At 39.1% G+C, this 57671-nt stretch carries 55 protein-coding genes and 2 riboswitches (1 of these 57 running past the window's edge); of the genes, 39 read left to right on the top strand and 16 right to left on the bottom strand.

Annotation, left to right across the window (positions count from 1 at the left end; translation table 11 throughout):
• Positions 1-250, top strand: the 3' portion of a protein-coding gene (gene mtnK, locus D8M04_RS18905; RefSeq protein ID WP_121524970.1) for an S-methyl-5-thioribose kinase. Its footprint begins 956 nt before the window's first position; only the last 250 of its 1206 coding nucleotides appear in the window; the start codon falls outside the window, past its left edge; its stop codon occupies positions 248-250.
• A 468-nt stretch (positions 251-718) separates the two neighbouring features.
• Here the strand turns inward: mtnK and D8M04_RS18900 are convergent, their stop codons facing one another.
• The 4 genes from D8M04_RS18900 to D8M04_RS18885 all read right to left on the bottom strand — a co-directional run bounded on the left by D8M04_RS18900 (position 719) and on the right by D8M04_RS18885 (position 3852).
• On the bottom strand, positions 719-1522 hold the full coding sequence (locus D8M04_RS18900) for an alpha/beta fold hydrolase (protein ID WP_147436837.1): 804 nt from the start codon (positions 1520-1522) through the stop codon (positions 719-721).
• A 138-nt stretch (positions 1523-1660) separates the two neighbouring features.
• Entirely contained in the window at positions 1661-1975 is a 315-nt protein-coding gene (locus D8M04_RS18895) for a hypothetical protein (protein ID WP_121524968.1), read from the bottom strand.
• Positions 1976-2046: 71 nt separating this feature from the next.
• Positions 2047-2562, bottom strand: coding sequence for a tetratricopeptide repeat protein (locus D8M04_RS18890; protein WP_121524967.1), 516 nt, complete (start codon positions 2560-2562; stop codon positions 2047-2049).
• A gap of 12 nt (positions 2563-2574) precedes the next feature.
• Positions 2575-3852, bottom strand: a complete 1278-nt coding sequence (locus tag D8M04_RS18885) for a hypothetical protein (RefSeq protein ID WP_121524966.1) — start codon at positions 3850-3852, stop codon at positions 2575-2577.
• A 1044-nt stretch (positions 3853-4896) separates the two neighbouring features.
• Here D8M04_RS18885 and D8M04_RS18875 point away from each other — a divergent pair.
• From D8M04_RS18875 to D8M04_RS18860, 4 genes are all read left to right on the top strand, one after another.
• Positions 4897-6243, top strand: a complete 1347-nt coding sequence (locus tag D8M04_RS18875) for a phenylacetate--CoA ligase family protein (protein WP_121524964.1) — start codon at positions 4897-4899, stop codon at positions 6241-6243.
• A gap of 30 nt (positions 6244-6273) precedes the next feature.
• Positions 6274-7509, top strand: coding sequence for a phenylacetate--CoA ligase family protein (locus tag D8M04_RS18870; RefSeq protein WP_121524963.1), 1236 nt, complete (start codon positions 6274-6276; stop codon positions 7507-7509).
• 65 nt (positions 7510-7574) lie between these two features.
• Complete coding sequence (locus D8M04_RS18865) at positions 7575-8396, top strand: bifunctional 3-deoxy-7-phosphoheptulonate synthase/chorismate mutase (RefSeq protein WP_121524962.1); 822 nt, start codon at positions 7575-7577, stop codon at positions 8394-8396.
• Between the two features lie 38 nt (positions 8397-8434).
• The gene (locus D8M04_RS18860; protein ID WP_121524961.1) at positions 8435-9022 is read left to right on the top strand and encodes a chorismate pyruvate-lyase family protein; all 588 of its coding nucleotides are present in this window, start codon (positions 8435-8437) and stop codon (positions 9020-9022) included.
• Between the two features lie 511 nt (positions 9023-9533).
• Here D8M04_RS18860 and D8M04_RS18855 read toward each other — a convergent pair.
• Both D8M04_RS18855 and D8M04_RS18850 read right to left on the bottom strand, forming a co-directional pair.
• Positions 9534-9809 carry a hypothetical protein gene (locus tag D8M04_RS18855; protein ID WP_121524960.1) on the bottom strand — a complete coding sequence of 92 codons (276 nt, stop codon included), beginning with the start codon at positions 9807-9809 and terminating at the stop codon, positions 9534-9536.
• A 34-nt stretch (positions 9810-9843) separates the two neighbouring features.
• Positions 9844-10050: a hypothetical protein gene (locus D8M04_RS18850; protein WP_121524959.1), complete on the bottom strand. Its 207-nt coding sequence runs from the start codon at positions 10048-10050 to the stop codon at positions 9844-9846.
• Positions 10051-10235: 185 nt separating this feature from the next.
• Between D8M04_RS18850 and D8M04_RS18845 the strand changes: the two genes are divergently transcribed.
• Both D8M04_RS18845 and D8M04_RS18840 read left to right on the top strand, forming a co-directional pair.
• On the top strand, positions 10236-10571 hold the full coding sequence (locus tag D8M04_RS18845) for a hypothetical protein (RefSeq protein WP_121524958.1): 336 nt from the start codon (positions 10236-10238) through the stop codon (positions 10569-10571).
• A gap of 88 nt (positions 10572-10659) precedes the next feature.
• Positions 10660-11463 (top strand): CPBP family intramembrane glutamic endopeptidase, encoded by an 804-nt coding sequence (locus D8M04_RS18840; protein WP_246001347.1) that lies wholly within the window; start codon positions 10660-10662, stop codon positions 11461-11463.
• Between the two features lie 42 nt (positions 11464-11505).
• Here the strand turns inward: D8M04_RS18840 and D8M04_RS18835 are convergent, their stop codons facing one another.
• Positions 11506-12258: a YqcI/YcgG family protein gene (locus D8M04_RS18835; RefSeq protein ID WP_425464040.1), complete on the bottom strand. Its 753-nt coding sequence runs from the start codon at positions 12256-12258 to the stop codon at positions 11506-11508.
• A gap of 256 nt (positions 12259-12514) precedes the next feature.
• On the opposite strand from D8M04_RS18835, the gene D8M04_RS18830 reads away from it, so the two are divergent.
• Positions 12515-13843 (top strand): amino acid permease, encoded by a 1329-nt coding sequence (locus D8M04_RS18830; protein WP_121524957.1) that lies wholly within the window; start codon positions 12515-12517, stop codon positions 13841-13843.
• Here the strand turns inward: D8M04_RS18830 and D8M04_RS18825 are convergent.
• Together D8M04_RS18825 and D8M04_RS18820 are read right to left on the bottom strand one after the other, a co-directional pair.
• Positions 13829-14458, bottom strand: a complete 630-nt coding sequence (locus D8M04_RS18825) for a LysE family transporter (protein ID WP_121524956.1) — start codon at positions 14456-14458, stop codon at positions 13829-13831. The genes D8M04_RS18830 and D8M04_RS18825 overlap by 15 nt on opposite strands.
• Positions 14459-14838: 380 nt before the next feature.
• Positions 14839-16089: an amidohydrolase family protein gene (locus D8M04_RS18820; RefSeq protein ID WP_121524955.1), complete on the bottom strand. Its 1251-nt coding sequence runs from the start codon at positions 16087-16089 to the stop codon at positions 14839-14841.
• Between the two features lie 323 nt (positions 16090-16412).
• Between D8M04_RS18820 and D8M04_RS18815 the strand changes: the two genes are divergently transcribed.
• The 11 genes from D8M04_RS18815 to D8M04_RS18765 all read left to right on the top strand — a co-directional run bounded on the left by D8M04_RS18815 (position 16413) and on the right by D8M04_RS18765 (position 26798).
• Positions 16413-17783 (top strand): FAD-binding oxidoreductase, encoded by a 1371-nt coding sequence (locus tag D8M04_RS18815; protein ID WP_121524954.1) that lies wholly within the window; start codon positions 16413-16415, stop codon positions 17781-17783.
• Between the two features lie 11 nt (positions 17784-17794).
• Positions 17795-18763 carry a bile acid:sodium symporter family protein gene (locus D8M04_RS18810; protein WP_121524953.1) on the top strand — a complete coding sequence of 323 codons (969 nt, stop codon included), beginning with the start codon at positions 17795-17797 and terminating at the stop codon, positions 18761-18763.
• 276 nt (positions 18764-19039) lie between these two features.
• Entirely contained in the window at positions 19040-20347 is a 1308-nt protein-coding gene (locus tag D8M04_RS18805; protein WP_121524952.1) for a S8 family peptidase, read from the top strand.
• A 198-nt stretch (positions 20348-20545) separates the two neighbouring features.
• Positions 20546-21373 (top strand): hypothetical protein, encoded by an 828-nt coding sequence (locus D8M04_RS18800; RefSeq protein WP_121524951.1) that lies wholly within the window; start codon positions 20546-20548, stop codon positions 21371-21373.
• Positions 21374-21592: 219 nt separating this feature from the next.
• A complete protein-coding gene (locus tag D8M04_RS18795) occupies positions 21593-21973 on the top strand; it encodes an iron chaperone (protein ID WP_121524950.1) in 381 nt (126 codons plus the stop codon).
• A 738-nt stretch (positions 21974-22711) separates the two neighbouring features.
• Complete coding sequence (locus tag D8M04_RS18790) at positions 22712-24031, top strand: hemolysin family protein (protein ID WP_121524949.1); 1320 nt, start codon at positions 22712-22714, stop codon at positions 24029-24031.
• Positions 24032-24267: 236 nt separating this feature from the next.
• Positions 24268-24834 (top strand): DUF7010 family protein, encoded by a 567-nt coding sequence (locus D8M04_RS18785; protein ID WP_121524948.1) that lies wholly within the window; start codon positions 24268-24270, stop codon positions 24832-24834.
• 95 nt (positions 24835-24929) lie between these two features.
• Positions 24930-25229 (top strand): hypothetical protein, encoded by a 300-nt coding sequence (locus D8M04_RS18780; RefSeq protein WP_121524947.1) that lies wholly within the window; start codon positions 24930-24932, stop codon positions 25227-25229.
• 100 nt (positions 25230-25329) lie between these two features.
• Positions 25330-25608, top strand: coding sequence for a hypothetical protein (locus tag D8M04_RS18775; RefSeq protein ID WP_425464039.1), 279 nt, complete (start codon positions 25330-25332; stop codon positions 25606-25608).
• 170 nt (positions 25609-25778) lie between these two features.
• Positions 25779-26210 carry a GNAT family N-acetyltransferase gene (locus D8M04_RS18770; protein WP_121524946.1) on the top strand — a complete coding sequence of 144 codons (432 nt, stop codon included), beginning with the start codon at positions 25779-25781 and terminating at the stop codon, positions 26208-26210.
• A gap of 336 nt (positions 26211-26546) precedes the next feature.
• The gene (locus D8M04_RS18765) at positions 26547-26798 is read left to right on the top strand and encodes a DUF1292 domain-containing protein (RefSeq protein ID WP_121524945.1); all 252 of its coding nucleotides are present in this window, start codon (positions 26547-26549) and stop codon (positions 26796-26798) included.
• 504 nt (positions 26799-27302) lie between these two features.
• On the opposite strand, the gene D8M04_RS18760 is transcribed toward D8M04_RS18765, so the two are convergent.
• From D8M04_RS18760 to D8M04_RS18750, 3 genes are all read right to left on the bottom strand, one after another.
• Entirely contained in the window at positions 27303-27497 is a 195-nt protein-coding gene (locus tag D8M04_RS18760) for a hypothetical protein (protein ID WP_121524944.1), read from the bottom strand.
• A gap of 320 nt (positions 27498-27817) precedes the next feature.
• Positions 27818-28264, bottom strand: coding sequence for a hypothetical protein (locus tag D8M04_RS18755; RefSeq protein WP_121524943.1), 447 nt, complete (start codon positions 28262-28264; stop codon positions 27818-27820).
• Positions 28265-28481: 217 nt separating this feature from the next.
• Positions 28482-29426, bottom strand: coding sequence for an urea transporter (locus D8M04_RS18750; protein ID WP_246001345.1), 945 nt, complete (start codon positions 29424-29426; stop codon positions 28482-28484).
• 339 nt (positions 29427-29765) lie between these two features.
• Here D8M04_RS18750 and D8M04_RS18745 point away from each other — a divergent pair, with 339 nt between their 5' ends.
• The 9 genes from D8M04_RS18745 (at position 29766) to D8M04_RS18705 (ending at position 36613) form a co-directional block, all read left to right on the top strand.
• A complete protein-coding gene (locus tag D8M04_RS18745) occupies positions 29766-30068 on the top strand; it encodes an urease subunit gamma (protein ID WP_121524942.1) in 303 nt (100 codons plus the stop codon).
• Positions 30069-30090: 22 nt separating this feature from the next.
• Positions 30091-30414: an urease subunit beta gene (ureB, locus tag D8M04_RS18740; protein ID WP_121524941.1), complete on the top strand. Its 324-nt coding sequence runs from the start codon at positions 30091-30093 to the stop codon at positions 30412-30414.
• Positions 30411-32123, top strand: coding sequence for an urease subunit alpha (ureC, locus tag D8M04_RS18735; protein ID WP_121524940.1), 1713 nt, complete (start codon positions 30411-30413; stop codon positions 32121-32123). Before ureB ends, ureC begins: the two co-directional genes overlap by 4 nt.
• Before the next feature lie 10 nt (positions 32124-32133).
• Positions 32134-32589, top strand: a complete 456-nt coding sequence (gene ureE, locus D8M04_RS18730) for an urease accessory protein UreE (RefSeq protein WP_121524939.1) — start codon at positions 32134-32136, stop codon at positions 32587-32589.
• Positions 32582-33268, top strand: coding sequence for an urease accessory protein UreF (locus tag D8M04_RS18725; RefSeq protein ID WP_121524938.1), 687 nt, complete (start codon positions 32582-32584; stop codon positions 33266-33268). Before ureE ends, D8M04_RS18725 begins: the two co-directional genes overlap by 8 nt.
• A 31-nt stretch (positions 33269-33299) precedes the next feature.
• Positions 33300-33911, top strand: coding sequence for an urease accessory protein UreG (gene ureG, locus D8M04_RS18720; protein ID WP_121524937.1), 612 nt, complete (start codon positions 33300-33302; stop codon positions 33909-33911).
• A gap of 2 nt (positions 33912-33913) precedes the next feature.
• Positions 33914-34738 (top strand): urease accessory protein UreD, encoded by an 825-nt coding sequence (locus D8M04_RS18715; RefSeq protein WP_121524936.1) that lies wholly within the window; start codon positions 33914-33916, stop codon positions 34736-34738.
• A gap of 1013 nt (positions 34739-35751) precedes the next feature.
• On the top strand, positions 35752-36057 hold the full coding sequence (locus D8M04_RS18710) for a PadR family transcriptional regulator (protein ID WP_222928602.1): 306 nt from the start codon (positions 35752-35754) through the stop codon (positions 36055-36057).
• On the top strand, positions 36041-36613 hold the full coding sequence (locus tag D8M04_RS18705) for a DUF2812 domain-containing protein (protein ID WP_121524934.1): 573 nt from the start codon (positions 36041-36043) through the stop codon (positions 36611-36613). The genes D8M04_RS18710 and D8M04_RS18705 overlap by 17 nt, the downstream gene beginning before the upstream one ends.
• Positions 36614-36751: 138 nt before the next feature.
• On the opposite strand, the gene D8M04_RS18700 is transcribed toward D8M04_RS18705, so the two are convergent.
• From D8M04_RS18700 to gltS, 3 genes are all read right to left on the bottom strand, one after another.
• On the bottom strand, positions 36752-37879 hold the full coding sequence (locus tag D8M04_RS18700; RefSeq protein ID WP_121524933.1) for a trans-sulfuration enzyme family protein: 1128 nt from the start codon (positions 37877-37879) through the stop codon (positions 36752-36754).
• Between the two features lie 158 nt (positions 37880-38037).
• The gene (locus D8M04_RS18695) at positions 38038-39423 is read right to left on the bottom strand and encodes an amino acid permease (RefSeq protein WP_121524932.1); all 1386 of its coding nucleotides are present in this window, start codon (positions 39421-39423) and stop codon (positions 38038-38040) included.
• A gap of 209 nt (positions 39424-39632) precedes the next feature.
• Positions 39633-39713: riboswitch (glycine riboswitch) on the bottom strand.
• 274 nt (positions 39714-39987) lie between these two features.
• Complete coding sequence (gene gltS, locus D8M04_RS18690) at positions 39988-41199, bottom strand: sodium/glutamate symporter (protein WP_121524931.1); 1212 nt, start codon at positions 41197-41199, stop codon at positions 39988-39990.
• Between the two features lie 376 nt (positions 41200-41575).
• Positions 41576-41677, top strand: a riboswitch (purine riboswitch).
• 153 nt (positions 41678-41830) lie between these two features.
• On the opposite strand from gltS, the gene ade reads away from it, so the two are divergent.
• The 10 genes from ade to D8M04_RS18640 all read left to right on the top strand — a co-directional run bounded on the left by ade (position 41831) and on the right by D8M04_RS18640 (position 53957).
• Positions 41831-43552, top strand: a complete 1722-nt coding sequence (ade, locus tag D8M04_RS18685) for an adenine deaminase (protein ID WP_121524986.1) — start codon at positions 41831-41833, stop codon at positions 43550-43552.
• 381 nt (positions 43553-43933) lie between these two features.
• A complete protein-coding gene (locus tag D8M04_RS18680; RefSeq protein ID WP_121524930.1) occupies positions 43934-44917 on the top strand; it encodes a LacI family DNA-binding transcriptional regulator in 984 nt (327 codons plus the stop codon).
• Positions 44917-45684, top strand: a complete 768-nt coding sequence (locus D8M04_RS18675; RefSeq protein WP_246001344.1) for an SDR family oxidoreductase — start codon at positions 44917-44919, stop codon at positions 45682-45684. The genes D8M04_RS18680 and D8M04_RS18675 overlap by 1 nt, the downstream gene beginning before the upstream one ends.
• Before the next feature lie 290 nt (positions 45685-45974).
• The gene (locus D8M04_RS18670; RefSeq protein ID WP_121524929.1) at positions 45975-47309 is read left to right on the top strand and encodes an ABC transporter substrate-binding protein; all 1335 of its coding nucleotides are present in this window, start codon (positions 45975-45977) and stop codon (positions 47307-47309) included.
• 91 nt (positions 47310-47400) lie between these two features.
• Positions 47401-48732, top strand: a complete 1332-nt coding sequence (locus D8M04_RS18665; protein ID WP_121524928.1) for a carbohydrate ABC transporter permease — start codon at positions 47401-47403, stop codon at positions 48730-48732.
• A gap of 12 nt (positions 48733-48744) precedes the next feature.
• The gene (locus tag D8M04_RS18660) at positions 48745-49566 is read left to right on the top strand and encodes a carbohydrate ABC transporter permease (protein WP_121524927.1); all 822 of its coding nucleotides are present in this window, start codon (positions 48745-48747) and stop codon (positions 49564-49566) included.
• A gap of 26 nt (positions 49567-49592) precedes the next feature.
• Positions 49593-50675 carry a Gfo/Idh/MocA family protein gene (locus D8M04_RS18655; protein WP_121524926.1) on the top strand — a complete coding sequence of 361 codons (1083 nt, stop codon included), beginning with the start codon at positions 49593-49595 and terminating at the stop codon, positions 50673-50675.
• Between the two features lie 181 nt (positions 50676-50856).
• Positions 50857-51888 carry a Gfo/Idh/MocA family protein gene (locus D8M04_RS18650; RefSeq protein WP_121524925.1) on the top strand — a complete coding sequence of 344 codons (1032 nt, stop codon included), beginning with the start codon at positions 50857-50859 and terminating at the stop codon, positions 51886-51888.
• Positions 51889-51892: 4 nt separating this feature from the next.
• Positions 51893-52951: a Gfo/Idh/MocA family protein gene (locus D8M04_RS18645; protein ID WP_121524924.1), complete on the top strand. Its 1059-nt coding sequence runs from the start codon at positions 51893-51895 to the stop codon at positions 52949-52951.
• Positions 52952-52988: 37 nt separating this feature from the next.
• Positions 52989-53957, top strand: coding sequence for a sugar phosphate isomerase/epimerase family protein (locus D8M04_RS18640; RefSeq protein ID WP_121524923.1), 969 nt, complete (start codon positions 52989-52991; stop codon positions 53955-53957).
• A gap of 383 nt (positions 53958-54340) precedes the next feature.
• On the opposite strand, the gene D8M04_RS18635 is transcribed toward D8M04_RS18640, so the two are convergent.
• Positions 54341-55132: an aminoglycoside phosphotransferase family protein gene (locus tag D8M04_RS18635; protein ID WP_121524922.1), complete on the bottom strand. Its 792-nt coding sequence runs from the start codon at positions 55130-55132 to the stop codon at positions 54341-54343.
• A gap of 476 nt (positions 55133-55608) precedes the next feature.
• Here D8M04_RS18635 and D8M04_RS18630 point away from each other — a divergent pair, with 476 nt between their 5' ends.
• Positions 55609-57084 (top strand): protein adenylyltransferase SelO, encoded by a 1476-nt coding sequence (locus tag D8M04_RS18630; protein WP_121524921.1) that lies wholly within the window; start codon positions 55609-55611, stop codon positions 57082-57084.
• Positions 57085-57671 lie beyond the last annotated feature (587 nt).

Here is a 57671-nt window from a genome sequence, read left to right as displayed (position 1 = left end):
TACCCGAGGCTATCAGGAATCGTATATGGCAAGACTGCTGCAGGATACGATCGGATTTGCTGGAGTGATTATGCTGTGCCGCGTCTATGGTTTTATACACGTCTTGGATATCGACGACATCAAAGATGCGGAGGCGAGGGAAAGGGCACAGAGGACCGCTCTGGAGATTGGTGTCGCGTTGATCAAGCGGAACCGCTCCGCACACTCTATAAAGGAAGTGTTGGATATCGCTTTAAAAGCTGCCATCTAAGAACCGAATACCTCCTGTTGAAGGCGGTATGCTAAAACGGCAAGTAATGACTGTGTTAAGAAATTTAACTTATCATTTGCCCCAGCCTGTAGAATAACCTTCCATTGAAAGGGGCTACTGGCTTTGTTTTTCCTAGAAATCAGGTTGTCGTAATGTAGTAATTACATTTTATTAAAGAAAGGTGATTCTCTTATTTTTAAGAGATAAGAAAGCATAAAACCGCTATACATGAAAGGCCTTGTCCGGTCCCACGCAACCAGCGACTAGCGAGACTTAACTCACCTCTGTTCGATAATAGTTCGACTCATACCGTCACATATTGTAGCATATCATTATAGTGGGACGAGTAACTGCAGTCTGTCCGTCTAAGCCGGGCGTTTGCAACTTTGTTCTGCACTATTTAACACAAAAAGTGCCCCAAATAATTTACTTTTGGGACACTCCCTTCTACTAGAATTTGGTTAAAGTTTACTCATCTATGAAACGATGGATTTCCTCCAATACCTTTCGATGCTCCTGTGAGAAGACACCGTGTCCTGCATTGGGAAATAGGATAAGCTTGGAGTTCGGTATACGACGTTTCAGAACCTTGGCGTGCTTCGGACGGAAGACCCAATCGTCTTCTCCGTGAATAATAAGTGTTGGTGCGGAAATTTGCCCAAGTCGTTCGTACGAATCGAAATTTTTGCTCGCATTATGGTGAATCTCCATGGTTCTAGGGTCTGTAGGAGCAATTTGCATCCGTCTCATGAGTGCAGCAATTAATTGCGGATTCTCCTGGATATAGGTATTAGAATAAAGCATATTTATCATGTTTTGTGGTGAATTTGCAGCATTCTTTTGCATCAGTGACTTGATCATCCGAAAGGAAGGCAGTACACGTTTGACCCCGCAGGTCGTGGAACATAAAATTAATTTCGACACGCGATTGGGATTTTCGATTGCTAGTTCTTGTGCGATCATTCCCCCCATAGATTGGCCTAAAATATGTGCCTTTTCGATATCGAGCTCGTTCATTAGCCCAATGACATCTTTGGCCATATCCGAGATGTCATACGTTTCTTTCGGGACATCGCTCCTGCCTGTACCTCGAGGATCGAGCATGATCAGCCTGTTTCTTTCGCTTAACGCGGTCTTAATTGCCGGACTCCAAGAGTCCATGTTACTGCCTTTTCCTGTAAGCCCGATTAAAGGAAATCCTTCGCCGGTCGATTCATAACAAATGCTAATTCCATTGACGAAAAATTTTTTCAACATTACCCACTCTCCCATTTCGTAATCTTTGGCCGAGAAGGTGCATGATTTCCAAGAACTATCTATATTCTGCTGTGAAAGACAATAGAATGAGGATGAAACGAAAAGGTTCTCAGCCAAATAACGGTTCGAGCTTTTCCTTGTAGAAATTCTGTTTTAATTCTCTCCCGCCGATTTTATTGTGGTTTTTGATTCATCCGACATTTCCGGATTCTGCTTTAGAACTCTTTCCTCTGCACGCTCGCGTCCTATTTCCACTAATTCTTGACCAGTTTCCATGAGACCCGTTTTCAATGCATCAGTGACAGTGCTTAATTGAAAATTAGCAGTTTGATTTTTTTCTCGATATTCGTCACTTGTTACATCTATAAGTTGATTGCAGGCATTGGTAGCGACTCTCTTTAAAGCAATAGAGGAATAATGAATGATTTCTTTCTTTACTTTGTTGAAGATCCTTTTGGTATCTGACATGTGATCTCACTTCCTTTCCGATACTTTGATTTACTCAGGTAAAGGTTAATTCTTGCTTTTGCTCTCTTTTCTTATGATTCCATTTGGTTAAGACGATTCAAGACTGCATTCGCTTTGTCTGGTTTTCCTGCATTTTTGTAAGCTTCACTAAGGTTCCGCAGTACTTCGCGTATTTGCATTAAAGTAAGATAGTTGGAGTCCTCTTTATAGTGGTTAAGCAGAAAGGTGAAGTCCTCAATAGCCGTTTCCGAGGATTGGAAAAAGGATTCCGGCAGCCTCACACAAATATTCCCGCGCAACAACCGAATTTCTTTATTATTTGGATCTAAAGCAATAGCGTGATTCAATATGTCTAATCCCTCTTGCGCTTTATCCACTCTTTCTAGAATTTTAACAGAATCCCGACCCGATAAAACGATAGTACTGCCGTAATAGCCCTCAATAATTGCATTGTCGGGGCTGGCCTCACGAAGCTTTAAGAGCATCTTATTTGCTTTTTTCACCGCTTTTTTGTCTCCGTCCACCCCCTTATTATGAAGTGCTTTTGCTTCCTCTAATTGTTTCATATTGACACTTTGATCAGCCAAAATATCGACCTCCTATTGAAAATTTTTGTCCTCTAATATGCGTTTTATCTCGCTTCCGGCGAAATGTACAGACCTTCTTATCAAGATGGATACAGGGCTCTCCGGAATCGCATTATGTTCAACAGCTGGTTTTCCTTCCAAAGACTTCATCTTTAGGGTGAGGAGGCGAAGAAAATCAGGATCCTGCGTTTCGTTCATCAGCCTTTTCCAGCACATAACTGCAGCCTGATTTTGGCCGATTCGGGAGTATGCCTCCCCAAGTTGATAGATAACTTGCAAATATTCTTCGGTGCGAAGAAAGCCTTCTTTCTGCATTTCCCGCTCGATGAGAAAGGTGTAATCTTCAATTACTGTTTTGGCCCGGTGGAAATACTCTTCAGGTAACCGGGAGGCAGCCCTGCCTCGCAGCAGTCGGATCCTGCTATCATGAGGGGCCGCACGAACTGCTCCATCAAGAATCTTCATTCCTGCAATGGACTCTTTTAATCTACTTAAAGGTATTTTTTTGTTTCGAGCGATTAACATCATGGTCATGCCATAGTAGGCTTCATAAAGAGCATTACTGGGCTCGGCTTTGCGAAGTTTTAAGAAAATTTCATGGGCGGTATTCACCGCATCTTTATCTCCGTTTGCGGCTTTCTTAAGATAAATTTTTCCCTCCTCGAATTTCTTCAAATTCTTGCCGTTATTAAATTCTTGACCGGCCTTTTCATTGTTTTCCATGTTGTCCTTATGTGATGGAATGTCCTGCTCCATTAAAGTCTCGAAATTCTTTACACTTGCATGATTCGATTGTTGTTGCATTTCTGTATCCACATCGCCCAATTCTTCCACATTTTTATAAGCAGTCCTTAAATCCTTCTTTATTTCCGTAACTTCCTTATTTGTAAGGTAACTGGGATCGTCTTTATATCGATCTAGCAAAAAGGATAGGTCTTCGATCGCCGTCTGTGAGGCACGAAAGTAAGAGTCAGGCAGGCGCATACATACTTTGGCACGCAGCTTCCGAATATCCTTATGATTGGAGTCCATGGAAATTGCGTGATTCAATGCATCTAGTGCTGTTTGTGCTTTATCCGCCTTTTCCAGAGTCTCATCGGCATCTCTTGATAATAGGGCAAGTGTGCTGCCGTAATAGGCTTCAATAAGAGCATGGTCAGGATAGGCTTTCCGAAGCTTTAAGAAAATCTCATAGGCACTATGCACCGCATCTTTATCTCCGTCTGTTCCTTTCTTAAGAAACCTTTTTCCTTTCTCATATTCCTTCATATGAGTGTCGTTTATCTCCATTTTAATATCCCTCCTAACGAAAGAATTTGATTTTATTCTTAAGCAATGTAAATTCCGAAAAACTGCCAGTGTCAAGCTTTGCTGAAGCGCTGTTTTTAAAATCTAGTAAAAATAGTCTCTCTTGATCGTATCCATTGGTTGGACAGCTTATCAGATGAGGTGCATTGAGGTATTCAACATCTTGCTCATTCTCCAATCTCAACAACATGAATCAACCCTTTCTTTTAAAAATCGATTTGTGCCAGTACTATATGTGTGGTTTCTATGGTCGGTTTGGATGAATCCCTAATATTTTATAAAATGTATGCTTATGCCAAATAGACTAATTATCCATGCATTTTACCAACAGAAAAGGCTGCAGAAGAAAACATGAATGATAGAAAGATATAAAGAAGAAAAAAGCGTGTTAAAGGTAACAAAAACAAGAAAAGTAAACGGAAAAAGATTGAAGAAAAGAGGTGAATATCGATAGATTCATACTGAACCAAATACATAGTATTTAAAGAAATAAGTTGGTAGGAGGCTTTGTTGCGGAGATTCCGTCCTGCTTTATACAATATAGTTTCCAAGAGACGCCAAAGATGCCCTTCATAACATAATCGTCTCTTACTATATAAGGTATGTAGATTTAAAAGGTCTGTTTGTCTAAATGACCCATTTAAAAAATAATATGTGTATGTCCGAATCAAATACTGTTTATTTAGCATTTTATAAAGATATACGTAGTTCAATTTCAAGTGATAAAAGAACTAGATAAGTAAGAAATAAAAGGAAAAGAAACTACAGAAAAGAAACCAGTATCCCATATTGTTGGCACAAACTAGTTAAGTCGATAATAGGCAAATAGGAAAAATTGTAAAGTTAATTATCTTTTATACATGATTCAGTGGCCTAAATAATAGAAGCTGAACATGAAGGGCTTTATTAAGTAAGCCGAATGACTGATATTTAGGAAAGTAACGGGAAATCTGATTCTAAGAGGAACAAAGCATCACACAAGGTTGCTGTGAAGCTTGAAAAATTAAATGAAATGGAGGATGAACAATGAAGAAACTTCAAACCCATAAAATGGAGGTCTCTATTGATAAACATTCATCACATCTCGAACAATTTAAACCATTTTATAAACAATTAGATGAAGAAGGGAAAACGATTGAAAAACTTCCTCGTGAAAGACTAGAAGACTATCAGTTAAAAGCTATTAACGCTACTCTAGCTCATGTATGGGAACATAATGAATACTATCGTTCGAAATTAGAAGAAAGTGGGTTCACGGCTCCCGAAATTGAGAACCTAGATCAATTAGCTTCCGTACCGATGCTAGAAAAAGATGTTATTAGAGGGGATAAAGATAAGATACTGTGTGTGGAATCGAAGGATATCGGCCAAGTTCACCTTACTAGTGGTACTTCGGGTAAGCCAATCTATACTGCTTATACGCTTGCTGATCAATATGTTTACGATTTACTGCCAAAGTATCTGGAACTGTTTAAAGAAACAGAAGATGATGTAGCGGCCGTTGCACTTCCATATGAATTTGCGCTTCCAGGCCTTGGCTTTCAGCGCTTGTTCCAATTTGCGTTTGGTACAGCAGTTTTGTCGATAGGCAAGGGGGGTTACATGGCCCCAGTTGATAAGTCCCTGGAATTATTGAAGGAATATCAAGCAACGGTCCTTGCGACAACGCCTTCTTATGCAGCACTTCTAGTAGAAGAAAGTGAGAAATACGGTATCCAGATTGGAAAAGATATACGTTTGAAGAAAATTTGGCTTACTGGCGAAGGATGTTCGTCCACCTTTCGCGAGCGGCTGGAAAAATGGTGGGGATGTGAAGTCTCCTTTTTCTACGGTTCCACCGAGTGTGGAGTTATCGGTGTAGAATGCAGTAAGCACAATGGCTACCACATTATGGAAGGACATGTAAAAGTAGAGATCATTGACCCGGAATCAGGGAAAGTATTACCTCACGGGAGAACTGGAGAAATCGTTGTTACAACGCTGTTACGTGAAGGAATGCCGATGGTACGCTATCGATCTGGAGATCTCGGTGTCTTACGAAAATCAAAATGCGATTGTGGTATCACTATGGACGTTCTCCAGCTAAGAGGAAGAAAGGAGCACATGCTACGCATAGGGGAAGAAGATTATTCTCCTTTCATCATCGAACATTTTCTCATGGAGCTCCCAGAAGTAGGCTTATGGTATCATCTTAAGCTGGACCAAGGATCGTTAATCATTGAAGCCGAGAAGTTTAGAACGGAGCTGAGTAACGATCAATTGGCAAACAAGATTAAGCAGCATATGGCTGATCGAATTGGGATCGACTGTGAAGTAGTTATTAGGGATGATATTCCTCGTACGTTTGGCAAAGCAACCAGAGTGTTCACGTAGAGAAGTAAATAGGAGAGAGGAGGTGCTTCTATGATTGACGTCGATAAAGAGAGGGAGAGAAAGTTTCAGGAGTTGGTTGCACGCATTCAAAAATCCCCTCTATACAAAAAGAAATTATCAGATTGTCCCAAAGAAGACATTGGACTTTCGCACATCAAGACACTTCCACTAACGACAAAGCAGGATTTACGAGAAGCAGGCCTTTTCGGTCCTCTTGCTGTTGATAGGAAGGAGATAGCTCAATATTTCGAATCAACCGGAACAACTGGGGAGCCCGCCAGTTCGTGGTTTACACAAGAGGATTTGGTAACAGGTGGAAGACAACTAAAAGAATGTGGCGTCCATTTGACGGCTGAAGATCTTGTGCTCATCCGCTTTCCTTACGCTCTTGCATTACCTGCCTTTTTAATGCAGCAGGCAGCCTGGCAGACTGGAGCAGGGGTTGTCCCCGCTAGTGGACGTACGGTAGTAACTCCTTACTCAAGGGTTATTAGCTTGATCAAACGGCTTGACGTCACGGTTTTGGCGGGACTTCCGCGAGAGATGGAGCTCTTGGCTGAAGTAGCTCGACTAAGTGGTATGGACCCCAGTAAAGACTTCCCTGCTTTGCGTGCCATATGTGTTGCTGGTGAACTCTTGGGCGACAAGCGCAAACAGCATATAGAAAAGCTGTGGGGTGCGTCTGTATTTAACATGTACGGTTTAACGGAAACCGCGAATATTGCAACGATGTGTGAGCATGGCAACATGCATATTGTAGAAGAAGATTTCATTGTGGAAGTGTTGAATGAGGAAGGTACAAAGGATGTCCCCTATGGAGAAAAAGGGTATGCGGTCATCACGACACTTTCCCATCAGGGTTCGCCTCTGCTCCGTTATTTTAACGAGGATATTATCTCAATAGAACCAGATAAATGTCCTTGTAATCGATCCGGAACACAACTGACTCATTATGGTAGAAGTCGGGAACGAATCCATTTTGGAGATATCATCCTGGATGCGAGTGATATCCAAGAAGCGATCTATGCGTTGTCACCTGTCCCGGATGCGTGGAAGGTGATTGAACAGGAAGAAGGATTGCACGTTTTATTAGATTCACATGAAGCTGAAAAGTGGTCAGAGGAAGATGTTCAGTCTTTCCTATCCAAACAACTGCAAGTGCCAATTACGGTGGAAATAACGATAATGCTCGATCGAGTAAGCCTTATGGATAACACACCATCGACAAAGCCTGTCTATATCAAAACACGAAATAACGGTGCCTAATGCATACAGAGCGTGGTCAAGAACGTTTCATATATCTAATCTATCAATAGAAAGGATGGTTACATTTGAGTACTAAATCACAACTTCTCGTAAGCCGTGATTATAAAAGCGAGGATACGATCATTAAAGTGAAGAACACAGTAATAGGTGGTTCTGCTCATACACTAATCGCTGGTCCTTGCTCCGTTGAATCGAGAGAGCAGCTTGAAACGGTTGCATCCACTCTAAAAAAAATGGGCTTAACGATCATGCGTGGTGGAGCGTTCAAGCCGAGAACCTCTCCTTACAGTTTCCAAGGACTTGGGGAAAAAGGCTTGAAGATGATGAAGGAGGTAGCTGACAGTCACGATTTGGTGACAATCAGTGAAATTATGAGTCCGAATCAAATCGATGTAGCGGAACCTTATATCGATATTTTTCAAATCGGTGCACGTAACATGCAGAACTTTGATTTGCTGAAAGCAGTCGGGGAAGCGAAAAAACCAGTTTTACTGAAGCGTGGGCTTTCCGCTACATTGGAGGAGTTTATCTTTGCTGCAGAATATATTTTGCATTATGGGAATGACCAAGTGATGTTAATGGAACGGGGCATTCGTACTTTTGAGACAGAGACTCGAAATACCCTTGATATTTCTGCTGTTCCTATATTAAAGCTGAAAACGCATCTTCCGGTGCTCGTAGATGTCACTCACTCCGCCGGGCGTAAAGATATTCTCTTGCCGTGTGCAAAGGCTGCACTTGCTGCTGGGGCAGATGGGATTATGGTCGAGACTCACCCTGATCCTGAAACTGCGCTTTCCGACAAGGACCAGCAACTGAACATGAAGGAGTTTCAGGCGTTCTGGGACGGTATGGTAGATTCCGGTTTGTATCGATTAAGGAGCTAAATTACACCTGACAAAATAGGCTTAATGGGGGTGAGAGCGTGAAAGATTCTCAGTCTGAGCAGAATGCTTCGAAGATATTACAAGCAATAATACTAGACTTACTATTAGTGACAGATGGACGGACAACGGATTTTTTGGAAATACTTTTGAACGAGAAGGTTAAGGTACAAGTAATTCGGCAAGAACAAATCAATGAAGATGATCCAAAGTTGCTCATTGAAACTTCCGGTGCTCCATATTATATCCGGGAATCGGTACTAATTGGGGAAAAAAGTGGATTTGTTGTATCCCATAATATTGCGTTGGTATATGCAAAGCATGTACCACCTGCTTTGTTTAAAAGCATTGCACAACAGAAGAAAGGAATCGGAAAAGCAATGAGCTCACTTGGAATACGCTCCTTTCGTAAGGTGACAGACGCTGGATTCGTCAATGAAGAGGAAGCGGTTGACTTGTTTCAACAGCAGATGAAGCTTCATTTTTCTGATATAGACGAGAAGGTGCCTTACAAACGATATGGTATGTATTTCGGTAGAGAACCAGGTATTGAGATGCTCGAGTATTTCCATCCAAACATTATCGAGCATCGTGTACTCCAAGAGTTCAAAGAGGAAACAGGCGACTGAACAGCTCGTTCTACAAATAGAGAGGTCTTCCTTGGAACCAGTCATAGTCAATGCCACCCAGTGGGGATTCCCTTATCTCCCTCACTACGAAAGAACAAAGGCTAAACCCTCGACTGCCTTGGACTGCGGTTACTCGCCCTATCGCCCCCCTTTTGTCTCTGGCATCTCCAGGGGCCTACGTCTTTGAAAAATAAGAGCACTTTTTTCTTCGTAAGATGTCTCGCTGCCGAAGTCTTCCTTATCCTATAGGGCCGAGCCAATCGTGAAATGACTGGCTGCCAGTTCCCCGCTAACAATTCTTGTTTCACTCGAATTCTATCGTTAAGGTCTTATAGCCAGTTACCTGCGATAACTTCAGCCATAGAGGATTAATTTATAGACATTTTATTTATTTGTTCCACGTTGGAAAAGTAAAAATTTTAGCTGAGAAGGGCATTCCACTTAGCTAAAATTTTAACGACCCAAGGATAAGAATACTAGCACATTCGCTCAGGAACGAGCGAATGCGGTTTTATTTAGATTTGTCTTTCATTCTTTCAACCCAGCCGATTCCGTGAAGAAGCATTTGTTCTGTTGCATGTAACACACCAATCTTAATGGCTTCATATAATTTCCTGGCCATGGATTCAATTGGTTGATCCCGATCTTTTAAGGATGCCAGAATTTCTTTCTCAGCGATGTCTGCTCCTTTTTTTATTGACCTCATATAATTAGCAGAAAAGTATCTGCCATATAGAGGGAATTTTTTCAACAATTTCAAAAACGCTTGGTTTTTTGTCTTATTCAACTGCTTCACCACCTTTAGATATTTCTAATCGCCCTCAGGAATCGATGCGCATGTCATTGTTTCTTGTCTCTTTATTTTGGATTGGAACCGTATCGCCTATTTCTTCTTGTTTTCCGCCTCCCCATGATGCTAACAATGCAAAAATAACCCCCACCGCTAGTATAAAAAATAATACGACGAACAAATACATACCTATGCTGAATAAGATTTTATCACTGATATCCATGTTTTTTCTTCTCATTCTTATACACCTCCGCCTTATCAGACTAGTTTAGTATATGTACAAATATCCTAGTTTCTTTAGGTAATTGACTATTACTCTATAAAAGCCACTATAACCCAAACGAGTAGAGCGAATTTACATACAATAGAGAGAGATGAACTAAAAAATCAGGAAACAAAAGTATAAGAGGAGGTTTCCGATCAATGGATAATTCACACAAGGAAGTTGATTCTACACAGGGCACAGAGGAAGGAAAAATATTGTCCAGTGTAAATAGAACAAGCGATGAAGAATGGAAGGAATTTATTAAACAAGAGTTAAATAAAGTAGAAAATCAAGAGAATCAAGCGAATGAAGAGTCGTCGGCTAACTCGAAGCTTTCGCTTTCCACCTTAATAGAGAAGATACCAGTAGAAGATGTGATTAAATTTGGAGTAAAGATAGTTAAGAACCAAGTCCAAGGTAAAAATCAGGGGACAAAGAGGAGCAAGAAACGAAGTAAAAACAGGAGAAAGAAGCGAAGAGAAAAAAAGAGGTAAAACGCAATAGGATCCAGAAACGGGAAAAATGAGGAGTTAGAAACGAAGACAAAGACGAGAGCGGGTGTTGTATATAGGAGAGAAGTTTATGAAGAAGACCAAGAATATGAAAAAGGGTAATCAATTGTCGGCACTATGTTTATTTACCACACTATTACTTATTATACAAACAGAAATCTATCCTTTGCTGACTGTTTGGGCAATAGCTGCAGGATTCAGATTCATCGATAAATCAATGAGAATGTTTATTGTGACTACATTGGTTTTCGGATTCGGGTTCTTTCTTTATGGCTATATAAATACACATTGGATTGCAGACATCAAGCCCGATGAAATCCGAATCATACTCAATAGGTTGTCGCTGATCGTTATCTTGGTTCTATTGATCGTAATTTCCCTTATTTACAGACTTCCTATCATGCATTATTGGCAGAAACCAAAATGGGATGAACCGATTCACATTCCATTTATTTGGGCCGGCTTTCGTCAAACAAAGGTAAGCTCATTTCTCTATAAGGCAATGTTGATTAATTTAATAGTTTTTGTGCCATTTATTGTCAACCTTAGCTGGAGTTTCTTCCAGGAAATCTGGTGGTTCATCATCATTTTCTCTATTCTGAATGCCGCACTTGAAGAATATATTTGGAGGGGAGTTTTACTAAGCCGTTTCACAGAAAGCCTAGGAAGTCGATGGGCGGTCGTGACAACGAGCATTGGTTTCGGATTGCAACATTACAGCCTGGGATTCTCTTGGATTAGCTGCCTTGCTTTTAGTGTGGGCGGATTTTTTTTCGGGGCTCTTACAGTCCAATCTAGAAGTATCGTTCCCGCAGTGATATGGCATATTTTATTCAATGGGTTGATGGTACTTAGTGGAGTGATTGTTTCTTAAGGGGACATGGGGAACAGGTACACAGTAGACAGCTAGCAGCCTTCAATCATAAAGGCTGCTAGCTGTATTTTTACGATGAAAGGGGCACTGTACTGCAGCTGAGTCATCATCTCGTAAAAAGTACTGCTTCCACTCGTAATTATCTTCTTTCCCGTAACTATTTAACTCAGGATGGACCTCAATAGAATCATAGTTCGTTATTCGTTGCCTAATCCGTTTTTTTATTTTCTCCGTCCTGCTTTCTACTTTATTAAAACTCTCCAAGACCCATCTTGGGGTAATGGCAAGCATCATGGTATCAAAGTGTCGGCTCTGCCGATGCTTATGTGCTGGTGTTGCACAGTACATGAAATATCGTTCACTGTGAAAGCAGTATTCCCAAATGGGGTGATGAGCTTCAACAGGAATATCCTCCGGCCATGGCAATTCATCTTTAGCAGCTATTTGGCTTAGCTGTTGCCAGAATAACTGCTCATAATCCTCGACAGAATATGTCTTTTTAATATCATCCGGTAATTGATAAAAAACAATCAGCGAAGTATAGTCCCCAAATGCATGTGAGCTTTCTGTGTAATCCCTTAATATATCCGCTAATTCTCTAACCGTTGCTTCCTTCCTAGGATCACCAACAAAGCCGTATCGTAATTGATTCGTTGAGAAACCGATTGTAGCAGGGATACAAGGGAATGGATTTCCTCTATTTGTCATTTTCTTTTCGAATTTTTCTATTAAAACTCTTTTCCATTCATTTAATCCATTTCGATTAGCTGGACTGTCCTGATATAAAGGATTCAATCGAACCACCTCCATAGGCTCCCTATACTGTATTCAGCCTAGTGGGCATTTGGTGATTTATTGAATGAATAATGGGCTTGTTAGTAAGGAATAAGAAGAAAATTGTAGAACATACTGTAGTTAATGATCTTTTCCATTCAATCAGGAAAGGTATCGCTTACAGACTTCAGGTTGGCTCTTTTAGTGACCTCTTTATAAATTAACTCCCTTATTATAATGAAAATTTCTAAATGGCGAATCTATAAGGAGGAACATTATGGGACAGTCCAAACAGGAAGAGAGGAATATGAAGTGGTGGCATTTATCTTTATTTGGAGTAGGCTGTACGATTGGTACAGGCTTTTTCCTGGGAACTAGTATTGGTATTAGTCAAGGTGGTCCTTCCTTTGTGCTAGCCATTATTTTGGCTGGACTTGCCACCTATATTGTTTTTGATGCCTTAGCTAAATTAACAGCAAGTAATCCGGAGACAGGTGGTTTCAGGACCTATGCCAAGCAAGCATATGGTCGGTGGGCTGGGTTTAGTGTCGGGTGGATGTACTGGTTTTCAGAGATATTAATTATGGGCAGTCAGCTAACCGCGTTGTCTATATTCTCTCGTCTTTGGTTTCCCAGCATTCCACTATGGTTATTTGCAATTGGGTACGCGGTGCTGGGTCTTCTCGTGTTATTAGTAGGTGCAAAAAAGCTTAGCAAGATCGAGAATATTTTTGCGGTCATGAAGATTGCTGCTATTCTTATGTTCATTATCATCGCTGCTGCATTTGTATTTGGGTTATTGGATGGGGTGAAAGAATTACATATTCCAAAAAGCCTGAATGAATTCTTCCCTGCAGGCTGGATCGGGTTATGGTCTTGTCTGATTTTTGCCTTCTATACATTTGGAGGCATTGAGGTAATGGGACTTATGGCCATTCAGTTAAAACATCCAAATGAAGCTCCCAAAGCAGGGAAAATAATGATTTTGACCATTGTCACCATTTACACCATCGCCTTGACCTTTGCTCTAGTACTTATGCCATGGCACGCCGTGAACACGGAAAAAAGCCCCTTTATTGATGCATTAAAGGACTTCGAATTAGGGTTTGTTCCTCATATTTTTAATGGGGCACTAATTATTGCCGGTTTCTCGACTATGGTAGCTTCATTCTATGGCGTCACAAGCATTCTGCAGTCATTGTCTGAAGGGCAGGATGCTCCAGCTATATTTTCCAAGAAAGGGAAATTAGCTGTATCCCTTCCATCCCTTGGTTTACTAATAATAGGAATTGCTGGGTCCATCATCATGTCGCTGGTACTACCGGGAAAAATATATACCTATGTCACGACAGCGGCTGGGTTAATGCTCCTATATAACTGGTTAATGATTATTTTATCTGCAAGAAAGCTCGATGATATAAATCTAAAAGAACGGATGAAGTATTATCTTGGGATTGCATTATTGGCAGCAGGTGTAAGTGGTACCATGCTTGATGGAACTAATCGTCCTGGGCTTTTTATTAGTTTAGGGATTGTGGGTCTGATTGGAATCGTCGCATATTTTATGAATAAAAAGTGGAAAAAGAAAGCATTAAAACTCTCTTAATAATAAAATTCCCTGCCAGCCAAAGTAGATCCCAAATCCAATGAGTGATAAGCCGGATAGGAGTGCAATTCCTTTCAGTACTTGTTCATTTAGGATTTTCCTGAAACCGCTTGAAACGGCAGCCATGGATATGTCCCAAGTGAATAATCCGATAAAGATCGCAAAGCTATAAAGAATTAGGGCTTGTGGTCCGTAAGTTGTTGCCGTTTTTGCGAGTACCGAACCATAGATCCCCACCCAAAACAGGATGGTTAAGGGATTAGAAATGGAAATGAGGAACCCTGCAAGGAAAGATTTATGTAGAGGTTCTTTTTTTCTTTCCAGATTAGCTCTTATTTCTTTAGAGCTCAGGATACTTTCCATTCCCGTATAAATTAAGACAAATCCTCCAAATAACCATAAGAATGTTTTAACAAAGGTTATTTCTACGATATGAACAATCCCTAAATAAACGATAAACATATAAAATATATCCGCAATAATAGATCCAAGCCCAACGAACCAAGCAGGGAAAAACCCCTCTTTAATTCCCCTGTCTAACTGGGCAGCATTAACAGGACCAATTGGTGCTGCAAGTGATAAGCCTAAGAGGAAATAGCTGAGAAAGATACTCAATGTGAACACTCCTTTATATATTCCTGGGATATTTTATTTGTATTCACAGAGAGGGGCTTGTACTACTAAAAAGAGGAAATTTGATTATGAGGCTGGAACGTAACAAAAATGTTTAACCCAAGAGTTGAGCAATGGACTAATATTGCGGAGAAAAATAAATAACCTTTCGAAAATGAGATGCTGTGCCAGTCTTATAGCTTACAGTCAGGTAACGGAAGGTCGATAACTATAAATTCCGGCGGTATTAAAACATAAAAACTAGCTGCCTTATAAAGAAATACCCCTCATAAACGTTGAAAGAGAACGTTCATGAGGGGGAATTTTTTTAGCTTGAATAAAATTGCTTTCCACTTTAGGAGAGTAAAAGCTTAGGCTTGATATTATAATTTTAAGAAATCTACTTCTATTTCATTTTTCCGTGGTTCACGTTTAAACAGATATTCACCATTGCGAATGGAGGCGAGTACTTCTGCACGCTCACGAATTGCTTCATAAGCATCTTTTGCATCTAAAACGATAAAGTTAGCTGGTTTCCCTGCTTCAATGCCATACTCATCGTTCACTCTCATAATATTTGCACCGTGGTAAGTAATCAAATCAAACGCCTTATTGATTTCATCAATGTGAGTATAATGAGCTAAATGGATTCCGTTGTCTAAAATGTTCATCATATTTCCATTCCCTAATGGATACCAATAATCCGCAATGGAATCTTGGGCAAAGGCAACGTTATTTCCGTTATTTAGTAACTCTTTCACTCGTGTTAAACCACGACGTTTAGGATAACTGTCGCCACGACCTTGCAGGTGTGCATTTTCTGTTGGACAGGAAATAAAGTTGATTTTAGATTCTCTAAATAAACCTAACATTTTATTTGCATAACTGTTTTCCACGGAACCAAAGCTGCATGTATGGCTTGCTGTAGTATATTCACCATATTCCTTTTCCATAACAAGTGCATTTAACACTTCTAAGAAACGACTATTCGGATCATCGTTTTCATCGCAGTGAATATCAATCATCACATTATATTTTATCGCCATATCTACAATACGTCTTAATGACTCTACACCATGTTCATACGAAATTTCGAAGTGAGGAATTCCTCCGGCTACGTCAGCCCCCATTTCAAGTGCTTCTTCCATTAAACGTTCGGCACCCTTATATCTAAAGAATCCTTCCTGGGGAAATGCTACAAGCTGTAGTGTAACGATATCCTTCAATTCCTCACGCAGTTTAATTAAGGCTTTCATTCCGGTCAAGTTCGGATCGGTAATATCTACATGGGTACGAATGAATTGGACCCCCTTACTTAATTCTTTTTGGATCCCTTTAATTGCACGCTCACGTACGATTTCTTCTGTTAGCGATTTCTTATTGTCACTCCAGCGCTGTATCCCTTCAAATAATGTACCTGAAACATTTGCATTTCCTTCTCCTAACCCAGAAAAGATATAATCTAAGTGTAAATGGGGGTCAACATAAGGAGGTAATACTAAACGGCCTTGTAAATCAATTACTTCATCAGCATCTCCTAAATCATTCCCAATTGCTTTAAATTGATCGTTCTCTACTATAATCTCGTGAGATTCTGGATTCCCATATATTGTCGCGTTAATAAATTTTTTCATATATACATGACTCCTTTACTTTGTTAGAATTCACGCTTTGACTGTCAAGTCCATGTAAATAGCATCAATATTAGGTGTGACATATTACTATTATAACAATTGCATCGAAAATTTACTAAAAAATACAAATGGTCCATATGTATTGAACATTTGCATAGGGCTTATGAATTTTCGAAAATGCTCTCCACCTATAATTTCACTAAAATTATTGAATTAATCAAAAAATAGATTATAATAAGTATAAATTGCAATTAGAACAATATTATTATAAGTTAAACAAATCAGAAATCATTTAGAAGCTACGAGTGAAGAGGGGCAGAGACATGGAATCCATACTAAATGCATTAAAAAGTAAACTAGCAGATGAGCAAGTTACGACCAATCAAACGGTAAGAGAATTACATAGCAGGGATGAAACCTACCACGAGACAAGTCTTCCAGATATCGTTGTTTTCCCTAAATCCACAGAGGATGTAAGTCATATTATGAAGGTTGCTCAGGAGTTTAAGACTCCAGTAACGCCGTTTGGAGTGGGGTCAAGCTTAGAAGGGCATGTCATTCCATATCAGAATGGGATGACGGTTGATTTCTCATTAATGAATAAGATTATTGAAATAAAGGAAAACGACCTGCTTGTTACCGTTCAGCCTGGTGTGACTAGAGAGCAGCTTAATAAAGAGCTCAAAAAGTATGGTTTATTTTTCCCAGTTGATCCTGGTGCCAATGCAACGCTTGGAGGAATGGCAGCAACCAATGCCAGCGGAACGACATCGGTCAAATATGGGGTGATGCGCGATCAGGTTCGAGATATGGAAGTGGTTCTTGCTAATGGAAGTGTCATTCATACGGGAAGCTTAGCAGCAAAATCTGCTTCGGGTTATCACTTAAATGGATTATTCGTTGGCTCTGAGGGTACTCTTGGCTGCTTTACAGAGTTAACCTTACAAGTATATGGCATTCCCGAGCATATTGTTGCTGCTCGTGCAACGTTCCCAACTTTCACCCAAGCAATTGATGCGGTTACTGCTATTTTAAATGCTGGTATACCGATTGCCCGGGTTGAATTTGTAGATGAGGCTACGGTTATCCAAATTAATAAATTCAGTGAAACAAATTATCCGATAGAACCAACACTTTTCTTAGAATTCCATGGAAACCAAGCTGGTCTTCAGGCAGATGTTGATTTCACAAAAGAGATCATGAAGGATCATGATTGTCAGGAATTTATCTTTGAAACAGATACGAAAGCCAGAAATCATTTATGGGACGCACGCCACAATGTAGCTTATGCCTATATTCATGGCCATGTTGGCAAGAAGATGATGCTGACAGATGTAGCCGTACCTATTTCTGAGTTAGCAAATGCAATCATTTATGCTAGGGCGGAATTAGATAAATTAGGAGTTCCAGGTGGCCTTCTCGGTCATGTTGGTGATGGTAACTTTCATGGACTAATTATGATTGATATGACAAATACAGAAGAAGTACAAAAAGCAAAAGAGTTTAATGAAAAAGTGGTCCTCTATGCATTAGAACGTGGTGGAACATGTACCGGTGAGCATGGTGTAGGTGTTGGGAAAAAACAATATCAGCAGCTGGAGCACGGGGCAGCACTGCAGATAATGAAGCAAATTAAAAAAGCGCTTGACCCAAATAACATCTTAAATCCAAATAAAATTGTAGATATGGAATAGGAGACTAACATATGAAAACCTTAGAAAAGTTAAGTGTTCTTGCCGGAAAATATTTTGCGCTTTTAGTTATTCTTGCTGCGGTTATTGCCTTTCTAGTTCCTTCCGCTTTTATAGTTTTTGGCGGCTATATTACCATATTATTAGGTATTGTTATGTTTGGTATGGGGCTAACTTTAAAGCCAGTTGATTTTAAATTGGTATTTACAAACCCCTTACCAGCAATCGTTGGTATATGTGCACAATATACGATCATGCCGCTTGTAGCATTTGGCCTTGCCTATTTACTACGACTCCCACCAGAGCTTGCAGCTGGACTGGTTTTACTAGGATGTGTTCCGGGTGGGACAGCATCCAACGTAATGGTTTACTTAGCTAAGGGAAATGTTGCTTTATCTGTTGCAATGACTTCTCTATCAACAATGCTGGCACCGATCATGACACCTTTATTACTTTATTTACTTGCGGGACAGTGGTTGCCGGTTGATCCGCTAGCCATGTTTATGTCGATTATTCAAGTAATCATATTTCCGATTATTCTAGGATTTATCATACAGAAACTCTTCCCCGCTGCAGTTGAAAAGGGAGTAACGGTTGTTCCGTTGATATCTGTAGTTGCTATTCTTATTATTGTATCTGCCGTAACTGCTGCGAATGCTGGGAATGTTGTAACAGCTGGGTTCCTTGTATTTATCGCTGTTTTCTTGCATAACGGATTTGGTTTATTGCTTGGCTACTTAGCTGCGTTGATGATGGGACTAACTGAAAATGACCGTAGAGCGATTTCCATAGAGGTTGGCATGCAAAACTCTGGCTTAGGTGTTGCTTTGGCAACGGCCCATTTCAGCCCGCTCGCAGCCCTTCCAAGTGTATGGGGAGCGATTTGGCATAATATCTCTGGCCCAATATTAGCTACGTTTTGGGCAAACAAGGCTGTTCCAACTACGTCAAATAAGGTAGAAAAGAAAGTTATTAATGAGTAGCCATATTTTTCAAAGTATGTAAATCAAGATAGATAAGTGGAGCATTCTCCTATGTACTTATGGAGAATGCTCTTTTATTTACAAGTTTTCTATTTACTGAAAAATACTAGATAAAATTATCCAGAATATTACAAAATTTAATTAAAAATAGTTAGGTGGTCTGATTGTTTCCTAGTCTATAGCTTGATAAGCTTTGTACAACAGGAATTCTTTTAAAGTCAACTAGAGCCTCTTATGAAATGAAGGTTTATCTAATACCTAAAGGAGGAGAAAGTATTGACTGAAAGAAAAAAAGTTTGGTTTGAAGAGACTGGAAGGAAATTTGACCCCGGCCTAGTGGAACAATTATGGAAAAATCGTAAGAACGACTTCAATGAAAGTAGTATCAATCAAATCCCCGTCATTGTATATTTGAAAAAGAGCTGTGAAAAAGAAAAGAAAATCGACCTTCTAAAAGCTTGTAATGTAGATTCCCACAATAAACTGGAACAAAAAATTCCCATCGTTAATGGTGTAAAAGGACATTTAACACCTGGAATGCTAAAAGAAATCAAAGACCACGAAGCTGTCGATCGTATCTTCTATGATAGAAAGGTGACGGCTTTTTTAGATGTTTCCTGCGAGCAAATCGGTGCGCGAAAGGTTCATCAAACGCTTGATGTAACTGGCAAGGGAGTCACGATTGCCGTCATCGATACAGGAGTTCACCCACATGAAGACTTCACGGCAACATCCAATCGCATCGTTGCGTTTCATGATTTTATTAATGGAAGAACAGAGCCCTATGATGATAACGGACATGGCACCCATTGTGCTGGAGATGCTGCAGGAAGTGGGCATCTGTCAGATGGTCAGTATATGGGGACGGCCCCAGATGCTTCCATTATCGGATTAAAGGTGCTGGACGAGAATGGAAGCGGCAGATTATCCACCATTATTGAAAGTATCGAATGGTGCTTGAATCACAAAGCGGAGTATAACATTGGGATTATTTCCCTTTCCCTTGGTGCTCCTGCTGTGGAATCGTTTAGAGATGATCCATTATCAGTGGCTGTCCAAGAAGCATGGCATCAAGGCATTGTTGTTTGTGCTGCAGCAGGTAATAGCGGACCTTCTCCATCTACGATTAGCACACCAGCTATTAATCCATTTATTATTACTGTCGGGTCTACTGATGACAAAAACACGCTAGATCGTACAGATGATGCTATTGCAGACTATTCAAGCAGAGGACCAAGCCTCGATAAATTTGTAAAACCAGATATATATGCACCTGGTACCAATATTATTGCGCCATTGGCACCAGGGTCAGCACTCGAATCCCAATTGCCAGAACAAATTGTTGACGGGAATTATGTCCAGCTTTCTGGTACATCCATGGCAACGCCGATTTGTGCAGGTGTCGTTGCTCTTATGTTGGAAGTAAATCCTGACCTCAGTCCAAATGATGTGAAAAGTATTTTAAAGGCCAGTTCTGAGCCTACGCTAAATGAAGTGTGGGGGAATATTCACGCAGAAAGCGCTGTGATGATGGCAAAGGATTATTTGCGGAAAGCAGAGCCTGAGTTAGTGCAGGAAGGTTAAGGGAACGTACTAGTATAAACAGCAAAAGAGGGTAATCATACTCTCTTTTGCTTTTTTTTTAATCTCTTTGTAGCTATGGAATGAAGTTCCCTATTTAGAATAACGGTTTGAACATGATAAGTTAAGTCCGTTGCTGATGATTTTTATATGATATAATCTTTCAGGGTAATAAATAATTATAAAAAAGGAAATAGGAACATGAAGTATTTTAATTCTTATTTTGTTATGGTCCCTGCCATTATTATAGGAACCATTGCAATGGTATCTTTTGGTGTGTCACCAGCTATTTGGGTACAGAACATACTCATCTGGATAATAGGGACGGTTGTGGGCTCTATATATCTAAAGCGAAAGAAAGAAAATGTAGATAGAGGAAATTTGGCTCTTTCCATTGTTCTCATAGCTTTATTGGTATTGCCATTTGGGTTTGCTGGCATAGATGGTGTTCATCGATGGGTCACATTAGGACCTATTAGTATCTACATAGCAAGTATCATTTTGCCTTTCATTTTGATTCAATATTGGACATTAGTGTTAAACAATCGTAAACAGTATGCTATAGGACTAACCTTTCTCATCCTAATCATATTATTATTACAGCCAGATGCAGGTCAATTAACTGCATTTGCATGTGCTGCTTTCATAATGATGTGGAAGACGATTCGTCATTGGACGATGAAAGCTTTAAGCTTTATATTCATGACAGCATTGGTGATTGTATCATGGGTTTTTCTCGATGATTTAGCACCGGTTCCATATGTAGAAGAGATCATCTTTTTAGTTGCAGACTTAGGAAATGTCTGGCTCCTATTAGGCATTTTATCTCTAGTCTTATTAATCATTCCATTCTTCTCTTACGGTAAAATGAATCCCATTTCTTTATCATTAGGAGTTTATTTTCTACTGACGATGGTTGTCACTTTCTTAGGTGATTTTCCTATGCCGATCATGGGATATGGGATATCACCTATTATTGGTTACTTCATTGCAATCACTTGGCTTAAAAAGAATAGTGAAACTATCTAATAGAGACTATAATTATTTTGAGCAAAAAGGAGCTTTTCTTTAAGATGGCGCCTTTTCTACAATGATGGCCAACATGAAATGCATCGCGGTGGGTTAACAAGGTGCTTAGAGTAATAGATGGAATTTGTGATTTTTTCACTTAAACTAATGAGTATAGATTCTTGAATAAGAAAAAATCTAAAATATAAAATATGATTTTAAATTTGAAAGGAAAAGACTATGGGAAAAGATAACGTTAAATTTCAAAATGTTGACGAATACATTAGGCAGTTTCCTGTAGAGGTTCAGAACACACTTCAGGAATTAAGATTAGTTATCAAAGAGGTAGCACCAGAAGCGAAGGAAACAATAAGCTACGGAATGCCAGCATATTCACTACATGGGTCTTTAGTATATTTTGGCGCATGGAAGAATCATATAGGATTCTATCCAACTCCGAGTGGAATAAATGCGTTTAAAGAAGAAGTGTCACAGTATAAAGGAACCAAAAGTTCCATACATTTACCTTTTACAAAGCCACTGCCAAAAGAACTTATTAGCAAGATAGTAAAATTCAGAGTTGTAGAGAATAAGAAGAAAGCACAGGATAAGGTTAAATAAATTCTGATGCGTTGAACGGTACATCCATGGCAACGAATTGCTCTAATATAAATCCCGACCTCAGTCCAAATGATGTGAAAATGTATTTTAAAGGCAAGTTCTTAGGCTATGCTAAATAACATTTGGGGGAATATTAATGCAGAAAGTGCTGTAGAAATGGCGAGGAGTTATTTATAAAAGGCAGAGCCAGGGTTGATACAAGTTAGCTAAAAGGGTGTACTAGTATAACAGTAAAAGTGAGTGTTGATGCTCGCTTTTGCTGTTTTTTTTAAACTCCTTTGTATTAAATAAAGTTTCATAATCTATAATATAGATTTGCTCATTATAGAGGAAGTCTGACAATTAATAAAAGGTATAAAAACCAAGTATAAAATTCAATTATGAATGGACTTAGCTAAACAAATAGTTAGGTGTTAAGCTAAATTATTAAGGAATTTTAAAAAGTGGTTACTAACGGATATACCCAATAAATGGTAATTTAAGGAAGAAGACTGGAATCCCTTTTAAAGAAAAAAAGAAACCATCAAAGCTGAACGACATCAACGTATTAAGAAAGAGCATTAATTAACCTTATTAATTCGGTGCGTCTTTGGAGAGTAGATTTTTTTATTATCTGTTACTATGGCTTGTATTTGGGGTACAACTTAAGATAAGGAAAAAAAGAATATTCACTTTTGATCTACTAGGATAAATAAATTTTCGGAGGTGAAATCCTTACATATTAGTGTAAGGAATAGTTTGGATATATTTAATTTAACCATGGTTGCTATTTTAATTTTAATATCGTCGTTTTTCGTTGCAGCAGAGTTCGCAATTGTAAGAATGAGGAGGTCTAAGGTTGATCAATTAGTAGCACAGGGTAAACCCGGGGCAAGAGCAGTTGATAAAGTAATCAGTGACTTAGATGGATATTTGGCCGCTTGTCAATTAGGTATAACAGTTACATCACTCGGTATTGGATGGCTTGGGGAGCCAGCTGTTGCACATCTTATCGAGCCAGTTTTTGCTTCACTCGGGCTTTCAGAGGTGATTATATCTACGCTATCTTTTATCGTCGGATTTGGTATTATTACATTCTTGCATGTGGTAATTGGCGAACTGGCACCGAAATCGTTTTCCATCCAAAAGACAGAAGCTGTCAGCCTTTTGGTATCTCCAGTATTAATTATATTTAATAAGATTATGTATCCGTTCATTTGGGCTTTAAATGGAGCTTCACGTTTTTTAGTTGGTTTGTTTGGGTTGCCTCCTGCAACGGAAAGTGGAGAAGTCTACTCAGAGGAGGAAGTTCGCTCTATTTTATCTACTAGCTACAAAAGCGGTGAAATTAGCTCAACTGAAATTGGGTATTTAAATAATGTTTTCGATTTTGATGAACGAGTCGCAAAGGAAGTTATGGTGCCAAGAACAGAAATTGTCTGTATATATAACGATAATACGTACGAAGAAAATGTAGACATCTTAAAAAAGGAGAAATATACAAGATACCCTGTTGCGGAGGAAGATAAGGATCGAATCATCGGGGTTATAAACACGAAAGAGTTGTTTCACGACTTTCTTAATGAAAGTCAGAAAGAAGATTATAAAGAATATATAAAACCAATCGTTCACGTTGCCGAAAGTATACCAGTTAATGAAGTATTAAAAAAAATGCAAAAAGAACATAGTTATATGGCGATTGTTGTGGATGAGTACGGTGGAACTGCTGGACTTCTTACGGTTGAAGATATTATTGAGGAAATATTTGGGGATATTCATGACGAACTTGATATAGATGAGAAGCCAATGTTTCAACGGACAAATAAAGACACCTTTTTACTAAATGGTAAGCTACTCATTAAAGATACAAATGAATTACTTGGTACGGAAATTGACGATGAAGAACTCGATACAATTGGTGGTTGGGCTTTCAACCAGCAAGCTGAGGTACAGGTGGGAACGACTATTGAATATGATAACTATCTGTTTACAGTTAAAAAAGTAAACGGTTATCAAATAAAATTAATCGAAGCAAAACAATTAGATAAAAAAGATAATCTACTGTCTAAGGAAGATTAAGTAACCAAAGGGGTAGTATGTTACATGAATTTTTACTAATATATATTGTGTGTAAATTACTAAAACTAAGGGGTGCAAGAGTCCAACAAGGTGATCATACAATTTGATTGCTTTTTATTTCTGGAAAAATTCAGAAACAGTTTGGAATATTGTGGTATTATTTTTAGGTAAAGAGATATCGAACTAATGGGGCAGGTTAATGGATAAAAAATTTATGAAAAATAGGGGAGATTTGTTTGGGACTTTTGGAAATGCAATATGATTTAATCAACAAGACAAAAAGAGGTTTACCAATGATTATTATAGGGGTGCTTTTTTGGTTTATTATCGGATTATTAAGTTTTTTTGAGATGCACATTAAATTGCATGGGTTATTAGTATTTATCGGAATATCAATTATATTTCCGCTTGGAATGCTTCTGTCAAAAATGATGAAAATTGATATGGTTGTAAAAGATAACCCGTTATCAGCTCTTCCAGGAATGCTTGGTTGTATGCAACTGTTTTTCACTCCCCTCTTAATGGTAATCTTTGTTGATGAACCACAAATGCTACCGTTTTATGTGGGGATTTTAACAGGAGCACACTTTTTCCCGTTTGCCTGGGTTTATAAGAGTAAAGCCTATATCTTTCAGACAGTAGCAATTATTGCCATTGCCACAGTTTTTGGCTTCGTGCTAACGGATCACTTATTTACTATTTTTCCTTTTGTAATGTCGGGCGTTTATTTCGTAACATGCGTTTGGTTAACGAAAGAGAATGCAATAAAGTCAAAAAGGAATGAGGATACTAAATTAGCCTAGTGCTTTAATACATTTAGAATTTCGTTTATATAAAAGGGTTATTTAAATAAAGTCATAAGAATAGCAAGAATATGCATATAGGGTGGGAGATTAAAATGAGAACATCTTTAGAATTATTCCGAATAATAATTATTTTTATGGTACTTGGTGCATTAGGGTGGGGAGTTATAGGAAATGTTTATACAATCAATGAAACAACTGAATCTTATTCTTGGCTAAGTGGAATTGCCATATTCATTCTTCTTTTTGTTTTGTATAGGAATAAGTTGCAATTCTCAGGATGGTATAAAGGAAAAGGGAAAGCTAAACTTCCAAAGTCTGTTACAGGGACACTTATTTTAAGTTCTATATTATTAATCATCTTGCCATTTGCAATAAGTTCCTTGTTAAGTTAAAGGTTGCCATTTCAAAAGAAGGATATGCACTCTCTCTTTGAATATATGTAACTGGTTTAATCACTTAGACAAGATAAGTGTGGAAATAGGAGTTGGTTTTTTGGATAAGAAAAAAGTAGGGAATATGATAGGTGTCATACCTATGTTAACCGTAATCATAAATATCATATTTTTCTATATCGAAAGAGGGCCAAATGCCGACATTTACTTTATTATTATCGTCTTTACCATTCTGTCAGTACTTGGCGTTTTGTTTGCCATACTCTCTTGGAAAATGTCCAAACGCCTTATTTTTTTAATTGTAGGATTAATAGGGAATGGATTCGTTTTAGTTGTCGCTTATCTCTTACTTCTTGCAATGGGAATTAGTGAACCCTAAAAATTTTATTAATTGTTACTAAACTAAAGGTTCGTTAATTCAGTAACAATATTTTGCATAGAAGTTATTGTACTAGCGGGACAGGTTAGCATTTGTGAAAAAACAGAGGGAGTTGAAAATCGTCCTTTGAATAATGACTCATATGTCCGATATTTTGAAGGGATGACAACGTGAAAATTAGATTAAACAAGGAAACAGAAGTAAATAAATTAGTAGAAATCTGGTACGAAGGTTCCTTAATAGCACACAACTTTATTGATAGGGATTATTGGAAGTCACAACAAAAGGAGATGGAAGAAAAGTATCTTCCAATTTCTGAAAACTATGTTATAAGTAATAACAATGATATTGTGGGATTCGTATCCATGGTAGATAATTATTTGGCTGCATTATTCCTTGATATTAAGCACCAAGGTGAAGGATACGGAAAGGAATTGTTAAATTTTATAAAAAGAAGAAGGAAAAATATACAATTAAAGGTATATAAGAAAAATAATAAAGCCGTTAACTTTTATTTGGAAAATGGTTTTGTAATAAAAAAAGAATCATTAGATGAACAGACCGCCGAGGAAGAGTTTTTAATGGGATGGGAAAAGGATTAATGGTCGTTTGAATGTACAGATTAGTTTTAATTATGCTGCTGTTTGTCTGGTTTGAGTTCGGTATTGTAACGGGCTTAAACCAGACAATTTTACTTTAATTCTTTATTGTAGTAAAAAATGTATTTCTCAATCTTTATCTTGGTATGAAGCGCCCGTTTGTTTCATATCGCATAAAAAAGCATACAAACATCTCTAGATGGTTAACTTACTAAGGATTAGGTCTAAATTAGACTTTATCTTAACTACTTTGACCAAATTTTAATGTTATTGCTGCTGAAGCTTTGACAATTCTTACCAAGTAAAATACTTTTCAAACATTTTAAAGGAGGTAGCGGAATGCCTATAAATGTAAGAGATACTATTACAATTGTGGATGAAAACGGAATAGAAAAGGAATATTTTATAGAAGCATTATTTGAAGCAGATGGTAAAGATTATGCACTGATACGAAAAGACGATGAATCACTTTTGATGAAGATTGAAGAAGAAAATGATGAACAGTATTTAGTGGGCGTGGATAATGCGTCAGTAAGCCAATCTTTATTGGATGCATACCAAATTGCAGTAGAAGCAAATCCGGCAGACTAAAGCCGCCTCTGAGTGTGAAATGTGGGGCATAAATTTCATTCTTGTAAACGTTATAGAGGATTTCTGAAGGTAGTATATCCTTTAGCAATAATAGTTAAATGAAGGCTTCTCCTTAAAACCAGTAGCCCTTAAATATAGGTGTTATAACAAGTAGTATGACGAGGATGGATGATAACGATTTAAAGAGGGCCATATATTTTTATAAGTAAGGAAGGCTGTCTATTTGACAGTCTTTTTCTAATCTTTATTAGAAAAGACGAGTTGTTAAACTCCACTTTTCAGACCAAATAACTTCCTAGCTAATCCTAGAATAACTGTTCTATTTATTTATTTGGTATTACGTCTTCCGAATCAACCATTTATCCAACTGTGGTTTTGTATGAAATTTAAAATTTAGAATACAACAGAAAAAAGTGGTTTCCATTCAATTAACCAGTAATATTTAGTGCTTAGGTAAATAACTAGTAAAACATAGCATGAGGAAACGCACTTACTGTACTTATATTACTGTTCTTCTTTCGATTCTATAAAAGCATCGACTGATTCATCCAAAAGTCTTTCCCGATTTGGGTCCTCATTGACATCTGTATCCACTTCAAATACTTGTTTAAGTATGCCGTATGGATTATTTTCTTTATTTAATTGATTAACTTGATTTTTATGTGGGATTGCATGGCGATTATTTTTTTGATTTGGCATATAATCTCCTTCTTATAACAGTTATTTTATAATTTAGTATGAACAGTTAATCTAAAATAAATGAATCTCTTAGAAAATGATTATTTTTGGTACAATTTGTTAAGTAGTTCGATACATCGATCTTTCTTCGAGCCAAATAGCTTTTCTCTAAGTCCATTAAATATGCCAAAAATCCCTGCGCTATTTAGATCATTAGTGCTGGTTTTTGGCATTTTAATGAATAACATTTTATTTTTGGAAACAATCCACTACCTAAAAGGCAACTGTTTTAAGGTTGTAGACTGTCAATTTTTTACGTTACCACATTGTGAAAATATCCCTCATTTTCCAAGAATCTCTGTTTCAATCGCTTCAACATGCTCTTCTTTTAGCTTTTGATTTGGTTGAGGATGAAACCAATGGATATCTCCTTCGTGAACAAACCCTTTGAACTCGTGTCCCTGCACTTTAAGAGTGACTTGTCGGCGTTCGTGTGGTCTGTCTTCAAACGCTTGTTCCATCTCAATGTCATGAATCGTATTGGAAATACCATGTTGTCCCAACAGTTCGCGGATTTTATTTTCGATTTTAGCTTCTTTTTCCTCATTTAGTATTTGTCTTGGATATGGATGCATCCACTTAATCTCACCCTCGTGAAAATGACCTTTAAACTCATTTTCATCAACAGTAAAAGAGAATTCATGTCTCTCATGTACTGGGTGGTCACTAAGTATTTGCCCAAATTCAAAATTCATAATTTCCAGTTTCTCTTCATTTTCTTTCGTCATTTTCTTTCCTCCTTAGTGAATTGCATATTAAGAGGATGTCCAAAATCTTAGAAAAAATGACTAATGAATCATTTTGTCTGCCAGATAAAAATTATAAATAAAGTTAATTCTTTTACAAAGTAATTTTTACCTTTGTTTGGCTTTTTTTTACTAGTAGAGGGACGGTGTATAAAGATCTCCAATAAACCCGCATCCAAAGGAAGCGGGTTTATTGGATTTATAGGTTCTTTAGAACTTTTCTAGCCCCTAGGAAAAGCCATGTACTAAGAACGAAAGGCATAGTCAAAGCAGGAAGTCCATATGGCAGAAGCCAAGTAGTTACACTGGCTGTGAGTGGGACTGTCAAACAACTTGCGATAATACCGGAAAATAAAGCAAAGCGGTTTTGAGCCGTTTTAAAAACAATAGACACAGCTAAAATGGCCAAAATAGCATTATATCCATAAAGTCCCAGATTAATCGGATAAGATCCTCCTCCAAGGAAATACGATGTCAACATGGCGATTGCATTTCCAAATACAGCATAAAGGCCGAGTTTCCATCCAGCCAAAAAGACCGCAATAAAAAGCAGAATCCCTGATAGGGTGCTGTGAATGAAGAAAATCTGTCCAATTCCATTAAATGGAACTTCTGACCAATTAATAATTCCAGTTATATCCAATTCTGAACGAGATAGATCCTGAGGGACCAGATCTGAAGATATGTGAAAAACATTCAGATGGTAGGAAGTGAGCAATGTGAACCATGTCAGGATGATAAAAGGAAAAGTAAGCACAGGGATTTCCGAGTCTTTCATCACATGCAAAATGGCAGCTGTTAGAAATGCAGCCATTGCTGCCGCAACAAGGGCAATGATCCAATGATATGGCCCTGTTAGGAATAAGTTCAGCGCCATTCCCGTCAACACGGAATTGTAACCGAACAGCCCCCGTTTAATAATTTGTTCCTCAGCGCCTCCTATCTTTGCGGCTATAGTGCCAACTAAGGATGATAAAAGAGCGATGATTCCTAAAGAATAAGAAAAGGTTGTTATGGCAACGAGTATGATAAGCCCAGAAAGAGCATTTTCAATAAGCATGACTTGGGAAATGCCCTTTAGAACTGTTGTCAGGAAGGAGAATAATCTTCTTTGGTTCGATGGCTTGTTATTGGTGTAATACAAAATAAACCTCCTTTCGAATTTTCTATTATTTACAACTGAGTGGCGATGGTTACTTTCTCGTTAGCATACCTTCTTATCAAGTAGATAATACAATTAACTTTTATATCTTGGAATGTATGTTATTTGTATTGTGGCTCCTTCCAGTCGGCAAAATACGATGAAATTTAAATATTAATTTACTTAAAAACAAATTTTTTAGGAGAAAGCATTTGTTTGAATGGGGACTGTTCGTGATTTGGAAATCTTAGGAAAATCACTTGTTTAAATTAGGGAAAAACGGGACAACATACTAAGGTTTAAAGCAAAATAAAGTCGATTATGTGATCAAGGAGGGATTTCATGCAATTATCACCACGTGAGATAGACAAGCTCGTAATTGTTGTTGCTGCTGATCTCGCTAGAAGGAGAAGAGAAAGAGGATTGAAATTGAATTATCCAGAAGCCGTTGCGCTTTTAACCTATGAAGTGCTAGAGGGTGCGCGGGATGGGAAAACGGTCGCAGAATTGATGGAATACGGAACAACTATATTGACAAGTGAAGATGTAATGGATGGAGTTCCGGAAATTCTCGATGACATTCAAGTGGAAGCCACATTTCCTGATGGGACGAAACTTGTGACCGTACATAGTCCAATTAAATAAAAAAAGACAGGAGGCTATTTCAATGCAACCAGGACAATTATTTTTGAAAGAAGAAGATATCATTTGTAATGTTGGAAGGGCAGCTTCCAAATTAACGGTGATAAATACAGGAGACCGTCCTGTTCAAGTAGGGTCACATTTCCACTTTTATGAAGTCAATGAAGCCCTTCAATTTGATAGAAATCAAGCACTCGGTAAAAGGCTGAATATCCCTGCGGGGGCAGCAGTACGTTTTGAACCCGGGGATGAAAAGGAAGTCGAACTGGTTGATTATGCAGGAGAACGCCGTGTCTATGGATTCAATAATAAAGTAGATGGCTCAGTAGAAAAGGGGGCTAGTAAATGAGTTTCAAAATGACAAGAAAACAATATGCTCAAATGTACGGGCCGACAACAGGAGATTCTATTCGTCTAGCAGACACAAATTTGATCATTCAAGTTGAGAAGGACCATACTACATATGGTGATGAAGTGGTATTTGGCGGTGGGAAGGTAATCCGTGACGGAATGGGGCAACACCCATTAGTAACGCGAGGAGATGGGATTGCAGACGTAGTCATTACCAATGCTGTCATTTTGGACTATACAGGTATTTATAAAGCGGACATCGGCATTCGTGACGGCAAAATTGCCGGAATCGGAAAAGCCGGAAACCCGTTGATCATGGATAACGTAGATATTGTAATTGGAGCTAGTACGGAAATTATAGCTGGTGAAGGAATGATTGTAACAGCTGGGGGAATTGACACGCACGTTCATTTTATTAATCCTACACAGATTAGAACAGCCTTAACTGCTGGTCTTACAACGCTAATTGGCGGAGGAACAGGCCCGGCTGCGGGTTCAAAAGCGACAACAGTTACTCCCGGTGAATGGCATATGCACCGAATGCTTGAAGCATCGGAAGGGATGCCAATAAATGTCGGATTTACAGTTAAAGGACAAGCGGCTGCCGAAGAGCCATTAGCAGAACAAGTGCGCGCTGGTGCTATCGGTTTAAAAGTTCATGAAGACTGGGGAGCAACGCCATCTGCTCTTGACCACGCATTAAGAGTCGCTGATAAATATGATGTACAGGTGGCACTCCATGCAGATACGTTGAATGAAGCTGGATTTATGGAAAATACAATGGCAGCAATTAAAGACCGTGTCCTCCATATGTACCATACAGAAGGAGCAGGGGGAGGACATGCACCGGATTTAATTAAATCAGCCAGTTATATGAATATTCTTCCGTCTTCAACAAACCCGACCCTGCCTTACACAGTGAATACAGTGGATGAGCATTTAGATATGCTGATGGTATGTCATCACTTAAACCCATCTATTCCAGAGGATCTTGCCTTTGCCGATTCGCGTATTAGACGTGAAACAATTGCAGCGGAGGATATACTCCAAGATATGGGTGTATTCAGCATGACTAGCTCAGATGCACAGGCGATGGGGCGAATTGGTGAAGTTATTTTACGGACGTGGCAAGTGGCCGACAAAATGAAAAAGCAAAGAGGAACAATGGAAGGCGACAGCGAGCTTGCTGATAATAATCGAGCGAAGCGTTATGTGGCCAAATATACGATTAACCCTGCCATCACGCATGGAATTTCCGAGTATGTCGGATCCATCGAAGTCGGGAAAATTGCCGATCTTGTAGTTTGGAATCCGGCTTTCTTCGGGGTGAAACCGGAGATGGTTCTGAAAAATGGATTTGCTGTAGAAAGCTTGATGGGCGATGCAAATGCATCTATCCCGACTCCACAGCCAGTGATTTATCGTCCGATGTATGCCCAAGTAGGAAAAGCTTTACCTAAATCATCGATTACGTTTATCTCTCAAGCCGCGTTTGATGAGAAAGTGCATGAGAAGCTTGGACTGCAAAAAATGATACTTCCAGTTGGCGGTATCCGGAAACTGACAAAGAAAGATATGAAGCTGAATTCGGAAACTCCTGAAATCACCGTTGATCCGCAAACCTATGAAGTAAAAGTGAACGGCGAGTTAATTACCTGTGATCCTGTTGATCAGGTGCCAATGGGACAACGATATTTCCTATTCTGAGGTGAAGGTATTGATAGTTGAACAAATCATAACAAATATTGAAAATATGGGGAAAGAAGAGATTGAAAAACGCCATATTGAAAAAGTTTACCTTGAAAGTGCTCATTTGATGAAACGGATTCAAAGGGTGAAAACAGATCATGGCAAGGAAATTGGAATTCGATTAAAAGAATCCCGTGATCTTGTCGCTGGTGATGTTTTATATATGGATGAAAATAATATTATTATGATCGATGTACTGTCCGATGATTTGATCGTGATTCAACCACGCAACATAAATGAAATGGGGACGATTGCCCACCAGTTGGGCAATCGTCATTTACCCGCTCAATTTGAGGGGGATGAAATGCTTGTTCAGTATGATTATCTTGTAGAGGAATTATTACAAGAGCTTCAGATTCCTTATAAACGTGAAGAGCGGAAAGTGAATAAGGCCTTTCGCCATATCGGGCACAGCCATGGATAGAAATACGCTTTCATTATTACAGCTATGCGATTCCAACTTTCCGACAGGGGCGTTTAGTCATTCGTATGGGCTGGAGACTTATATTCAAGCAGATAAAGTTCATGACCAAGAATCATTATTACATTGGTTGCGTGTGTATGTAACTGAGCAGCTCGTGTATTCAGATGGACTTGCCTGCCGTCTTGTATACGAAGCACTGGAAAAGGAAGATTATCAAAAGGTATGGAAGTTAGACCGGATGCTGACCATGCAGAATCTGCCACGGGAAACGAGAGATGGCACCCAAATGGTGGGAGACCGAATGTTAAAACTCGTAAAAAATCTTTACGAAATACCGGTTCTATTTGAGTATAGCGAGCGCATCAGACAAAACCGATCTTTTGGACATCCATCGGTTGTATTTACAATTGTGGGCCATCATCTTGGTGTGTCCGTATCTACCGTTATTTTGTATTATTTATATTCGTCTGTTTTGAGCCTTGTACAAAATGCAGTTCGGGCCATACCATTGGGACAGACAGCAGGACAGAAAATCATCCAGGGGTTTCAAGAAGTTTTAACAGAGGCCACTGCCAAGGTAATGGCAATGGATGAAGAAGACTTTGGCATTGTCTCTCCCGGCCTGGAACTATCACAAATGCAGCATGAACGTGTGAATGTTCGTATTTTCATGTCTTAAAGTTTATGAATCACTGAAAGGAAGTGTATTAATGGAACCTATTAAAATTGGTGTTGGGGGGCCTGTAGGAGCAGGAAAAACCGCGTTAGTAGAAAAGTTAACTCGCCATATGCAAGATGATATTAGCATGGCGGCTATAACAAACGACATCTATACGAAAGAAGATGCAAAGTTCCTGATGAAGAACGGTGTGCTTTCGGAGGACCGCATCATTGGTGTAGAAACAGGCGGGTGTCCTCATACGGCCATACGGGAGGATACTTCCATGAACTCCGCAGCAATTGAAGAATTAATTAAGAGACATCCTGATGTAGAGCTTATTTTTGTAGAAAGTGGAGGAGATAATTTAGCTGCGACATTCAGTCCAGAACTCGTTGACTTTTCCATCTATATTATTGATGTTGCCCAGGGAGAAAAAATCCCCCGTAAAGGTGGACAAGGGATGATTAAGTCTGACCTGTTTATTATCAATAAAACAGATTTGGCCCCTTTAGTCGGAGCAAATCTAGATATTATGGCATCCGATACAAAGGTGTTCCGCGGCGATAAACCATTTTTCTTCACTAATTTAAAAACCAATGAAGGCCTTGACCAGGTCATTGATTGGCTCAAGAAGAATGCTCTTTTAAAAGGGTTGGTATAAAAATGCAAGACTGGACCGGAGTTCTGCATTTAGATACTGAAGAAAGAAATGGAAGGACCGTTGCTAAGAGGGTATATTTCCAAGGGGCATTTAAAGTGATGCGTCCCATCTATCATGATGAATCAGGTCAAGTCTGCTATTATATTTTAAATCCAGGCGGTGGCTATTTAGATGGGGACCGTTATCAAATGAAGATTTCGTTGGAGAAGCAAGCAAGGCTAATCTTAACAACACAGTCGGCAACGAAAATATATAAGACACCTAATCGACATGCCTACCAGGAAACGGAAATTATACTTAAGGAAGGCAGCTGCCTTGAGTATATCCCCGATCCACTGATTGGTTATCGTGATGCAAAGTATAAACAAAAAAATATAATACATATGGAGAAAGGAGCCAATCTTCTTTACGCGGATATTATTACTCCAGGATGGTCTCCTGACGGGGATAAGTTTAGTTATAATAGTCTACAGTTAATCAATGAAATTTATATGGAAAACGAATTGGTGGTATATGACCATATTAAGCTTAATCCAGCTTTACAGAATATGGGGGAGCTTGGCTTGATGGAAGGATATTCCCATTTAGGGTCCATGATTGTGATTAACGAAAAATCAAATCAAGATTTTCTTGATATGTTATACCAGGATGTCGATACCCACACGGAGGAATGTAAAGTGGGGTTGTCATCTTTGCCAATCCAGGGATTCACCGTTCGGGTGTTGGCAAATAACACACAAACGATAGAAAAAATATTTTCCAATTTTCATCATATAATTAGTCAGGAATGGTTTAACAAAACCCCGAGCTTTCTAAGAAAATATTAATGTTCAAAGTGGCTGGGACATAACTAAATGTTTTAATCAAAAAGACGAACGAAGCACCAAGTTAGTGGAGGAAATATACGTAGACTCCTGCGGGAAAAGCAACAAGCGAAGACCCCGCAGGAAGTGCAAAGGAACAAAGGCTAAGAACGCCCCGTCCTGTGGCAACGCCTTTGTGACCAACATCCTGTTGGCCCGAGGCTGAGACGTTGCCCGCGGAAAGCGAAGTATATTTCCGGAACGGTATTTCTCCACTAAGCATCGTTCGGATTTTTCTTTTGATAAAACACTTTTGTCCCAGCCTCTTTAATAAATCAATAAAACAAATGAACAGGGGAGAAATGTGATGGAACTTACTTTTCTTCGTTTAATCCAACATCCTATCGCAAGCCAAACTAAAAAGCTCTTTTTAAGGGTTACCGAATGGAACGTATTCCATCAATATCCTGGTTCGCGATGAAAATGGCAAGGATTATTATACCGAGACAGGATACTACTGGACAGTAAAATAACTAGATAATAAAGCGATCAGCAAGTGCCTGTTAAATAAGGTTTGCTGATCGTTTTTCTTTATTATTTGTGCAGATATTTTCAACTAAATATTAATAAATTGTATGTAAAAAAGCATCGAAGTTTCTTTAGAAATTCTATTAATACACTATTGGTTAAGAACTGTATGATAGAAACGAACGTTTTACTTAGAACCTGTTATTTCTCTGGTTTTAAATAAGAGAAGATTTCCGCAGTAGTACCTACAGATGCACCACGGATAAAATGCTTTAAGATTTTGTGTTTAACCAGTCAGCATTACTCCTGCAATTTCCACTTCATCAAACTGTTTATTTTTATTCCCATTAGCATCATTCAAGTGCATCAATATGTATTTATTATGTGATTTTTATCACCAATATATTGACAGTCGATATATTGTGGTATAAATTATGAGTATCGATATATCGACTATCAATATATTAAGGTAGGTGTCTTCTATAAATCCATTATCAGAATCTACATATTTGATATTATTAGCTCTTTCTAAAGAACCACTACATGGTTATGGCATTATAAAAGAAATTGAAAATACGAGTGAAGGAAAGTATATTATTGCACCAGGGACTCTTTACGGAGTATTAAAAAATTTAGAGAAGCAAGGGTTGATAAAAACAATAGCAGTTGAAAAGGAACATCGTAAAAAGAAAACCTATTGTATTACGGAACAAGGAAAAGATGTACTCCATTGGGAATATGAAAGATATATCCGGATGATTAATCTTTCAAAAAAAATCATTCAGCGGGGGATTGAAAATGGCGAGAAAGAATAAGGTAAAAAAGGTGATAAAACAGTTTTCTGATTTTTCTAAGGAAGAACAATGGTTGCAAAGTATGTTAGACGAAGGTTGGATACTTAAAAGTTATGATTCAGAGGATGTGGATGACTGTCAGTATGTTTTCGAACCTGTAAAAAGTGAGAATCAAAAAAATATAATTTACAAAATTGATTTTCGTGACTTAAATAAAAAGGGAGAGTTTGAAGAGTATAGAAGTATTTTTGAGGATGCTGGTTGGACTTTACTTTCAAAAAATAGTTGGTATTCTAAGCATATTTTCTATACAACCTCTACTAATCCTCAAAGAGATATTTTTTCTGATCAGGAATCATATAGAGAACGAGAGCGACGAAGGATGTCTTCTTCCCTTATAAATATAATCATAAGTATTTTAATGTTCGCTGTTTTAATAGTCCTTTATATAATTTACGATAGATCTGCTTTTCTTGGAGTAGGGATAATGACATTGTTTTTCAGTATAAAATGCATGATAGATTACTACCGCCATAGAAAAGTCTATAAGTCTTTCCTGACAAGAGAAGTCGAATAGAAGTTAATTAGGTACCGGTTGCATTAGTGAAAGATGAACCAACTGTTATGGTCGGTAAATCACCAGGATAACTTTGTTTTTTATTAACTTGCATTCAGAGAGGAAAAGAATCACCCCTCTGAATGTAATCTTTATCATCTATTCCAGAGCTTGTATTAAATCTTCTTTCAAATCTTCAACATTCTCAATTCCAACAGATACTCGTAATAAATTAGGTGGAGCCATCGTGTCACTACCTTCAACGGAAGCACGATGTTCGATTAAGCTGTGTGTACCACCTAAGCTTGTAGCACGGGTGAACAAACGGAGCTTTGCTGTAACAGCCATCGCCTCACGCTCTCCACCTTTCACCTGAAATGACAACATCCCACCGAAAGAACTCATCTGCCGTGCTGCAATCACATACCCGGGATGATGAGCTAGACCTGGGTAATGAACGGCTTCTACATTTGGGTGGTGATTTAAAAAATCTGCAATTTCTGCTGCATTGGAACAATGGACCCTCATCCGAGGTGCCAGTGATTGCACTCCGCGCAGGGCAAGCCAGCAGTCGAAAGGGGAAGGAACAGCACCTTTGGAATGTTGCCAAGCACGCAGATTGGCGAGCATTGGACTATCTGATTTTGCAACTACAGCGCCAATCATTAAGTCACTATGGCCTCCGATATATTTCGTCACAGAATGAAGCGAAAAATCAACACCAAGTGTCAGGGGACGCTGCAAAGCTGGAGTTGGCCATGTATTATCCACTACCGTGTAAGCTCCTGCCTCCTGGGCTATCTTGGAAACAGCTTCAATATCCGTTACCTTCACAAGTGGATTAGACGGCGTCTCCATCCAAACTAAACCAGTTGGTGCATGTTGAATTGCATTCTCAACCTCTTGAAGATCTGTCATGTCGACCATTACCATGTCAAACTTTGAACCAATATCGGTTTCAGAAATAAGGGAACGAATACCGAAATACATATCATCCGGCATAATAACCCGACGTGGTTTATCGGAAGGCAGCGCTTCGATTACGGACGTAATTGCAGCCATTCCTGATGCGAAGGTGACACAATCATGACCATCCTCAAGCGATGTAAGGCACTCCTCCAGAGCACGGCGATTCGGATTATCTCCTCGACTATATAAAAAATCATCTGTATAAGATCCATCTATATTACGTTCGTATGTCGTAGAGAGATGGATTGGCGTAGTTACAGCACCAGTTGATCTATCAACTTTGCGCCCAGAGTGAATAGCTTTTGTTTCAAATCGCATAAAAATTCCCCTCGCTTTCAATGATCGTGTGCTTATAATTAAAATTCTATAATTCTATTGAATATATTGTAGCATCACGGTCTGTTTAATTGAATGTTTTAAAATATTTTACTCTCTTAAAATGGTAAACTCTGGAAAATAGTATTACGGTTCATTAATCACCTGAATGTGGATTCTATCTTGCTGTTTACCTTTCCTTTTTCTTCTTTATTTCTTCGTGAATAATATAAAACATATAATAATAAAAACCAAACAGGTGTTAGCAATAAGGCAGGCCGTGTTTCATCTGAAATAAGCATCATAACAAGAACAACAGCAAACATCGCTAGGACCACATAATTAATAAAAGGTGTCAGTGGTGCTTTAAATTTAGATTTTGCATGTAATTCAGGGCGTGTTTTCTTATATTTTAAATGAGAAACCAGAATGACACTCCATACCCAAATGAAACAAATGGCACTTATCGATGTCACGATTCCAAAAGCCTGTTCCGGTAAGAGTTTACTCAAAAGAGCCCCTGCTGATACGACAAGTGTGGATATCCATAACCCGTTGGCTGGCACATGATTTTTGTTCAGTTTTGAAAAACTGGAAGGTGCCTGATTATTGGTGCTTAAGTTATATAGCATCCTGCTTGTTGAAAACATCCCGCTATTGCCAGCAGAAGCAGCTGCGGTTAATACGACAAAGTTAATCAACCCTGCAGCAATTGGGATTCCGACTAAACTAAACGTTTTAACAAAAGGGCTTTCTCCTGGATCCAGTTCTGTCCATGGATTAATAGACAGAAGAACAATTAGTGCCCCCACGTAGAAAAACAGAATTCTTAAAGGGATTTTATTAATAGCAGATGGTATATTTTTTTCTGGGCTGGAGGTTTCTGCTGCAGATACACCAACCAATTCCATCCCCACAAAGGCAAATACAACTAATTGCAATGACAGCAGGAAACCTGAAATGCCGTTTGGAAATATACCACCATGTTCCCAAAGATTATTAACTGTAACAGTTCCTGTATTTGTTTCGAACCCGATTACTAACAAAACGACTCCCATGGCAATGAGACCAAGAATGGTCAAGATTTTAATCAAAGCAAACCAAAACTCTAATTCTCCAAATAGCTTTACAGTTAATAGATTAAGTCCTAATAAAATAATTAAACAGATGATGGCAGGTACCCATTGCGGGATTTCAAACCAATATTGGACATAGACACCAACAGCAATAATGTCTGCCATGGCAGTCACAATCCAACAAAACCAGTAAGTCCAGCCCGTTACAAAGGCTGCTCGTGGGCCAAGATAATCTTGGGCAATGTCTGTAAATGATCGATAACCGGCTTTGGACAGCAGCAGTTCTCCTAGTGCCCTCATCACAAAAAACAGGGCAATCCCCACGAGTAAATAAGCAAGAATAATTGATGGACCTGCCAATTGTATCGCTTTACCTGACCCCAAGAATAGTCCAGTACCAATGGTGCCTCCTATTGCAATTAGTTGAACATGCCGATTTGCTAAATCTCTCTTTAGCTCTTGTTGCGTCAAACCTAACTCCTCCTAATCATAAACAGCTTAGAAAACGAGGGCAAATGCCTTAGCCTTTGGAGAATGCCTTCGTTGCACTTATGCAGATAAGATTTTTTAACTGCCAACAAAAAAAGAGATTGGATGGTCTCCAATCTCTTAGATAAAAGAATAAGAATAACTTTGTTATGACAATGACAAAAAAATCATCAATTTAAAAAATAAGTATCCTATACTCTTCTGTCCTTTTGCCTGAGATTGTGAACCCTTCGGCGCCGCGGAATTTCCGCAGTCTCTCCAGAAGCCGCTCCCGTTATAGTTGTATTCCCATAACATTCATAGCTAGCTGTTTATTAAATTTTATATGTTACTTTTAATCGAAGTTAATTCTAGTAGGAGTTAAAAGTTTTGTCAACCATGGATGGTTGCATTGATAGATTTTTTAGAATTATAGGTTTTACAGAAATACACGCTATTTCAACGCATACTTGAGAGAAATCCTAAAAATGCTGCGCGAACTAGTAAAAATTGTACAAAATCTAGGTCTGTTTACACCTCAATGGTAACCTTATTCCACCATATTGTTTAAGTAAAGAAGTTCAAGAATCCTGTAATGATGATGGCATTAAAGAAATCTGAAAACGTTCCGCCGATCGGAATAGCTATATAAGCAGCTGGAGAAGGGCCATATTTTCTTGTGATTGTCTGCATATTTGCCATCGCGTTAGACGTTGACCCCATTGCATAGCCAATGAAACCTGTGGTCTGCACGGCTGCATCATAATTTTTACCCAATATATTGAATAAGACAAAATAACTAAACAGAAACATAAAGATAACTTGTACAAGGAGAATCACGATAATTGGAATCGCTAAATCGGCTAACACCCAAAGCTCTAGTCCCATCATAGCCATCGCAAGGAATAAGGATAGAGACACTTCACCAGTAGTGATTATTTCCTTATCTGGGTGATAATGGCCAGTTAATTCAACAACATTTCGGATCACAGCTCCCATCAATAATGCGCCCATGTAGCCAGGGAACGTAATCCCAGTAGCCGCTAAAAGATCGGATACGATGACACCTGTTCCTAAAGCAAGCGCAAGCAACATTCCTGCCCTAACGAAACGTCCACTACTTGTTTCGAACTTTTCTTCCTCCATCGATTCTTCTGCCTCTTCTTTTGTAGCAGCGACTTCATTCATAGCAAGCTGATTCTTTTGTTCGAGCTGAGTTATCCGTTTACGCATCGTTGGTCCACCTAACAAGCTACCTGCCACGAGTCCAAAGGTTGCAGCGGCTAGACTGACGGCAGTTGCGCCCTCAATACCATAAAGGGGGCCTTCCATCGTCGCACCAAATGCAGCGGCTGTACCTGGACCTCCCATTAGTGCAATCGAGCCAACTCCGACACCAAGTCTAGGGTCCATACCAAATAGAGAAGCGATGCCTGACCCAATTATATTTTGAATGGTCAAGACAACAACAGAGACAAACAAAATTAATACAATCAGCTTTCCGCCCCGTCGGATCAAGGGGATACTAGCAGAAAAACCAACCGTTGTGAAAAACACAGTCATCAATATGGACTCTAGTGTATCATCTAATGAAATGTTCATTGTCCCAGTTGCAGTAAGTATCGTGTTAAGGATTGCAAATACGAGCCCACCGACCAATGGTGCAGGAATATGATATTTACTTAAAAAAGCACTTTTCTTAATCAAAAAATTACCAAGCCAAAAAACAACTGCAGCTAACCCTACAGTTTGAAACATATCTAGTTGTAATTCAAACATAAGTTCCCTCCATCATGTAAGTATTATTATTTTTTAGTAGATTAACAATCAAAGGTTTAAAGAAAGGAAGAAGAGAATTGAAAATAGCATGCTTAGAATCTAGTGAGTGAAGATTACTCATTAAACGAAGCGGTGAGATGAAAAAGACCAACACTATAATTATTATCCAATAAAAGTATTTTTTGCAAGTATCACAACGGAATTACAGAAAATGGAATTCTATATTGTGAAGAAATATAATGAATTAAACGGCCTGATTAGTGAAGTTTTTAATGTATATAATGCAGATAGAGATGAGGTTAAGAAAGGGAAAGGTTACATATACTATAAAAAAAGTCTTGTAATCCCTCTGAGAATCCGTTAGTATAATTACTTAATAACTGAATAGAATAGACTTCATATAAATTTGGAAATAAGGTCCAGAAGTTTCTACCAAACTACCGTAAATAGTTTGACTATGAAGTACAGGTGAGATTTTGTGTGAGATAAAAAGGATTAAAGTATTTTACTCCTTATTATTTCTGCTTCATATTTTCCTGTCTTCTTGTCAAACTCTAGGTAATCCTAGAGTTTTTTTGTTTCTCCAATTAAATCAGGTACAGACAAGCAGTGAAGGAGATGTTATGAAATGATGAAACGTTTAATAGATGTATCCAGCAAGCGGGTGCTCGCTGATACCGTAATAAAAAATGCGAAAATTATTGATGTGTTTAATTTAGCTATTATACATGGAGATATTGCGATTACCGATGGAATGATTGTGGGAATCGGTGATTACCAAGGGAAAGAAGTTATTGATGCCGAGGGCCGTTATATGGCTCCATCTTTTATTGATGGCCATGTTCATATTGAATCATCCATGGTTACTCCTAAGGAATTTGCCAAAGTCGTTCTTCCGCATGGGGTAACAACGGTTATTACCGATCCGCATGAAATAGCGAATGTTTCTGGAACAGATGGCATTCAGTTTATGCTGGATGATTCGGAAGGATTGGATCTGGATGTGTTTGTGATGCTCTCGTCTTCCGTACCTGCCACAGCATTTGAGAACGCGGGGGCCACGTTGAATAATGAACATTTAGAGCCCTTCTATAATCACCCTCGTGTGCTTGGATTAGCAGAGGTAATGGATTTCCCAGCGGTAAAAAATGCCGATCAGCATATGCTGGAAAAACTAGAGGCAGCCAAAAAGCATCGTAATCATATTGATGGCCATTGTGCCGGATTTGATGAAGATGGTATCAATATTTACCGAGCTGCTGGAATTAAAACCGATCATGAAAGTATTAGCAGGGATGAAATCCAAATGCGCATTTCCAGAGGGATGCATGTCATGATTCGAGAAGGTACGACGGCAAAAAATCTGGAAGCCCTAATCGGTATGGTGACACCAGCAAATGCTCGCAGATTTTTATTCTGCACAGATGACAAACATATTGATGACCTGTTATACGAGGGCAGCATTGATCATCATGTTCGATTAGCTATCCAACATGGTATGGACCCACTTCAAGCGATTCAATTAGCGAGCCTAAATGCAGCAGAATGCTTCTCTCTCACAACCAAAGGAGCGATTGCACCTGGGTATGAGGCGGATTTTCTATTGTTAGATAATCTTGATGAAATCACGATAACTGAAGTATATAGAGGTGGAAAGCTTGTTGCGAAAGATGGTGTTAGTTTAGGGAATGGGAAGGACAATAGGCAAGAGGAAAACAAAAGCTTAAGAGAAACAGTCAATCTCCTGCCTATTTCCGTAGATGACCTGCAAATTCCAATGGGGCAATCGGCAATGGCCAATGTGATTGAAGTAATTCCAGATCAAGTCACAACAGGGAAGATTGTGGAAGAAGTATCAACCGAAAACGGTTATTTCATTCCTTCCGCGGATAGTGATTTGGCAAAAATTGCTGTGATCGAACGTCATCATAGAACTGGCAATATTGGGTTAGGGATTGTAAAAGGACTAGGACTTCTAGATGGAGCCATTGCTTCCACTGTCGCTCACGACTCGCATAATTTAGTAATCGCTGGTACGAATGATGAAGATATGATGAAAGCCATGGAAGCAGTAGCAGAAATGAATGGTGGATTAGTTGTTGTGAGAGATGGAAAAGTCATCGGAAAGATAGAACTAGCTATCTCTGGACTCATGTCTGACAAAAACTATGAGGCAGTTATGGAAGAGATTCAATCCTTAAACAAAGCTTTATCCAGTGTAACGGATCAGAAGACTGCCGATACATTCATTACACTTGCCTTTTTAAGTTTACCTGTTATACCTTCTTTAAAGCTAACCGATCAAGGATTGTTTGATGTGGATAGAATGGAGTTTATTTCTGTTCCGGTTTAATGTAGAGGACGGGATATGATAGCTTCCGAAAATTCCTATTTTAAAGTGGATAATACAAAGGGTATGTTTTTGTAAGAATAAAAGCAGGAAATACACTAAATGCCATAGAATAATGACGCTGCCCCGGGAAACGGGAGCGGCGTTTTATATATTAGCCAAGAAAAATTCATTCTTTTACAAATTAACAAATATCAGCATTCAGAAGTTGACTAGCTTCTTAACTCTTAATTAGAAAAATTTAATAAATACAATCTTGACCTAGCTGGTTTTTATTAACGTAAATTTACTTCTTAGTTTGGATGAATATTGAGAATCTTGACAAAATATAACACAAAATATAACATAAATTGTAATCGATTACATTGAAGAACGGGTGATTCTATGGCAACCATACAGGAAGTAGCTAAAAAGGCAGGTGTTTCTACAGCAACTGTTTCAAGGGTTCTCAATAATAGTGAATCTGTAAAAGAAAAAACCAGAATACGAGTGGAGCAGGCGATAAGGGAGTTAAATTATGAGCCAAGTGTGCTTGGGCGCAACCTAAGGAACTCTGAAAGCAGGCTGCTTCTTGTTTTGATTCCGAGCATTTCCAATCCTTTTTATACGGAAATCATTAATGGAATTGAGGATACAGCGATTAGCAGGGGATACAATATTCTTCTTTGCGAAACGGATTCTAATCCGAAAAGGGAAGCAATTTATTTTAATATGATCCGGAATCGACTTGCAGATGGAATTATTTTAATGGATCCGACAGTCAATCGGAAAAACCTGTATGACCTAGCGAGCAGGCATCCAATCGTTCAATGCAGTGAATTTGATGAACGGGGTGAGATTTCCTATGTAACCATCGATAATGAATTGGCTGCATATCAGGCGGTCAAACATTTAATAAAATTAGGGAACAAAAAAATTGCTTTAATTAATACAGATGAGAAGTTCTTGTATGCCCGTGAACGTAGAAGGGGCTATGAAAAGGCTTTAAAAGAGTTTGATTTGCCGATTAATTCCAAATGGATTCGAGAAACGGAGCGAGTCCACTTTGAGGGAGGGCAACAGGCAATGCGTTCTTTATTAAATGAATTGGATAAGCCAAATGCTGTTTTTTCGGTGTCAGATGTCCTTGCAATTGGTGCACTGAAAGAAATTCAGTTACAGGGGTTGAAGGTTCCCGAGGAAATTGCTGTTGTCGGCTTTGACAAAATCAGTTTTTCCAACATGACTAATCCGACACTTACAACAATTGCCCAGCCGATGTACAAAATGGGCTGCATGTCTGCAACTATGATTATCAATAAAATAAGAGGAAAAGAAGTGGAAAGCTTAATATTGGATCATGAATTGATTATTAGGGAGTCTACATGATGAAAGGGGAAGTTTTGAATATGGCAAATCAAATTGCTGTTGTTACAGGGGTAAGCCATGAGCATGGGATCGGTGCAGCGACATGTGTCAAGCTTGCAGAAGCGGGTATAGATATTTTTTTCACTTATTGGCGGTCGGAGAATCGATGGCCAGAGACATTCCAAATGAAAATTCAGGAACTGGGTGTTCGTTGTGCATACGCTGAGATTGATTTATCTAAAACTGATGCATACTTACAGGTTCATCAAGGTACTGAAGAGTCGCTTGGTGTTCCTCAAGTGTTAATAAATAATGCAGCACATTCCACTAGAGATGGATATGAAAAGCTTAGTGTGGCAGAACTGGATACACATTATGCAGTCAACATAAGATCCACGATGATGCTTTCTGCCGAGTTTGCAAAGAGGTTTGTGAAAGCGGGATATCATGCTGGAAGGATAATTAATATGACTTCCGGACAAGCGCAAGGTCCAATGATCGAGGAACTTGCCTATGGAGCAACAAAAGGGGCGATTTCTGCTTTTACGCTTTCCTTATCTGCAGAGCTGGGACCTCTTGGGATTACGGTTAATGCGGTGAATCCTGGACCTACTGATACGGGATGGATGTCAGAAGAAGTAAAGCATGAACTATTACCGAAATTCTCGCTAGGGCGAATTGGAGAAGCAAAGGACGCTGCTAGATTAATTGCATTTCTGGTAAGTGAGGAAGCAGGGTGGATCACGGGTCAAATCATTAATTCGGAAGGCGGATTTTTGAGGAAGTAACATGAGCGTTGAGTGAGGTATGGGGAGATTAGAAATTTGGATCGATGTGCTAGAGGAAAAGTTTTCACTGATATAAATAGAGCTTTTTTTCTTTCCATTACAGACCAATATCTACCTCACTCAGTATCCAAATACGTATTATAAACAAAAAACAAATAATTCAAAAAATAACATTGACATCAAAAGAAAATATCGTATAATATAAGAAAATGTAATCGATTTCATTTTTAAGAATATTCCTAAAGTGATTTTGGGGACTGAAATCGACATTAAAAAAAGGGGGCATTACATTGAAGTTTTCAAAGTTAGCACTTAGCAGTTTGTTGTTAATCGCTCTGGTATTCTTTTTAGTTGCTTGTAATAATTCAGCTTCAACAGACCAAGACAGTAATGATGAATCTGATACTTCAAGTGACAATGGTGAACAAGCAGAAGAAGGCAGTGAAGAAGAGCCTGTTACCATTGTATATGCACGTGGAGTGGATACAACCCCAGGGACGGATGCTGTAATCAAAGCATTCGAGGAAAAGTTTCCGCATATAAAAGTGGAGCAACGTGAAATGCCAGCAGATACAGGTCAATCTCATGACCAATATGTGACGCTTCTGAGCTCCCAAAGTTCGGAGATTGACGTGTTTAACGCGGATGTAATTTGGCCGGCAGAATTTGCTCAGGCTAACTACGTGCTGGAGCTGGATCGTTTTATCGAAAGGGATGGCATCAACATGGAAGATTACTTCCCTGGGACAGTAGCAGCAGCGAACTTTAATGGAAAGCAATGGGCAATGCCACAGTACACAGATGCCGGCGTTTTTTATTACCGTACAGATATTGTGGACGAGCCTCCTGCAACATGGGATGAATTGATTGAAATGTCTAACGAGCTAAAAGGCGAAGGTGGAACAGAATATGGTTATCTCATGCAGGCGGCGCAATATGAAGGCTTGATTACAAATGCCATTGAATTTATTGCTTCTTATGGCGGTGAGGTAGTAGATGAAAATAATAATGTAGTTGTAAATAGCCCGGAAACAATTAAAGCACTCGAAAAGATGAAGGAAATTGTAACATCTGATTTTGTACCAGAGAATATCCTTAACTTCATGGAAATAGAAACGGAAAATGCTTGGATTGAAGGGAATGCCGTTTTTGCTAGAAACTGGCCGTATATGATGTCCTCTTCCAATGACGAAGAGAGATCAGAAATTGTGGATAATGTGGAAATGGCCAGGCTTCCAGCAGGAGATGAAGGTACTGCAGCAGCACTTGGCGGCTGGATGACCATGATTAATCGATATTCTGAACATCCAGAAGCGGCTTGGGAGTTTGTGAAATTCATTTCCGGTCCAGAAGGGCAAAAAATTACTGCCGTGGAGGGTGGGCGCGCTCCAACGCTAAGCGCTTTGTATGACGATCCTGAAGTACAGGGAGTTAGTTCCTTATTTGCAAATCCTGAATTCAGAGAAGTATTACAGTCAGCAGTTCCTAGACCGGTTTCACCTATTTATCCAGAAGTGTCGGATATTATGCAAATTGAAATATCCAAAGTGTTAACAGGTGACCAAACCTCCGAAGAAGCTGCAAAGAATATGCAAGAAAAAATTGAAGCAGCCATGGCTGAATAAAGTTAGTCAGAATAGCAGGATGGGAATAAAACTCATCTTGCTATTCTTGTAATAAAGTCAGAAAGCTAGCTTATTGACGAGGAGGTTAAACATGAAAAACAAGAAAAGTCGCAGCTTTCAACTAAGTGAAAAACAATTAGGCTATGCTATGGTCATCCCCTCGCTCATTCTGGTTATAGTTGTGGTGCTTTGGCCAGTTGCACAATCATTCTACAACAGTTTATTTGACTATAGGCTAAACGATCCCTCTCGTTCCCAGCTCATGCTCAGTGCGACGATTGATCTAGAGCGATACGTGGACAATCATTTCTATATAGGGGGTCAGCTTGATAGTTTAGCAGATGGTGCTGAAAATGAAGAAGACGCTGAAAAGGTAAAGGAAATTCAACAAGATATTGAAAACTACCATTCCGAGATGATTAGTGATGAAGCGCTTAAGGTGAAGGTAGAGGAAATTGATGAGTTACTAGCAAATTTCACACCCGTAAGAGACTCAGAATTAAAATATTCTAAGCTTGATAATGAGTTTGCCCAGGAGTATCAACAAGCACTGGAAGCACATGCTGCGGCACTTACGAAAATTGCAGAGTCAAGCAATAATGAACAATCTGCTCAGCAGTTTCAGCAAACCTCTGATTTGCTCACATCGACTGCAAGCAATATTTTAAACTCGAATTTTATCGGATTAGATAACTATGGAAAGTATATGAAGGATCAACGAATGTGGAAGGCGATGGGGAATACAGTATTTTTCACCGTTATTTCCGTGGCATTTGAGCTAGTGCTTGGTCTGGCAATTGCACTCTTAATAAATCGGGCATTTATAGGAAGAGGCCTTATTCGTGCAACAGTGTTGATCCCATGGGCTATTCCGACTGCAGTGGCAGCGATGATGTGGGGATTTCTGTATGACGGCCAGTCTGGTATTATTGCTCATTATTTGGAAGCGCTTAATATAATCCCTGAATCTTCTTGGCTATTGACGACATCGGACGGTGGAATGTTTTCTATCATTCTTGCAGACGTCTGGAAAACAACACCATATATGGCACTGCTGCTGCTAGCGGGCTTGCAGACCATTCCGCAATCATTATATGAAGCATCAAGTGTGGATGGGGCGAATAAATTTCAGCAATTCTGGAGCATTACACTGCCACTGCTAAAATCCTCCATCTTGGTTGCGTTGTTGTTCAGAACGCTGGATGCATTCCGAGTGTTTGACTTGATTTATGTATTGACAGGTGGAGGTCCTGCAAATGCGACAGAGTCGATTTCTGTCTACGCCTATAAAACATTATTCGCCCAGCAAAATTTTGGGGAGGGTTCTGTCCTTTCGGTAATTGTATTTATCAGTGTGGCAATCATTAGTTTAGTTTATGTGAAATTAATTGGTTCCGATTTATTTGAAGGGCGTACGAAATGAGGAGGGGTATAGATGAATAAACGCGGTGGAATCGAATTTTATCTGTTTCTTATAATATTTGTTTTTCTTGTGATGTTTCCATTTATCTGGGTATTTTTAACATCGATCAAACCACCAAGAGAGATATTTTCGTCTTTCAGTTGGTTCACAAGTAACCCTACATTGGCCTCCTATGAAGCTGCTCTAACGAATCGGCCATTGGTACGGTATATGATCAACAGCTTTGTGGTTTCTAGTTTAACAACCATATTAGCACTAGTATTTGCATCGTTTACAGCATATGCAGTTACGAGGTTACCGATTAAAGGAAAAGGCTTGATCCTTGGACTGGTGCTTGCAGCATCGATGTTCCCGCAAATTGCAATTATCTCACCAATGTTTAGCCTGGTAACAGGGCTTGGTTTACGAAATAGCTATATGGGACTGGTTATTCCTTATATTACAATCAGTCTTCCATTGGCAATCTGGATTCTGGCAACCTTTTTCAAAAAGATTCCGTTTGAGCTGGAGGAATCTGCCAAGCTGGATGGAGCAAGTCCATTTCAGACATTCCGAAAAATTATCCTGCCTTTGGCAGCACCTGGTATTTTTACGACGGGAATCCTTGTATTTATCGCAGCGTGGAACGAGTATTTATTTGCATTGACAATCAACAGTGATGATTTATGGAGAACTGTTCCAGTTGGGATTTCCATGTACCAGAGTCAATATTCGATTCCATGGGGAGATATTTCAGCTGCAACGGTCATTGTGACGATACCTATCGTTATATTAGTATTATTTTTCCAAAAACGAATTGTTTCTGGTCTGACATCTGGATCTGTTAAAGAATAGTTCATGGAAAATGAGGTTGATTTGATATGAAGAATACATTAAAAATTGGAATTATCGGCTGCGGAGCCATTGCGGTGGAAAAACATCTTAAAAGTCTCCGGAAAATCGATCAGGTGGAAGTGGTGGCTTTTTGTAATCGAAACTTAAATAGAGCTGAGGTTGTTGCGAAAGATTTTGGGACAGTGGATGCGAAAATTTACGCAGACTACAGGGAATTATTGAAGGATAAAGCCGTTGATGTCGTCCACGTTTGTACTCCGAATGTGTTCCATGCAGAGATATCGATAGCTGCACTAGAAGCTGGAAAGCATGTGATGTGCGAAAAGCCAATGGCAAAGACGTCAGAGGAAGCAAAACAAATGATTGCAGCTGCTAAGGAAAGCGGGAAGAAGCTGACGATTGGCTATAACAATCGTTTCCGTCCGGACAGTCAGTACTTGCATAAAGCGGTATCCCGAGGTGACCTGGGGGAAATTTATTATGCAAAAGCACACGCAATCCGAAGAAGGGCTGTGCCTACATGGGGCGTATTTATGGATGAAGAAAAGCAGGGAGGTGGTCCGCTTATTGATATCGGGACCCATGCTCTCGATCTGACGTTATGGATGATGGATAATTATAAGCCGAAATCGGTGATGGGCTCCGTGTTCCGTAAACTTGGAAAACAAAAAGATGCTGCAAATGCTTTTGGCTCGTGGGATCCTGAAGAATTTAAGGTGGAGGACTCTGCCTTTGGTTTTATAAAAATGCAAAATGGCGCGACGATTGTCCTGGAGTCAAGCTGGGCACTGAATTCATTGGATGTCGATGAGGCAAAATGCTCCTTAAGCGGAACCAAAGGTGGTGCTGATATGAAGGATGGTCTACGAATACATGGCGAGGACTTCGGTAGATTGTATACAAAAAATGTCGAACTGGAACCGGGAGGAGTAGCTTTTTTTGAAGGAGAAACCGAAAGTGAAGCGGATGTTGAGATGCGTTTGTGGATTGAAAGTATCTTGAATGATACAGAACCGGTTGTAAAACCAGAGGAAGCATTGGTTGTCACTCAAATTTTGGAGGCAATCTATGAATCTGACCGAATTGGCCAAGCGGTATATTTTGATTGAAACAAGCTAGATTTATAGAATTACTCAGAAGCAGGCAATCAAATAATACTTATGGTTATGCAACCTAAAAACTGGTGATTCAAATGGTGTCAAATGGGCTGTCAATACCAATACACAGAATCATGTAGATGGCAACAGACAGCCGCTTGAGAAATTATAGAAATAGGGGTGGGGGAAAGAAATGACAAGATTAAAAGTTGGAGTAATTGGTTGTGGAAGCATTGCAAAACATAGACATTTTGTAGAATATGCGGCAAACCCTAATGTTGAAATAATAGCGGTCTGCGATATCGTAGAAGATCGTGCGGAAGAAATGGCGAAAACTTACGGTGCTAAAGCTTATACAGACTATGAAAAGCTGCTGAGGACTGAAGATTTAGATGCGGTGAGTATTTGTCTGCCGAACTATTTGCATGCACCTGTTTCCATTCTCGCGCTAAATGCCGGCATGCATGTACTATGTGAAAAGCCAATGGCGACATCACGGGAAGAGGCAGAGAATATGATCCTAGCAGCAAATGAAAACGGCAAAAAACTGATGATTGGACATAATCAGCGTTTTGTTCCATCCCATCAAAAGGCAAAGCAATTCATACAAAGCGGGGAGGTCGGAAAGATCTACAGCTTCCGTACTACCTTTGGTCATGGTGGACCTGAGGCCTGGAGTGCGGATGGAAGAGACAGCTGGTTTTTCGAAAAGGAAAAAGCATTTATTGGGGCTATGGGAGATCTTGGTGTACATAAGGCGGACTTGATGCGGTATCTGCTTGGAGAGGAATTTTCCGATGTAGTGGCATTTGTTGAAACAAGTGCAAAGGGAGATACCGATGTAGATGATAACGCAGTTTGTGTTCTAAAAACAGAGAGCGGCATTATCGGAACCCTTGCTGCAAGCTGGGCTTACAACGCGAAGGAGGATAATTCGACCATCATTTACGGAGAAAAAGCGATACTTCGCCTAGAAGATGATCCAAAATATTCCCTGATTGTTCAGTATACAACCGGCGAAGTGGTGAATTATGAGCTTGGCGGAATCCAGACAAATGAATCCGGTGGACAGACGACAACCCATGTCATTGATCACTTTGTGGAGAGCATACTGGAAGATAAGGAGCCATTGATCAGTGGCGAAGAAGGTATGAAGTCCTTAGAGGTCATTTTAGATGCATTGGAGTCCAGTGAAACAAGAAAACGCAGCACAGTGAAGGGGTGATACGATGAGAAAATTACGAATGGGAATCATCGGTACCGGTGGGATTGCCCAAAGCAGGCATATCCCTGCCTTCCTGCAAATACAGCATAAGGTAGAACTGACAGCTGTACATGATATGAACCAGCAGCTTGCCTCTGAAGTTGCTGAGAAATTTGGCATTCCTTATGTATTCGAGAATTACCAAGATTTATTTAAAGAAGTGGATGCTGTAGCAATTTGTACACCAAATAAATTCCACGCTGAAATTTCTGTAGCGGCACTGAAAGCGGGAGTACATGTGCTATGTGAGAAGCCAATGGCGATCACGACAGCGGAATGTGAAAGGATGGTTAAAGCTTCCAGAGAAGCAGGGAAACTTCTTTTGATTGGCTATCACTACCGTTACACCGAGGTTAGCCAACTAGCGAAAAGAGCAGTAATGAATAACGAAATAGGCGACCCTCTTGTAATCAGGGTTCAAGCACTAAGGAGAAGAAAGGTTCCCGGCTGGGGAGTGTTTACAAACAAAGAACTTCAAGGCGGAGGCAGCTTAATTGACTTTGGCTGCCATATGCTTGATTTAGCGATTTGGCTGCTTGGTGAAGCAGAACCCATTGAACTGATGGGGTCAACTTACAACCGACTGAGCAAATCTCCGAACCAAATTAACGATTGGGGAATCTTTGATTATGCTGCATTCGAGGTAGATGACCATGTTTCAGCATACATTACGTTTGATAATCATGTTTCCCTTCAATTTGAATGCTCATGGGCAGCGAATATAAAGGAGGATAAAATTCATCTAAGCATATCTGGTTCAGAGGGTGGATTAAATATGTATCCATTTGAATTATATCAACCAAAGCTTGGTAAGATGATGGAAAGCACTACAGAAGCCAAGCATGATGAGGCGGAAGCAGGATTCATCCAAGCTGAGAACTTTGTTGACAGCTGTTTGGGTGAGGCGGAGTTAGTTGTGAAGCCAGAAGAAGCACTGAAGGTTTCTAAAATAATGGAAGCCATTTATAGAAGCAGTGAGACACGTTCGAGTGTTAAATTGATAGAAGCAAATAAGGCAAGGTAGTTTTCTAGAAAAATAATATCAGAAAGGCGGATGGAATATGAAGCTTGGCGTATTTGCCGTACTATTTCAGGATAAACCATTTGAAGAGATGCTTGATTATGTAAGGAGTGCCGGACTGGATGCAGTGGAAATTGGTACTGGTGGAAACCCAGGGAATGCCCATTGTGACGTAGATGAACTTTTAAATAATGAAGATAAGCGTAAGGAATACCTGGATAAGATCCATTCACGTGGTTTAACAATCAGTGCATTTAGTTGCCATGATAACCCCGTATCACCAGACAAAAAGCATGCACAGGATTCACATGACATTTTTATTAAAACCGTCCGATTGGCAGAATTGATGGAAGTTCCAGTTGTTAACACATTTTCAGGAACGCCAGGATCCAATGAGGAGTCTAAATATCCGAACTGGCCGGTAACACCTTGGCCGACAGCTTATTCTGATATTCTGGAATGGCAATGGGAGAAAAAGTTGATACCCTATTGGAAGGAACAGGGGCAGTTTGCAAAAGATCATGGTGTGAAAGTTGGATTGGAGCTTCACGCTGGTTTTCTTGTACATACGCCATACACAATGCTTAAATTAAGAGAAGCTACAAACGATGCCATTGGCGCAAACCTAGATCCGAGTCATTTATGGTGGCAGGGAATTGATCCAGTGGCAGCAATCAAGATCCTTGGTAAGGAGAATGCGATTCATCATTTCCATGCAAAGGACACTTATATTGATTGGGATAATGTGAATATGTATGGACTGACTGATATGCAATCGTATTCCAATGTGCAATCACGTGCTTGGACATTTCGCTCTGTCGGTTATGGACATAGCACACAGGAATGGTCCAATATTATAAGTGCACTCCGGACATATGGATACGATTATGTGGTTAGCATCGAACATGAGGATCCGCTGATGTCTGTAGACGAAGGATTTCATGCGGCTGTTCGGAATTTAAAGGATGTATTAATTAGAGAGAAGCCTGTGGATATGTGGTGGGCATGAGGTTGGAAGAGCTTTAGTAACGTGTTTAAGAAAGGCAATAGATGTTTTACTACTCGCTCATAGAAATTTTAGGTATTAAAGCTTTTAAAATAATATCTTAGGAAGTAAATTCCATAATGCATACTGGCACCTGGCTCTAAAGTGGAGCTAAGGTGTCTGTTTTTGTTTGTATTTATTTCTGTGTTTATATCTCTATTGGAATTAAAGTAGGATGTATTTTCTATGCTTTAGGAGTTTTCCCTAAGAAGGTGCATGTTATTTTTTTTACGAGTATGGTTAAAGAAAAAACATTTAATTACAGCTTTCGGTGAGAATTATAATGTAGCCTTTTTGGCGATGGGGTTAAGTGCATTCCTGTGTGTAAGACATAATAAAATCACCTTTTAAATCCAATCTTTTCCATTTTCACGAATGAATTTAATATCGCTAAGATAATGTTCAAGATGCCCTTCATCTATCATTTTTTGAAAAGAAATATCGCCTTCTCTAGCTTTTCTTTTAATTGTTTTACATAACCCCTCTAATCGTAGCAATACCATTTTCAAATAACCTTCTTCTATTTCCTCTCCGTAGGATTCAAAAAACAATGCGATTCTTTGTTTTATACGTTTGGCATGCTGTAAGGAATTATAATGAACTGCCTCCCCTGTTTCAGAATAGTAAAATCTACTTAATGGGATACATGTGTAAAGAGTATAGGCTATATCCCAAAGTCTTGGACCAGGACCGGCAACATCAAAATCAATAATACCTACTGGTTTTTCGTGATTAAAAATAATATTATAGATTGCAAAATCATTGTGACATATCACCTCAAATGGCTGAGGGGTGTTATCGATTGGTTGCCAACTCTCTTCCATTAAAAAGTCACTCACCGAATTATGATAGAGCCGAAGCATTTTTGCTATTTCTTTTAAAACATCATTAGACCACATGTATTTCTTTAAAGGATAGTTGCCAGCTTCTCCTTCTATAAATGATAATATCTCCCTGCCTCTTTCATCGATACCTAAAAACTTTGGTGCATAGCTAAATCCTTTGTTTTCCAAATGCTTTAATAGTTTGTGAATTCTAGTGCTTTCTGGCTTTAATACTCTACGAACGGTATCTCCTGAACGATATACGTCTGAGATATTCCCTCCTGTTAGCATTTCTTCGTTTTCATAGTATGACATCTTAAAATCCCCCCTTCATTATTAGAACAACTAAACAATCTTTCCTCGTTCGTTAGGAAACATAATTCTCTGAATATTTATTCTTATTTTAACATAAAGTTACCGTCCATCTACCTTCGAGAAGATAGTAAGATAGTAATACTTCCTTGATTTAATAAATGCAAGGTTGATTAAAAGTGTAAAAGTAATTCATTGCAGAAATCTTCATACGATATGGATATTTTGAAACCACTTTAATTTAGAACTCAACGGTTTCAAAAGTTTGTGTAATGGTAGATAATCAAGGTAAGGCGATAAAGCCTGGACTTTGGGATGGAAGTAATAAAGCTAAATAATAACGATTAAAGAACAGTTGATTTCACACCATTATGGACATTACGAAGAGCATAATAAGATGGAAAGAGCAGAAAATAAACCGAACCCTATGATGTTAAAGGAAGAAGAAAAAGAATTCAATAATCGAAAAGGAAGATATGATGGATAATACAAAAGAATTCAATCAGATAGGATGGAACTTTGACAATAGTTATGCTCGTTTGCCTAAGAAATTCTTTTCCTATGTCGAGCCGGAACCTGTACGTTCGCCCATGTTAGTAGCGTTTAACAAAACCTTGGCAAATTCCCTTGGTTTAGATATGAAGAAGCTGGAAAGTGATGAAGGGGTGTTGGCTTTTGGAGGAAACGAAATTCCTCAAGGGTCAGAACCACTTGCACAGGCATATGCGGGGCATCAATTCGGACATTTTACGATGTTAGGCGATGGCCGAGCAGTATTGCTTGGCGAACATATGACGCCTTCAGGTGAACGGTATGATATACAGCTGAAAGGTTCAGGGCAAACACCATACTCTAGAGGTGGAGATGGTCGGGCGACGCTTGGACCGATGTTGCGGGAGTACATTATCAGTGAAGCAATGTATGGACTCGGTATTCCGACTACTCTCAGTTTAGCGGTTGTTACAACGGGAGAGGCGGTTATGCGGGAGAAGCCACTGCCTGGTGCAGTTCTCACTCGTGTAGCTGCAAGCCATATTCGTGTAGGAACTTTTCAATATATGGCAAATTGGGGGACGGAGCAAGAATTGCGCATCCTTGCTGACTATACGATAAAACGTCATTTCCCAGAAGTAGAAAAGGATGAGAACCCTTATCTATCTTTACTTGGGGAAGTGATCAAACGGCAGGCTACCTTAATAGCTAAATGGCAGCACGTAGGTTTTATCCATGGTGTCATGAACACGGACAATATGGCTATTAGTGGGGAAACAATCGATTATGGACCTTGTGCCTTTATGGATAAATACGATCCGGCAACTGTGTTTAGCTCGATTGACCGGAAAGGGCGTTATGCCTATGGGAACCAGCCGGGAATTGCTGTATGGAATTTGACCAGATTTGCAGAGTCACTGCTGCCGTTATTGGATGAAAACGAGGATCAGGCTATCGAGATGGCAAAGGATACTTTATCGACTTTTTCAACCTTGTATCATGATAATTGGATAACAGGAATGAGGGAAAAACTAGGGATATATAATAAGGAAGAAGAGGATCAGACTCTAGCGGAAAGCCTCTTAAAGCTAATGGAAGAATATAATGCTGATTATACGAATACCTTTCGTGGATTAACTATGAATGAACTCGATAGTACAGGTTTGTTGGAAAAAGAAGCGTTTAAGCAGTGGCATAAAGAGTGGAAAGAAAGACTAGAAAGGCAGCAGGAGAATGAAAAAGAGTCCCGTCAGTTGATGCGAAACAGTAATCCTGCAGTTATACCGCGTAATCACCGAGTAGAAGAAGCTTTGGAGGCAGCGGTGGCAAAAGGAGACTATAGTGTAATGGAGGGGCTGTTAAAAGTTCTTTCCAATCCATATGCTTATTCTCCTGAACAGGAAGAATACGCTAAACCACCAGAGCCGTCGGATTGTCTTTATCAAACTTTTTGTGGAACTTGAGCTACAGCGGCATTAGAGTTAAGGATAACAAAAAGGGGCTGACACTTGTTGTTATGGAAGCTGAAGTTAAATATAATACAACAGTTGCAGCTTTATTCGTACCATTGTTTGATACATTGCAATTAAGTAAAAGCGTTTAGTTAGACACTAAACGCTTTTACTTTTATAGATGCTTCGTATTATTGTTTGGGTGCTGTCTTGTTACATCCTGCAGAAAATTTTTTTATGTCTCTTTCAGTTTGTTACTAGTATCTTCATATAAATATATCACCATGCTTATTTATAATAGTTACACGAATAGAGACTCATATTCATTAAACAATAAAAAACTTGTTGACTTTTCCTCTCGAAAGTTATATGATGTAAATCCACCGCAAAAAAAGCTTCTTGTTAAACAATAAAAGATGTTGACAAAGAAGATTACGGTGTGATATATTAATAGAGTTGCTGATAAAAAACAGCAAACAAATTTGCTCTTTGAAAACTGAACAAAACAACCAGTATGTTAGGACAAAAAGAAAACTCGTTTTTTCTTTTAAATAGAAGGTAACACTTCTAAAAGCTAAGACATAGAATTGATTGGTGTC

The organism is Oceanobacillus piezotolerans (assembly GCF_003665065.1).
In the GTDB taxonomy this organism is placed as follows: domain Bacteria; phylum Bacillota; class Bacilli; order Bacillales; family Amphibacillaceae; genus Oceanobacillus; species Oceanobacillus piezotolerans.
This window is presented reverse-complemented; position numbering and strand designations above follow the sequence as displayed.

Excerpts from the sequence above, each read along its gene's own strand:
- D8M04_RS18900 (WP_147436837.1), bottom strand. The coding sequence starts at position 1,522 with ATGGGAGAGTGGGTAATGTTGAAAAAATTTTTCGTCAATGGAATTAGC.
- D8M04_RS18895 (WP_121524968.1), bottom strand. The coding sequence starts at position 1,975 with ATGTCAGATACCAAAAGGATCTTCAACAAAGTAAAGAAAGAAATCATT.
- D8M04_RS18885 (WP_121524966.1), bottom strand. The coding sequence starts at position 3,852 with ATGGAGATAAACGACACTCATATGAAGGAATATGAGAAAGGAAAAAGG.
- D8M04_RS18875 (WP_121524964.1), top strand. The coding sequence starts at position 4,897 with ATGAAGAAACTTCAAACCCATAAAATGGAGGTCTCTATTGATAAACAT.
- D8M04_RS18870 (WP_121524963.1), top strand. The coding sequence starts at position 6,274 with ATGATTGACGTCGATAAAGAGAGGGAGAGAAAGTTTCAGGAGTTGGTT.
- D8M04_RS18850 (WP_121524959.1), bottom strand. The coding sequence starts at position 10,050 with ATGAGAAGAAAAAACATGGATATCAGTGATAAAATCTTATTCAGCATA.
- D8M04_RS18845 (WP_121524958.1), top strand. The coding sequence starts at position 10,236 with ATGGATAATTCACACAAGGAAGTTGATTCTACACAGGGCACAGAGGAA.
- D8M04_RS18840 (WP_246001347.1), top strand. The coding sequence starts at position 10,660 with ATGAAGAAGACCAAGAATATGAAAAAGGGTAATCAATTGTCGGCACTA.
- D8M04_RS18830 (WP_121524957.1), top strand. The coding sequence starts at position 12,515 with ATGGGACAGTCCAAACAGGAAGAGAGGAATATGAAGTGGTGGCATTTA.
- D8M04_RS18820 (WP_121524955.1), bottom strand. The coding sequence starts at position 16,089 with ATGAAAAAATTTATTAACGCGACAATATATGGGAATCCAGAATCTCAC.
- D8M04_RS18815 (WP_121524954.1), top strand. The coding sequence starts at position 16,413 with ATGGAATCCATACTAAATGCATTAAAAAGTAAACTAGCAGATGAGCAA.
- D8M04_RS18810 (WP_121524953.1), top strand. The coding sequence starts at position 17,795 with ATGAAAACCTTAGAAAAGTTAAGTGTTCTTGCCGGAAAATATTTTGCG.
- D8M04_RS18800 (WP_121524951.1), top strand. The coding sequence starts at position 20,546 with ATGAAGTATTTTAATTCTTATTTTGTTATGGTCCCTGCCATTATTATA.
- D8M04_RS18795 (WP_121524950.1), top strand. The coding sequence starts at position 21,593 with ATGGGAAAAGATAACGTTAAATTTCAAAATGTTGACGAATACATTAGG.
- D8M04_RS18780 (WP_121524947.1), top strand. The coding sequence starts at position 24,930 with ATGAGAACATCTTTAGAATTATTCCGAATAATAATTATTTTTATGGTA.
- D8M04_RS18765 (WP_121524945.1), top strand. The coding sequence starts at position 26,547 with ATGCCTATAAATGTAAGAGATACTATTACAATTGTGGATGAAAACGGA.
- D8M04_RS18760 (WP_121524944.1), bottom strand. The coding sequence starts at position 27,497 with ATGCCAAATCAAAAAAATAATCGCCATGCAATCCCACATAAAAATCAA.
- D8M04_RS18755 (WP_121524943.1), bottom strand. The coding sequence starts at position 28,264 with ATGACGAAAGAAAATGAAGAGAAACTGGAAATTATGAATTTTGAATTT.
- D8M04_RS18745 (WP_121524942.1), top strand. The coding sequence starts at position 29,766 with ATGCAATTATCACCACGTGAGATAGACAAGCTCGTAATTGTTGTTGCT.
- ureB (WP_121524941.1), top strand. The coding sequence starts at position 30,091 with ATGCAACCAGGACAATTATTTTTGAAAGAAGAAGATATCATTTGTAAT.
- ureC (WP_121524940.1), top strand. The coding sequence starts at position 30,411 with ATGAGTTTCAAAATGACAAGAAAACAATATGCTCAAATGTACGGGCCG.
- D8M04_RS18725 (WP_121524938.1), top strand. The coding sequence starts at position 32,582 with ATGGATAGAAATACGCTTTCATTATTACAGCTATGCGATTCCAACTTT.
- ureG (WP_121524937.1), top strand. The coding sequence starts at position 33,300 with ATGGAACCTATTAAAATTGGTGTTGGGGGGCCTGTAGGAGCAGGAAAA.
- D8M04_RS18715 (WP_121524936.1), top strand. The coding sequence starts at position 33,914 with ATGCAAGACTGGACCGGAGTTCTGCATTTAGATACTGAAGAAAGAAAT.
- D8M04_RS18705 (WP_121524934.1), top strand. The coding sequence starts at position 36,041 with ATGGCGAGAAAGAATAAGGTAAAAAAGGTGATAAAACAGTTTTCTGAT.
- D8M04_RS18700 (WP_121524933.1), bottom strand. The coding sequence starts at position 37,879 with ATGCGATTTGAAACAAAAGCTATTCACTCTGGGCGCAAAGTTGATAGA.
- gltS (WP_121524931.1), bottom strand. The coding sequence starts at position 41,199 with ATGTTTGAATTACAACTAGATATGTTTCAAACTGTAGGGTTAGCTGCA.
- ade (WP_121524986.1), top strand. The coding sequence starts at position 41,831 with ATGAAACGTTTAATAGATGTATCCAGCAAGCGGGTGCTCGCTGATACC.
- D8M04_RS18680 (WP_121524930.1), top strand. The coding sequence starts at position 43,934 with ATGGCAACCATACAGGAAGTAGCTAAAAAGGCAGGTGTTTCTACAGCA.
- D8M04_RS18675 (WP_246001344.1), top strand. The coding sequence starts at position 44,917 with ATGAAAGGGGAAGTTTTGAATATGGCAAATCAAATTGCTGTTGTTACA.
- D8M04_RS18665 (WP_121524928.1), top strand. The coding sequence starts at position 47,401 with ATGAAAAACAAGAAAAGTCGCAGCTTTCAACTAAGTGAAAAACAATTA.
- D8M04_RS18660 (WP_121524927.1), top strand. The coding sequence starts at position 48,745 with ATGAATAAACGCGGTGGAATCGAATTTTATCTGTTTCTTATAATATTT.
- D8M04_RS18655 (WP_121524926.1), top strand. The coding sequence starts at position 49,593 with ATGAAGAATACATTAAAAATTGGAATTATCGGCTGCGGAGCCATTGCG.
- D8M04_RS18650 (WP_121524925.1), top strand. The coding sequence starts at position 50,857 with ATGACAAGATTAAAAGTTGGAGTAATTGGTTGTGGAAGCATTGCAAAA.
- D8M04_RS18645 (WP_121524924.1), top strand. The coding sequence starts at position 51,893 with ATGAGAAAATTACGAATGGGAATCATCGGTACCGGTGGGATTGCCCAA.
- D8M04_RS18640 (WP_121524923.1), top strand. The coding sequence starts at position 52,989 with ATGAAGCTTGGCGTATTTGCCGTACTATTTCAGGATAAACCATTTGAA.
- D8M04_RS18635 (WP_121524922.1), bottom strand. The coding sequence starts at position 55,132 with ATGTCATACTATGAAAACGAAGAAATGCTAACAGGAGGGAATATCTCA.
- D8M04_RS18630 (WP_121524921.1), top strand. The coding sequence starts at position 55,609 with ATGGATAATACAAAAGAATTCAATCAGATAGGATGGAACTTTGACAAT.